The following is a 57671-nucleotide window of genomic DNA, read 5'->3' as shown; positions in this document are numbered from 1 at the left end:
TCACGCCGTCGGGCAGCGGGGCGCGGCGGCGCAGCCCTGGGGTGCCGGGGACGCGGGCCTCGCGCAGGAAGCCCGCGGCGGCCACCAGGCCGGGGAACGCCGAGGCGTGCAGCAGGTGGCCGACCGCGCCCTTGTGGGAGCTCATCGGCAGCGGGGCGGTGGCGCCGAGTTCGTGGGCGAGCGCGGCGACGGCCTCGGCCTCGGCGGCGTCGCCCTGCACGGTGCCGGTGGCGTGGGCGTGGACGTAGTCGACCCGGCCGGTGCCCGCGTCGTCGAGCGCGGCCCGCATGCAGGCGCGGATCGCGTCGGGCGCGGAGGCGACCGCCTGCGAGGTGTCGACCAGGCAGGCCGCGCCGGAGAGCCACGCCTCGGGGCGGTGGCAGCGGGCCCGGGCGGACGCCGCCGTCTCCAGGACGAACGCCCCGCCGCCCTCGCCGACGGTGATGCCGTCGCGTTCGGCGTCGAAAGGCCGTGCGCCGCGCGGGCTGAGCGTCTTGACGACGTCCATGCTGGCGTACTCGTACCGGTTGAGCGCGCTGGCCCCGACGACCAGGGCGGTGCCGCTCAGTCCGGACAGCAGCCAGTCGCGGGCGAAGGAGGCGGCGAAGGCCGCGGAGGCGCAGGCGTGCGACAGGTGGACGACGGTGGTGGCGGCGCGGTCGGCGCCGACGGCGGCGAGCAGTGCCCCGGGGCGCGGGCCCGCGAAGTCGCCGTCGCGTTCGGCGGCGGGGTCGGCGGCGGGGTCGGTGAGCGTCGGCGCCTGCGACACGATCACGAGCAGCGAGCCGACGGGCAGGCGCGGCAGTCCGGCCGCGTCGAGGGCCTGCCGGGCGGCGGTCGTCGCGAGGGTCTCCTTGCGGCGGCCGGGCGGGGCGGCGCAGTCCTCGGCGGCCACCCCGGACACCACCCGGCTGCGGAAGTCGCCGGGCAGGCCGCGCAGTTCGCCGAAGGCCCGGCGGCCGGTCAGCAGGCCGCGCCAGAACGCGTCCGGGGTGGGTCCGAGCGGGCTGACGAGCCCGGTCCCGGCCAGGGCGACGGCGTTCATCGGGCCTCCTCGGGGCGGGTGGCGGCGGGGCGGCGGGCGGGTGTCACGCGGCGGCCGTCGCCGGGGCGGGGGCGGTGGCCAGGGCGCGCAGCCGGACCCGGTCGGGCTTGCCGCTGGCGGTGCGCGGCAGGGTGGCGAGCACCCTGACGGTACGGGGCCTGGCGTGCGGCGGCAGGGTGCGGCGGCACGCCTCGGCGACCCGGGCGGCGACCGCCCGGTGGTCGGGGTCCGCGCTCTCCACGAACGCCCAGACGGTGTCGCCGCGTTCGGTGCGGTCGCCGCCCCGGACGCCGACGACCGCCGCGTCGAGGACCCCGGCGGCGGCCCGTACCGCGTCCTCGACGACCGTGGGGGCGACGGTCTCGCCGTGCACCACGAGCACTTCCTTGATCCGGCCGCGGACGCTGAGCCAGCCGTCGGCGGTGACGTCGCCGGTGTCGCCGGTGCGGAGCAGGCCGTCGGCGGTGAACGCGGTGCGGTCGAGGCCGCCGGTGGCCGGGTCGAGGTAGCCGAGCATCAGGCTCGGGCTCGCGATCAGGATCTCCCGGGCGGCGCCGCCGAGCCGGACCCGGACGCCGTCCAGGAGCCGCCCGACGGTGCCGGGGCGCAGGTCGCCCGGGGCGTTGAGGGCGACGTTCGGGCCCGCCTCGCTGAGGCCGTAACCGTCGTGCAGGGGCGCGCCGGTGACGGCGAGGAAGTCGTCGTACAGGGCGGGGGTCAGCACGTCGCCGCCGCAGCCGCGGATGCGCAGGCCCGCGAGCAGCCGGGCGGCGTCGGGGTCGCGGGCGGCCTCGGCGGCGAGCATCCGGTACATGGTCGGCACCCCGTCGAGCGAGGTGATGCCGTGGCCGGCGATCCGGGCCAGGGTGGTGCGCAGGTGGAAGCCGGACTCCGCGTACAGGTGGGCGCCGGTGGCCCGCCACACCCGCAGCACGCTGTAGCCGTAGGCGTGCCGCAGCGGCAGCGGGAGCAGCAGCCGGTCGGCGTCGGTGACCCGCATCCGGGCGGCGGTGGCCCGTCCCTGGTGGTCGAGCGCGGCGGCGGACACGGCCACCGCCTTGGGGTCGCCGGAGCTGCCGGAGGTCCAGAACACGGCGGCGGCCCGGTCGGGCACGTCGAGCGGCCGGGCGGCGCCGGGGGCGATCACGGGCCGCCCGGAGCCGGTGGCGCGGACGACCGCCGCCGGGGCGATGTGCCGGGCGGGGGCGGCGCCGTCGAGGAGCAGCGGGGCGCCGACGGTCTCGGCGGCGAGCGCGGCGACGACGGCGGTCAGCGGGTGGTCGGCGCCGAGCGAGACGGCCCGGCCGGGGCCCGCCCCGGCGGCTTCGAGCCCGCGCGCGGTGGTCTCGACGAGCCGGGTGAGCAGGCGCGGCGGGACGGCTTCGCCGTCGACGGTGAGGCGGGGGACGGACATGGCGGGCGTGGCGGGCGTGGCGGGCGTGGCGGATGGCCCGGGGTGCCGGGCGCCGGTCATGCGGCGGCGCCCGTGGGCGGGGCCGTCGCGGCCGGGTGCTCGGGGGCCGTCGGGTCCGCGAAGACCCGGCGGACGCCCACCGGGACGTCGGTGTCGTGGACCGGCACCGTGATGACGGTGGTGCGGCCCTCGGCGTGGGCCTTGGCGGCGCCGTCGAGCGCGGCGGCGAGTTCCGCGGCCGTCGTGCACCGCACGGCGTCGCCGCCCAGGGCGCGGACGGCGGCGTCGGTGTGCGAGGGGGCGGCGAAGCGGGTGAGCGCGTCCGGCGCCCCTTCTTCCGCGCGGACGAAGCGGGGCCAGCCGTACCCGCCGTTGTCGAGGACCAGGACGGTGAGGCCGAGGCCCCGTTCGACGGCGGTGGGCAGCGCGGCGAGGCCCATCTCGAAGGCGCCGTCGCCGCAGACGAGGACGGTCCTGCGGGCGGGATCGGCGACGGCCGCGCCGACGGCCGCGGGGAGCCCGAAGCCGACCATGGTCTGTTCGCCGGGCGTGATGACCCGGGCGCCGTCGCCGACGGACACCACCGGGCAGTGGTAGCCCCACATGTCGTGCAGCCCGTTCTCCTGGACCAGGGTGGCGTCCCTGCGCACCGACTCCTGGAGCATCCGCAGCGCGTCGGACACGGTCAGGCCGGGTCCGGCGGCGGGGGTGTGCCGGGCGCGCATCCCGTCGCGCACGGCGGCGACGGCGGCCGTACGGGCGGCCCGGCCGGTGGCCGCCGGGGCCTGGGCGGCCGGTTCGGCGAGGGCGTCGGCGAGCTGGCCCGCGACCACGGCGGCGTCGCCGAGCAGGGCCACCTCGGGCTCCAGGGCGGTGAGGAACACCGCCGGGTCCACGTCGACGTGGACGAGCGTCTTGTCGTCGAGCCCGTCCCAGCCCATCCGGGCGGTCTCCTCCAGGCGGGAGCCGATCGCGAGGACGACGTCGGCGTCGGCGAGCAGCCGGTCCGCCGGGGGCGTGGTGTAGAGGCCCACCAGGCCGCAGGCGAGCGGGTGTTCCTCGTCGATGACGCCCCGCCCGGCGGCGGTGGTGAACACCGGCGCGCCGAGCAGTTCGGCGAGCCGCCGGACGGCGGGCCCGGCGCCCGCGGGCTTGCAGCCGCCGCCCGCGACGACCACCGGGAGCCGCGCGGCGGCCAGCAGTGCGGCGGCCCGGCGGACCTCCTCCGCGTCGGCGGCGAACCGCAGGCGGCGCACCGGCGGGGCGGGGCGGCGCTCGGGCGCCGGGGCGCGCAGCACCTCGTCGGCGATCTCGATCAGGACCACGCCGGGGGCGCCGTTGACGGCGAGGTGGACGGCCCGGCGCAGCGCCCAGGTCAGCTGGCGCGGGTCCTCGACCAGGAACGTCCACTTGGCCAGCGGGGCGGCCATGGCGGCCTGGTCGGTGTGCTGGAAGCCGCCGCGGCCGATGCCGAGGGCGGGCACCCGGGTAGTGACGACGACGACCGGGGCGCCCAGCGAGGACGCTTCGAGCAGGCCGGTGAGCGCGTTGGCGAAGCTCGGGCCGGAGTTGACGGCGAGGACGGCGGGCCGGCCGGTGACGGCGGCGTGGCCGATGGCGGCGCAGGCGCCCGCCCGCTGGTCGCGGACGCCGACGACGGTCAGCCCGGGTACGGCCCCGGCCGCGTCCATCAGGCCGGGCTCGTCGGACGGCAGACCGACGACGAGGTCGCATCCGGCGTCCGCGAGGGTGCCGGCGACGACGTCCCAGGGGTGGGTCTCGGTGGTCGCGCTCACGGCTGCTGCTCCTCGGCGGGTTCGTGCGTACGGGTACGTGTGCGGGTGTGGCGGGTGTAGGCGCGCAGGACGGCGCTGCGGGCTCGGGTGGCCGGGTCGAGGCCGGTGGTGCGGCGGGCGGCGCGGTGCGCCGGGTCCGGCGCGGGCCGCTCGGCGGCGGGTTCGGCGAGTTCGGCGGCGGCGGGGCCGGTGCCCCGGTGGAGGCGGGTGGCGACGGCCCAGAACGCGCCGGTGTCGGCGCGCCGCAGCACCTCGCAGAGGTAGGCGGCCGGGGTCCGGCCGGACTCGACCAGGCCGCGGGCGAAGCGCAGCGCGGTGGTGCCGTCGCCCTCGGGGTCGGCGACCACGTAGCCGGGGCCCTGCCAGCCGGTCAGCGCGGTGAACCCCTGGAGCAGTCCCGAGGGTTCGAGGGCGACGGAGTCCGAGGGGCGAAGGCGTCGGGCGGGGTCGTCGCAGCGGGCGGCGAAGGCGTCGGCGGCATGGACGCAGTAGTCGGTGGCGGCGAGCACCACCGGTGCCGTGCCGGGCCCGTCGGGGCCGTGCAGGGCGCCGAGCGCGGCGGCGACCGCGTCGACCGCCGCCGGGTCGGCGACCAGCCTGCGGGCGCCGGTGACCGGCGCCGGGGGCGGGTCCCCGGCGGACCGCCCGCGGACGACCGGGGGGTCGAGGACGACCGGGCGCGCCGCCACGGGGGCGGCCGAGGCCGCCTGGGCCGTGGGCGGAGCGGCCGGGGGTGTCCTCACGCCCGGGTCCCGCGGCCGGCCTCGGCGGAAAGCAGCAGGGGGCGGCCGGTGGCGGGGCCGCCGCGGCGGACGGCGCCCGCGCGCGGGCCGTAGCCGCCGAACGGCCGGTTGCCGTCCTCGGCGTCGAAGGTGATGCGCTCCTCGCAGACCACGCTGGTCGCGATCCGGGACGCACCGGCGAGCGCCGGTTCGCCGAACACCGACACGTACATGCCGCGGGCGGTCTCCTCGGCGGAGTGCAGCCAGCGGACCAGCTGCCCGGGGTCGTCGTACGCCATGGTGAGGACGACCGGCGAGAAGAACTCCGGCGGGTGGAACGACTCCTGCCAGGGCAGGTGCAGCAGGGTGGGTTCGACGGTGTGCCGGGCGAGGTCGACCCGGCCGCCGCGGACGACAAAGTCGCGGTGCGCGGCGAGGAAGCCCGCCGCCTCCTCGACCGCGTCCGGATAGACCAGCGGCGCGACCCGGGTGGCCGGGTCGCGGCGGTCGCCGACCTCGATGCCCGCGAGCGCGTCGGCGAGCCGCGGCACCAGCGCGGGGGCGAGCGAGCGGTGCACGAAGACGATGTCGGTGCACAGACAGTCCTGGCCCGAGTTGTACAGGCGGGCGTCGAGCACGGTGCGGCAGGCGGCGTCGACGTCGGCCTCGGGGCCGATGACCAGCGGGTTGGGGCCGGAGCCGAAGGTGAGCAGCAGCGCGTCGCCGGGCAGCCGGGCGGCGACTGCCTCGCCGTTGTCGGGCTGGCCGGTGAAGACGACGGCGTCGGAGCGGGCGCAGTCGGCGAGGAACTCGCGCTGCGAGGTGGGGGCCATGACGATGCGTCCGCCGCCCAGGCCGCGCAGGTGCGGGCCGAGGATCTCGTGGACGGCCATGGCGGCGGCGGCGACCCGCGCCGAGGGCCGGATGCGGACCTCGTCGGTGTAGAGCGAGGGGATCACGCCGAACAGCACATAGGAATAGAGCAGGTTGTTCGACGGCAGGAAGGTCGCGAGTCTGCCGAGTCGCCGGGGCGAATTCCGGAGCAGCTCCCAGGGGGCGCCGGAGAGCGCCCGCATCGACCGGAAGACTTCGTCCGTCGCGGCCTGTGCGGTGGCCACCCGGGTAAGTGCGGTGAGCAATTCCGTACGGCTGTGCAGAAGGGCGTCGACCAGTCCGGCGACGGTCGTCTCCACCGCGGGGCGCGGCCCCGGGGGGCGGCCCGCCAGGCCCGTCGGACCGTACGGGGACGTGGTCCCCCGCCGTGCCTCGATGACGCCGCCGTGCATGCCCGTACCCCCTTGCACCTGCCCGTGAGCTTCGGGCTCGGTCAGGTAGCGTCCCGCGCGGCGGTGCTCCGGCGCATCTCGTTCCGTGCTGTCTTCCGCGCGGGTCGAACTCACTCAGCATTCTCGGAGAACGCGCCTGCCGGGACGGCGCGTAGCATCCGGAACCATGCCGGGACTTCCCCCGTCCGGGCATCCGGAATCCAGTCGGCCGAAACGAAAGGAGAATCGCTGTGGATCCTCGTGAATTCCGCATGAGCGCATTCCTTTCCACGGTCGTCCTGGATTCCGGAATTCTGCTTTCGCACGGCCCGCGCCAGCAGCGGCTCGTGCTGGACGCCGCCTGGGAAGGTCCGCTGCGGGCGCTGTCCGCCGGGCCGTTCGACGCGGCCGCGTTCGCCGCCGCCGCGCCGGACGCCGGGGCCGCCCCGGCCGTGCTGCGGGCGCTGCTGGCCCGGCATCTGGTGGTGCCCGACGGCACCGACGAGACGGCCGAGCTGCGCGCCTCGCTGGCCGACCGGCCGGAGAGCTCCGGCCAGGACCCGGCCGACCACGCCGCCGGGTCCTGGCCGGCCACGCACTACGGGCTGCCGCAGCGGCTGACGACGGCCGCCGCGGCCGCCGACGGCACCGGCGAGCCGGTGCGGGTGCTGCTGATCGGCGGCTGTGTCACCCAGTTCACCGAGGAACCGCTGCACGCCCTCGGCCGCGACCTCGGCCTCGACGTGCGCACCACCCACCAGTGGCCGGCCGGTTCGGCCGAGCTGGCCCGTACGGTGGCCCGGGTCCGCCCCGACGTGACCGTCTACCAGCCGGCCGTCCAGCCGTTCCTCACCGCCCTGTTCGACGGCGCCCACCGCACCGACGACGAGGAGCGGGCCCGGACCCTGGCGCTGATGAAGAACGCGCTGACCATCGGCGTACGGGCGCTCGCCGACGCCCTCGACGGCTCGCTGGGGCTGGTCCACAACGTCGGCCCGCCCGCGCTGTCGCCGTTCGGCCGCTTCGACTTCGCCGAGGAGTACGGGCTGCGCCGGGTCGTCGCCGAACTGAACGCGCACATCGACCGGCTGGTGCGGCGCCACCCCCAGCTGATGGTCGTGGACGAGGAGCGGCTGGTCGCCCGGCACGGCGCGGCCGCGCTCCTCGACGACCTGGTCTTCCCGTTCGGGCACCACGGCGGCTCCGTCGACCCGTCCGACGAACGGCCCCACCAGCTCCCGGCGCTCGGCCGCGCGCTGGCCGGCGAGTACCTGGCCTGTCTGCGCGCCCACCGGGGCACCGGCCGGATCAAACTGGTCGTCACCGACCTGGACGGCACCCTGTGGCCGGGCATCGCCGCCGACGACGGCTTCGGCTGGCTCGACGGCGACGCCACCAGCCGGTGGACGCACGTCGGACTGCACCAGGCGCTGTCCGTCCTGAAGAGCCGCGGGGTGCTCCTGGCGACCTGCAGCAAGGGCGACGAGCACGCCACGCTCGGCGTGTGGCAGGGAGCCGGCGGTCCGCTGCTGCGGCCCGACGACTTCGTGCTGCACCGGATCGACTGGCGGGCGAAGTCCGCGAACATCGCCGACCTGTGCGCCCGGCTCGGTTTCGCCCCGGAGCAGGTGCTGTTCCTGGACGACAACCCGGTCGAGCGGGCCGAGGTCGCGGCCGCGCTGCCCGGACTGCGGATCGCCGAAGGACCCGTGCACGGCTTCCGCGAACTGCTGCTCAGCAGCCCCGAGCTGGAATCGGGCCGCCGCACCCGGGAGGCCGGGCGGCGGACCGACACGACCCGGGCGATGCTGCGCCGCGAGGAACTGGGCGCGGGCACGGACCGGGACGCGTTCCTGCGGTCCCTGAACGTCGAGGTCCGGGTGGCCAGGGCCGCCGACGAGGACCTGGACCGGGTGGCCGAACTGTTCAACCGGACCAACCAGTTCACCACCACGGCCTGGCGCACCACCGCGCCGGAGCTGCGCGGGCTGCTCACCGAGCCGGACACCCGGCTGCACGTGGCGCACGTCTCCGACCGGTTCGCCGACTACGGCATGACCGGAGCCTGCCTGGTGCGCGGCGGCGAGGTGACGGCCTTCGCGCTGAGCTGCCGGGTGATCGGGCTGGACGCGGCGCTGCCGTTCCTGGTCGCCGCCCTGCGCGACGGCGCCGACGGCGACCCCGCGCGGCTCACCGGGCTCGGCGGCCGGATCGTGGCCACCGACCGCAACACCCCGGCCCGTGACCTGTTCACGGCCGCCGGGTTCACCCCGGCCGGCGACGGCACCCGGCACACCCTGACGTCCGCCGGTCTGCTCCCCGACCTCGCCGCACTGCCCGCGACCGTCCTGACGGCCGCCGCGGCCGGACCACGGGGGCCGTGATCCGCACCACGCGGCCCGTGATCCGGACCGCGCGGGGCACAAGCGGACAACGAGACACTCATCAGAAGGGGAAGACCGTGCGAGCAGTGGTCACCGGAGGCGCCGGATTCGTCGGATCGCACCTGTGCGAACGGCTCCTGACGCAGGGGCACCGGGTGGTGTGCGTGGACGACCTGTCCACCGGCCGCGCCGAGAACATCGCGCACCTGCTCGACCACCCGCGTTTCTCCTATGTGCACCAGGACGTGACCCAGGGGCTGGAGATATCCGGTCGGGTCGACGCGGTGTACCACCTCGCCTCCCCCGCCTCACCCCGCGACTACCTGCGGCTTCCGGTCGAAACGCTGCTCGTCGGCTCGTACGGCACCCGCAACGCCCTCGAACTCGCCCGCCGCGACCGGGCCGCGTTCCTGCTGACGTCGACCTCCGAGGTGTACGGCGACCCGCAGGTGCACCCGCAGCCCGAGAGCTACTGGGGCCATGTGAACCCGGTGGGCCCGCGCTCCGTTTACGACGAGGCGAAGCGTTTCGGCGAGGCGCTCACCATGGCCTACCGACGCACCTACGGCGTCCGCACCACGATCGTGCGGATCTTCAACACCTACGGTCCGCGGATGCGCGCCGACGACGGGAGGGCGGTGCCCGCCTTCGTCACCCAGGCGCTGGCCGGACTGCCGCTGACCGTCACCGGTGACGGCACCCAGACCCGCTCCCTGTGCTACGTCGACGACCTGGTGGCCGGGCTGACCACGGCCCTGGAGACCGGCGTGCCCGGTCCGGTGAACCTCGGCAATCCCGAGGAGGTGACCGTCCGGGAACTCGCCCTGGCCGTCCGCGAGGTGTGCGGTTCGGCCAGCCCACTGACCTTCCTGCCCCGCCCCGAGGACGACCCGCGGCAGCGTCGTCCCGACATCTCGGCCGCCCGCCGGGAACTCGGCTGGGCCCCGCGGACCCCGCTGACGGAGGGCCTGGCCCGCACCGTCGCCTGGTTCCGCGCCACCGCGCCGCTCCCCGGGGAGGCGCTGCCCACGCTCGTCTGACCCGGCCGCCGCGGGCGCCGCCGACCCGGCGCCCGCCACCGAACGCACTCCGGCCCGACCGCCGGACCCGATCCCCCCAGGAAGGGGGCCCGATCCATGACCCCGAACGGACAGCTCGCCGTGAAGCGGCCGGCCGACGTCCCGCTGGACAGCCTGGTCCGCCTGGTGCGGTCCTACGAGGAGCAGATCACCGGGGTGTCCACCTGCACCCGCGACGACGTGCTCCGCGAGACCGGCCTGCCCGGCTACGAGGAGAACAGCTGGTGCCTGACCGGCCCCGGCGACGAGGTGCTCGCCTGGGCGGCCCTCACCCCGCGCGGCGACACCATCGACGCGTCGCTGACCGCACTGCCCGGCCGGCACGGCGAGAGCGCGGCCCGCACCCTGCTGTGCCTGGTGCTCGACCGCGCCGACGAACTCGCCGCGGAGCGCGGCGCACCGTACCGGCTGAGTGTCGGCCGGGTGCTGCGCGGTGACGTGGCGGTGCCGACGGTGCTGGTGGAGGCCGGATTCGTGCGCGGCGCCAGCTCGGGCCAGTACGACATCGATCTGCGGCAGCCGGTGCTGCCGCCGCTGCTGCCCGACGACGGGACGCTGCGGCAGGCCGGGCCCGACGACATCGAGACCCTGCACGCGCTGCATCTGCGCAGCATGACCAAGGGGCCCAAGACCGTGGACGCCACGGCCTTCGGCACCGCCCTGCGGCGGCTGTGGGCCGACGACGGGGTGACGCTGCTGCTCGAGATCGCGGGCCGGCCTGCCGGTCATGTGCTGGCGCACGCCTCCGACGGGGAGGGCCGCATCCTGTCCGTGGCCGTCGCCCCCGCGTTCCGCGGGCTCGGCATCGGTCTCGCGCTGCTCACCTCCGCGCTCGCCGAACTCGGCGCACGCGGCGCCGAACGCGCCCTGGTCACGCTGGACAGCGGCGATCTCAACGACGACGAGGCGCTGGGCCGGGTGCTCTCGGTGCAGGGCGCCCGCGTCCTGACCCGGTTCCACCGGTCCGACGCCTGACCCCGGCCGACCCCGGCCGAACCGATCCAGAGCCTGAGCCACAACCCGATCCAGACCCGACCGCAGGAGATCCGGCCGGTGGTCATCCCCCCGACGACCACCGACCGGCACACCTCACACCGCACCGAACGGCACTCCCGACCGAGGTCCGTTCCGACGACTGACCCCACGATACCCACCCGCCCCCGACCCGGAAGACGGCCGCCGCCCCTCGGCGCATCTTCGTGAAGTCGCCTCCCCCCGGCGGCCCTTCGGGCGGCGGCGGACCCCCGTCGAGCCACCGATCCGTACCAGAACGGAGCACCCCGACATGACCTCCACCGGCGCATCCAAGCGGCTGCTGATGGTGATGCCCTACAGCCAGTTCGTCCGCAAGGCCGCCGAGGCGGGCTTCGAGGTCTGGGCGATCTGGGACCCCTCGCTGCGTGAGCGGGAGTACCTCGACGAGGTCGCCGAGCACGCCCAGGAACTGCTGCTCACCGACTTCTCCGACGAGGAGGGGCTGCGTACCCTCATCGCCGCGACGGTCCGCGTGCACGGCATCGGCCACGTGCTGCACCTGGGTGCGGAGGAGTCGATGCCGCCGGCCTACGCCGAGGCGGAGGCGCTCGGCGTCTCGCCCAACCCGGCGGCCGCCATCGGCCTGCTCAACGACAAGGCCGCGATGCGCGGACTGCTCGCCGAGCACGGCCTTTCGGCGGTGCGCGCGGTGTCCGTGGCGACCGCCGACGAGGTGCCCGGCGCGGTCGCCGGGCTGCCGCTGCCGGTGGTGGTCAAGCCCGCCCGCGCCTCCGGCAGCCGGGGGGTCGCGCTGATCCGCGACGCCGCCGACCTCGACGAGTGGACCCGGCGGGTCACCGAGGCCGCGCTGCCCGGGCCGTACCTGGTCGAGGAGTACCTCCAGGGCCCCGAGTTCAGTGTGGAGACGCTCTCCGCCGACGGGGTGCACCACGTCATCGGCATCACCGCCAAGCACACCACCGGCGCCCCGTACTTCGTGGAGACCGCGCACGTCCACCCGGCGCCGCTCGGCGACGCCGAGCGCGGCGCGATCCACGCGGTCGTCATCGGCCTGCTCGACCTGGCCGGCTACCGCTTCGGCCCGGCGCACACCGAGATCATCCTCACCGACCGGGGCCCGCGCGTCGTCGAGTCGCAGACCCGGCTGGGCGGCGACCGCATCCCGCTGCTGATCGAGACCGCGTCCGACTACGACATCGAGGCGGCGATCTTCCGGACCCTGGCCGGGGAGCCCGTCGTGCCGCCGCGGCCGAAGCACACCGCGTCCGTCGGCTTCTTCCTGCTGCCCGCGGGCGAACTGCGGTCGGTCTCCGGACTCGACGCGATCCGCGCCCTGCCCTACGTACAGACGCTGCACTTCCCCCACGCCGCCGGGGACGAACTGCCGCCCACCACCAACTCGTTCACGCGCCACGGCTATGTCGTCGTCGACGCCGAGTCGCCCGCCGAGGCCGCCGACCGGATCGCCCGGGTCCGCGAGCTGCTGCGCGCCGACGTCCGCGAGACCGCCCTGGCCGCCCCGAAGGGAACCCACAGATGAGCTCCACCGAGCAGACCTCCCCCGACCAGACCTCCCCCGCGCCCGTCCCCACCGCGCCGACCGGCCGCAAGACGGTGCTCCTGATCGGCGGCGTCGACGCCCATCTGGAGCGTTACGTGGCGCTCGGCGTCACGACCGTGCTGATCCAGCACCCGGACAAGGTCACCGAGTACCAGACCCGCGCCGCCGACGTGCTCCTGGTCGTCGACTACACCGACTGGGACACCGTCCGGCCGTTCGCCGAGGCCGCCCGCGCCGTGTACGGCGTGGACGCCGTGGTGTCGCTGACCGAGCCCGGGGTGAACCCGGCGGGCCGCCTCGGCGACCTGTTCGGGCTGACCGACGGACGCCGCTACGAGGTCAGCCGCCGGATGCGCGACAAGTCGCTGATGCGCCGTCACCTCGCCGAGAGCGGACTGCCGACGCCGCTCGCCGAGCTGGTGACGGGCCGCGAGTCGCTGGACTCGTTCGGCGAGCGGGCGGGCTTCCCGTTCATCCTGAAGCCGGTGTCCACCACCGCGGGCTTCGGGCTGCTGCGCGCCGAGAACCCGGCGGACCTGGACCGGGTGTGGGCGCGGATCCAGGAGATGGACGGCGGCCGCACCGACCGCGGCTCCACCATGTTCACCGTCGACGGCTTCCTGATGGAGTCGTACATCGACGGGCCCGAGTTCAGCGTCGAGGCGCTGAGCTTCGCGGGCCGCCACGTCGTCGTCGCCGTCACCGAGAAGCTGACCAGCGAGCGGCACTTCGCCGAGCTCGGCCACGCGGTGCCCGCGCGCCTCGACACCACCGACCACGCGGCGCTGACCGGCGCGGTCGAGGACTTCCTGACCGCGATGGGCGTCACCGACGGCCCCAGCCACACCGAGATCCGGCTCTCCTCGCGCGGCCCCCTCGTCATCGAGTCGCACAACCGGCTGGGCGGCGACAACATCGTGGAGCTGGTCGAGGCCGCGTACGGCATCGACATGATCGGATACGGCGCGGCCTGGCCGCTCGGCCTGGTCGAGCCGCTCGCCGCCTCCCCCGAGCCGAAGGGCGCCGCCGTGATGCGCGCGGTGCTGCGCGAGCCGGGCACCGTGACGGCCGTCGCGGGCGTCGAGGCGGTCCGGGCCCGGCCCGACGTGCTGGCCGCGCAGGTCAACGTGGCCGCCGGGGACACCGTACGGCCGCTGCGCGACAACTGGGACCGGCTCGGCAGTGTGGTGGTCACGGCCACCGACACCGACAGCGCGGTCGAACTGTGCGAGCGGCTGGTCCGCGAGGACATCCGGATCGACGTCGAGCCGGCCGCCCAGGCGGCCCAGGCCCTGGCCGCCTGAGCGCGGGCCGCGCCGAAAGGAGTCGACCGCATGCCCGAGGAACTGGGACTGCTGCGGACCCTGGCCGAGGACCTCTCCGTCGTCGTCGCCCGGGACCCGTCCCTCACCAGCCGCCGCGAGGCGCTCGGCCACACCGGCCTGTCCGCCGTGTGGGCCCACCGGGTGTCCCACCGGCTCTACCACCGAGGTCTGCGCACCACCGCCCGGACGATCTCCCGGATCTCCCGGCGCCGGACCGGGGTGGAGATCCATCCCGGCACGGTGCTCGGCCGCCGGGTGTTCATCGACCACGGCGCGGCCGTGGTGATCGGTCAGACCGCCGTCGTCGGCGACGACGTGACGATCTACCAGCAGGTGACGCTCGGCGCGGTGGGCTGGTGGGCCGACAACCAGCGCCCGCCGGGCGCCCGCCGCCACCCGGTGATCGGCGACGGCGTGATCCTCGGCGCGAACGCGACCGTGCTCGGTCCCGTGACGATCGGCGACCACGCCCTGATCGGGGCGATGGCCACCGTCACCGAGGACCTGCCGCCGGGCGCCCGGGTGTACGCGGCGCGCTCCGTGGTCCGCCCGGCGCCGGGCCCCCGGGCCGTACCGGACACCCCGCCCGGCCCCGGCGCCCCGCTCGACTCCGACGCGCCGCCCGGCTCCGACGCGCCGCCCGGCGGCGCGCCCCGCACCGCCCCCCGCACCGCCCGCCCGTCGGCCGGTACCGCCACCGACCCCGTACGGGCCCTCGCCTCGGCGGGTTCCTGGTGACCCGTCCCCCCGACCTTCCCCCTCCCCCCTCCCCCACTGGAGCCCTCTGGTGACCACCGACCTCCTCATCGCACCCCCCGGGCGGCGCGTCGCCGCCCGGATCGAAGAACTCATCGGCAACACCCCGCTGGTCCGCCTCGCCGTCCCGGACGCCGCGCCCGGCACCGAGGTGCTCGCCAAGATCGAGTCCGCGAACCCGTTCGCCAGCAGCAAGGACCGGGCCGCGCTCGCCATGCTGCACGGCGCCGAGCAGCGCGGCGATCTCCCGCCCGGCGGCACGGTGATCGAGTCGACCTCCGGCAACACCGGGATCGCGCTCGCCGCCCTGTGCGCCGTGCGCGGCTACCGCTGCCTCGTCGTGCTGCCCGACAGCGCCACCCCGGAGCGGGTCGGACTGCTGGCCGCGCTCGGCGCCGAAGTGGTCCGGACGCCCAGCGCCGACGGATTCCCCGCGGCCATCGCCAAGGCCGAGGAGATCGAGGCCGCCACACCCGGCTCCTGGTACATGCGCCAGCACGAGAACCCCGACAACGTGCGCGCCCACTACGAGTCCACCGGCCCCGAGATCTGGGCGGACACCGGCGGCCGGGTCGACGTCCTGGTCGCCGGGATCGGCACCGGCGGCACCCTGACCGGCGCCGGACGCTTCCTGCGCGAGCGCTCCCCGTCCGTGGAGATCGTCGCGGTGGAGCCGGCGGGCTCGCCGGTGCTCTCCCAGGGGTACGGGGGCAGCCACCGGATCCCCGGTCTGAACGGCGGCTTCGTCTCCCCCGCCACCGACATCGAGCTCATCGACCGGGTGCTGACCTGCTCCGACGACGACGCGCTCGCCACCTCCCGGGCGCTCACCAAGGAACAGGCCGTGTTCGCCGGGGTGTCGGCGGGCGCCGCCGTGCACGGCGCGCTCCGGCTCGCCCGGGACCCCGCCTACGCGGGCCGCACCATCGTCGTGATCCTGCCGGACACCGGCGAACGCTACGTCAGCATCTGGAACGAAGGGACCTCCGCATGACCACGCTCGTCCTGCACCGCGGCTCGCTGCGCGCCAACCCGTACGAGCGGTGGCTCGCCGACCACGGGGAGAAGATCGTCCTGCTGGGCTCGGCCGAACAGCTCGCCCTGTTCGGCGAGGAACTGCCCACCGAGGCCCCCTACCTGCACGCCGAGGTGCTCACCGACTACGACACCGGCGCCCACGTGGAGCGGCGGGCCGCCGAGCTCATCGAGGAGTTCGGCGTCACCGACGTCGTGGCCTGCCAGGAGTTCGACGTGCTGCGCGCGGCGGCGCTGCGCGAGCGTTTCGGACTGCCGGGCCAGCGGCCCGCGTCGGCCCTCGTCTACCGCGACAAGTGGGAGATGAAGAAGCTCGCCACGGCCGCCGGGATCCCGGTCGCCACCCATGTGCTGCTGCGCTCGGCCGCCGAGCTCGACGCCTTCGCCGACACCCACGGCCTGCCGGTCGTGGTCAAGCCCCGCCTGGGGGTGCTGTCCGTCGGCGTGTCCGTGCTGCGCACCCGCGAGGAGCTCGCCGACTGGGCGCGGGACGCGGAGCTGCTGCGCCCCGACGGCGAGCCGGAGTGGCTGGCCGAGACGTTCGTCGAGGGCTCCATGTGCCACATCGACGGCACCGTCCTGGACGGCCGGATCGCGACGATGTGGCCGTCGCAGTACCAGTACGCGCTGGCCGACTTCCGGGACCGCAAGGGGCGGGTCGACATCGCGCTCGACACCGCCGACCCGCTGGCGCGGCGGCTCGTCGCGTTCGGCGAGCGGATCCTGGCGGCGTTCGGCGGCCCGGAGCACTTCGCCTTCCACATCGAGGTGTTCCACACCACCGACGGCGAACTGGTGCTGTGCGAGGCGGCGTCCCGGGCCGGCGGCGCGGGCGTCCGCGACGTCCAGCGGGCGCTGTTCGGCTTCGACCCGATGGAGTACCCGGTCCGCCGCCAGCTCGGCCTGCCCGCCCCGACCGGCGAGCGCGCCGACCCGGAGCGGCTGGCCGGACAGCTGCTCTTCACCAAGCGGCCCGGTGTCCTCGCCTCGCTGCCCGACCCGGCGACGCTGCCGGAGGGCGTCGTGAAGTACACGACGTACGCGGAGGTCGGCGACACCGTCCAGGACGCCGCGCACTCCGGGGACTTCCTGGCCGCGTTCGTCATCACCGGCGCGGACCGGGCCGAGACGGAGGCCCGGATCCGGACGGCGGAGGCGTGGTTCAAGGCGGGGCTGTGGTTCAGGGCGGAGGCGGGGGACGCCTGACGGGGCGGGGGACGCCGGACGGGGCCCGCTCCGCCGTGTTCCGCCGGGGTCCGCCGCCGTGTTCCGCCGGGGTCCGCCGCCGTGTTCCTCCCGCCGCCCGGACGCCCGTCGGTCAGGACGCCCGCTGCCGCGCGACCGCGACCAGGCGGGCCGCCATGAGCACGGCGAGCACCGCGATGCCGACCTCGGCGACCATCGCCGGGGTGTACCGCAGCGGGGACCCGTCGGACGGCGGGTAGAGCACGATCCCGACGACGGCGATGCCGAGCGCCGCGGCCAGCTGCTGGGTCGTGGCGAGGACGCCCGCTCCGGCTCCGGCGTCCCTGGGCGGCACCCGGCTCATCACGGTGCCGGTGAGCAGCGGGACGATCATGCCGTTGCCCAGTCCGTAGACCGCCATCCCCACCAGGACCAGCGCCAGCGAGGCGCCACCGTCCAGTGCGGTGGCGGCCGGTGCCGCGGCGAGGCCGAGTGCGATCAGCGCGGCGGACAGCACCAGCACGCCGTCGCCGAAGCGGGTGCGCAGCCGTACGGCGATCCGCGAGCCGACGGCGATGGCCACGGCCGCGGGGGTGAACGCGAGGCCCGCCCCGGCCGGGCTCAGACCCGCCTCGTCCTGCAGGTAGAGGGCGAGGACGACGGCGAACGGCACGCTGGCCATGTACAGCAGGAAGTTCAGCAGGACGCCGTGGACGAAGACGGGCACGGCGAACAGGTCCACCGGCAGCAGGGCGAGGCGCCCGGCCCGGATCCGGGCCCGCTGGTACCGCACGAACCCGGCCGCCAGCAGACAGCCCACCACGCACACGGCAAGGCCGCCGGGCAGGAAGGACCACTCCCGGACCGCGGCGAGCGGCAGCAGCACGCACGCCACCGAGACCGCGCTGAGCACGGCGCCCGCGACGTCGGCGCCCTGCCCGCCGAGCGCGGGCCGGTCGGCCTCCAGCACCTTGGGCAGCAGCACGTACACCGCGAGGCACAGCGGCACGGCGATGAGGAAGACCGGACGCCAGCCGAGGCCGAACAGGTCCCACGTCGGCAGGGCCCCGCCGAGGATCTGCCCCGCCACCATGCCCAGACTCATCGACACGGCGAACCAGGACAGCGCCTTCTGCTGCTCCGCGGGCGGGAACTGGGCCCGGATCAGGGCCAGGACCTGCGGCTGGAGCACGGCCGCCGCCGCGCCCTGGGCGAGCCGGGCCGCGATCAGTGACTCGGGCGACCAGGCCAGCGCACAGGCCAGCGTCGTCAGCGCGAAGGCGGCGATGCCCGCCCGGTACACCCGCCGCCTGCCGAACAGGTCGCCGAGCCGGCCGCCGGTGATCAGGCCGAGCCCGTAGACGAGTCCGTACCCCCCGACCACCGCCTGGAACTCGAACGGCGTGAGCCGGAACGACTCGTTGATGGACGGGGCCGCGAGATTGACGCAGAACTGGTCGAACAGCGAGAGGAAGGGACCGATCAGCAGGAGCGCGAGCGCCCGGGTGCGCCGCGCGTCGGCTCCGGGCGGGGCGGCTGCCCCGGCCGCACCGGCCGTGTCGGCCGCACCGGACCGCCGGTCCGCGGTCCGCGTGCCCGGCTTCCCGACGACGAGTTCCTCTGCCATGTGTAGCTGTCCCCTCACGCGTGTCCTGCGGCCGTCCGCGGCCATCCCACGAGCGTTCCGGGGTGCGTGACAAGCGGACTTGGCGAAGTCTTCGCGGGCCGGTGCAACCCCTGAACGCTTGTGCAACTCGCCGTGGACGAGCGCGGGCCGCACCGCACATCCTGCCGACGCAACCAGACGCAGAAAGGCTGTGCGATGGAAAGCGTTCGATCGGCGGCACGCCCCTTGTCCGGCGCCGAAGACGGTCCGGACGGGGCCCGTGAACTCGTCCTGCGCTTCCTCGACGGTGCCGCCCGCGCCGACCCCTACCCCTTGTTGCACCGCATCCGGGCGGCCGGGCCGGTGTGGCTGGACGACGCCACCGTCGTCCTCTCCTCGCGCGCGCACTGCGGGGCCGCGCTGCGGGCGGCGGACACCACGGCGGCCGGCGCCGACGGCTGCCCGGCCGCCTCGGTCCGGCTGCGCCGTGGCCTCGACCGGGCGGCCTCGGCGTGGGACGGACCGGCCCTCGCCCCGCTCGTCGGCCGCCTGGTCGACGACCGGCTCGACTCGGTGGCGGCCCGCGGCCGGCTCGACGTGGTCAGCGATCTCGCCCATCCGGTGCCGCTGGCCGTCCTCTCCCACCTGCTGGGCCTCCCGGCCGCGGACGCGCCGTGGCTGCACCGGCGGGCGATGGCGCTCACCCCGGCACCGGACCACCTGGGCGTCGCGGACCGCGGCGGCATGGCGAACCCCGGCGCCGTGGCGGACGCGGCCGAACGGAACCGCCAGGCGGACGCCGAACTCGCCGCGTACTTCGCCGAAGCCGTGCGCGACCGGCGTCGCCACGGCCACGGCGACGACGTGCTGTCGCTGCTGATCCGGCCGGACGAGCACGGCGAGCGCCTCACCGACGCCGAGGCCGCGGCGGTCGGCCAGACCCTGTTCACGTCCGGCTACGAGCCCACCGCCGCCCTGGTCTCGGCCGGCGTGCTCGCCCTGCTGCGGGCCCCGCACGAGACCGACACCCTGCGCCGCGACCCGGGCCACGCCCGGCACCTGGTGGAGGAGACGCTCCGGCTCGACCCGCCGGTCCAGTTCGTCCGGCGCACCGCCGGAGCGGACCTCGACCTGGACGGTACGACGGTGCCGCGCGGCACCGTCATGGTGCTGCTGCTCGCGGCGGCCCACCGTGACCCGGCGAGCTCCGCCAGCCCCGACGTCTTCGCCCCGGACGGGGCCTCGCCGCACCTGGCCTTCGCCGCCGGGGCGCACGCCTGCCCCGGCGCGCCGTGGGCCCGGCTGGTGGCCACGACCGTACTGGTGCGCTTCGCGCAGCGGGTGCGCGCGCCCCGGTTCGCGCTCGGCAGCCCGTCCTACCGTCCGACCGCCGCGCTGCGCGGACTGCGCGCGCTGTGGGTCGACGCCGACGGCTTCGCCGGCCGGGACCTGCCGTGGCAGCCGCCCACCCGGTGACCTTCTTCGACACCGCCCCTGCCGCGTCCGTCGCGGCGGAAAGGACATCGTGACAGTCAGCCATCCCGGCGCGCCGCCCCTGACGGCCGCGCTGGACTGCCTCTTCGTGACACCCGGCGACGACGAGCGGGAACGCGTCGCCGGTCGCCAGGTGCTCGGCCGGGTCACCTACGGGCAGAGCGGCCGGCCGCCGCTGCTGCACCACGGCGCCCCGCTGGTCCGGATCTCCATGGCCGAACCGGCCGCCGAGCGGATCACCGAGGTGTGGACCACCGACCGGCCGGTGCGTTCCGGCCGGGCCGGGGATCTGGTGTACGCGGAGGACGGGGAGCACTTCTTCTGCGCGGTGCGCATCGACGAGCAGGGCGTCTACCGGGACACCGTTCGCGCGGTGTACGAAGCGGCGTTCTCGCTGATGTGGCGGCTCGGCTACACCGAGCTGCTGCGGATGTGGAACCTCGTCGGAGCCATCACCGGCCCCAATGCCGAGGGCATGGAGAACTACCGGGACTTCTGCGTGGGCCGCGCCGAGGTCTTCGAGGCGTGGGCCGACCGGATCCCCGGCATGCCCGCGGCGACCGGTATCGGGGCCCTGCGCCCCGGCATCGACCTGTACTTCCTGGCCTGCCGCACCGGCCGGGCCCGGCACCTGGAGAACCCGCGGCAGACCCCGGCCCACCGGTATCCGACCCAGTACGGCCCGAAGTCGCCGAGCTTCGCCCGGGCCACGTACCTGGAGCCCGGCGCCGGGGCCCGGCCCGTCCTGTACGTGTCCGGCACGGCCAGCATCATCGGTGACGACACCGTCCACCTCGACGACATCGAGCGTCAGTGCGCCACCACGCTCGCGAACATCGAGGCCCTGATCGGGGCCGAGAACCTCGGCGGACACGGCCTGCCGGGCGGATTCCGGCTGACCGACCTCGACTGCGTCAAGGTCTACGTCCGCGACGCGGAGCACCTGCCCGCCGTACGCGCCCGGTGCGCGGAGGCGTTCCGGCCCGGGGCGGACATCGCCTACTTCAACGTCGACGTCTGCCGTCCCGACCTGCTGGTGGAGATCGAAGGAGTCTGCCGATGACCAACTTCGTCGCACGTCTGGCGGACACGGCGCTGTCCCGGGGCTGGCTGGAGCGCCCCGCGTACTACGTGGACGAGAGCGTGTACCGCTTCGAGGACGTGCTCACCGGCGCGGAGCGGGCCGCCGCCGCGTTCGCCACGCAGGGTCTCGGCCGGGGCTCGCGCATCCTCATCGTCCTTCCCGACGGCATCGACTTCGTCCACGCCTTCCTGGGCGCGCTGCGCATCGGCGCCGTGGCCGTCCCGGTCAACTCCATGTTCCATCCGGACGAGATGGGCCGGGCCGCCGCGATCGCCCGGCCCATGGCCGTGGTGTCCGCTCCCGAGTTCGCTGAGCTGTTCGAAGGTCCCGTGCTCACTCCGCACGCGCTGCGCGGCGACGGCCCGGTGCCGCCGTACGCGCGGGTGACGGACGACACGCCCGCCTTCGCCGCGTTCACCTCCGGCACGACCGGCGGCCCGAAGCTCTGCTTCCACACGCACGGCGACCCGGAGATCCTGACCGCGGCGGCGGGTGCGGCGGTCGGCGTCACCGCGGACGACGTCAGCTACTCGGTGCCGCGGATGAACTTCGCGTACGGCCTCGGCAACTCCCTGTTCTTCCCGCTGCTGACCGGTGGCGCCACGGTGCTCACGCCGCGGCGGCTCGCGCCTGGCGACTCGCTGGCCGTGCTGGAGAAGTACGGCGTGACCGTCTTCTACAGCCAGCCCACCTTCTTCGCCCACATGCTCGGTCACCCGGACGCCCGGCGGGTCCTCGCCCGGCTGCGGGTGGCCGTGGTCGCGGGCGAGGTGCTGCCCGAGTCGCTGGAGAACGAGCTGCGCGGTGTGCTCGGCCCTCGGCTCCTGAACGTCTACGGGACGACGGAGATCGGTCATGCCGTCCTGGCCAACGGCCCCGGCGGGATGCGCGAGTTCACCCTCGGCCGGGCGGTCGCGCCCTACCGGCTGCGGGTCGTCGACGACACGGGCGCCCCGGTCCCGCCGGACGTCGAGGGCCGCCTGGAGGTGTCGGGCCCCACCATCGGTCTGGGCGTCCCGAGCGGTGCCGACGCGCCGGTGCGGCTCTCCGCCGACACCTGGTGGACGACCAGCGACGCCGCGACGATGGACGCCGACGGCTTCGTGCGGGTGTACGGGCGGCTCGACGACGTCGAGATCGTGGGCGGGATCAACGTCCACCCGACGGAGATCGAGGACCGTCTGATGGCGCATCCGGCCGTCGAGGAGGCGGCCGTGTGCGCGGTGCGGCGCGACTCCGGCATCTCCGTGCTGCGCGCCTACGCGGTTCTGCGGCATGCTCGGGACGAGACGGCCGCACAGGCGCTGCGTGACGAACTGCTCGACGCCTGCCGCTCGTCGCTGACCTGGTACAAGGTGCCGGAGGACGTCACCTTCGTCGCCCGGCTGCCCCGCAATCCGACGGGCAAGCTGCTGCGCCGCACCATTCGCGCGCTCGCCGCCGAGGACGCCCTGAGCTGACCGGTGACCCCGGCCCTTCCCCGCCCCGCACGTTCCCGCACCTTCCCGCACTTCCCGCACCCATCTACGCCTGGAGTGAAGCGTTGACCACCGTCGAGACCTCCACCGTGCCCGTCTCCTTCGACGGCCAGACCCTCACCATCGACGCGGTCCGGCGCGTCGCCGAGGAAGGGACGCCGGCCGCCGTCGCCCCCGAGTCGGTCGCGAAGACCGAGCGCAGCCGCGCCATGCTGGAGGACCTGGCCGGGCAGAACATCCCCATCTACGGCGTGACCACCGGTTACGGCGAGATGATCTACATGCAGATCGACAAGTCGAAGGAAGTCGAGCTGCAGACCAACCTGGTGCGCAGCCACAGCTCGGGCGTGGGACCGATATTCGCCGAGGACGAGGCGCGGGCGATCGTGGCGGCCCGGCTGAACACGCTCGCCAAGGGACACTCCGCGGTCCGTCCGGAGATCCTGGAGCGTCTCGCCCTCTACCTGAACCGGGGCATCGTCCCCGCCATCCCCGAGATCGGCTCGCTCGGTGCCAGTGGTGACCTGGTGCCGCTCTCGCACATCGCGAGCACGCTGATCGGTGAGGGCTACGTGCTGCGCGACGGGCGCCGGGTGGAGACCGCCGCGGTGCTGCGCGAGGAGGGCATCGAGCCGCTCCAGCTGCGCTTCAAGGAGGGCCTCGCGCTGATCAACGGCACCTCGGCGATGACCGGTCTCGGTTCGCTGGTGGTGGAGCGCGCCTACGCCCAGACCCGCCAGGCGGAACTGGTCTCCGCGCTGATCAACGACGTGCTGCGCGGATCCGCCAGCCCGTTCCTCGCCGAGGGCCACGACGTCGCCCGGCCGCACCGCGGCCAGATCGACTCCGCCGCCAACATGCGGACGCTGCTCGCGGGCAGCAAGCTGATCGCCGACCACGCGGAACTGCGGCGCCAGGTGCAGGACGTGAAGAAGGACGGCGCGCAGGTCCAGCGCACCGACACCTACCTGCAGAAGGCGTACACGCTGCGGGCCGTCCCGCAGATCCTCGGCGCGGTGCGCGACACCCTGTACCACGCGCAGGACAAGCTGGAGATCGAGCTCAACTCGGCGAACGACAACCCGCTGTTCTTCGAGGGGCAGGAGATCTTCCACGGCGCGAACTTCCACGGCCAGCCGATCGCGTTCGCCATGGACTTCGTGACGATCGCCCTGACCCAGCTCGGCGTCCTGGCGGAGCGCCAGCTGAACCGTCTGCTGAACCGTCACCTCAGCTACGGCCTGCCGGAGTTCCTGGTGGCCGCCGATCCGGGCCTGAACTGTGGCTTCGCGGGCGCGCAGTACCCCGCCACCGCCCTCGTCGCCGAGAACCGCACCATCGGCCCCGCGTCCACCCAGTCCGTGCCGTCCAACGGCGACAACCAGGACGTCGTCAGCATGGGTCTGATCGCCGCCCGCAACAGCCGCCGGGTGCTGGGCAACAACAACCGCATCCTCGCGGTGGAGTTCCTCGCCGCCGCCCAGGCCGTGGACGTCTCGCGCCGGTTCGAGGACCTCAGCCCGGCGTCGCAGGCGACGTACGACGCGGTGCGCTCGCTGGTGCCCACGCTCGGCGTGGACCGGTACATGGCCGACGACATCGAGCTGGTCGCGGCCGCGCTGTCGCGGGGCGAGTTCCTCGCCGCGCTCGGCCGGCACACCGGGATCGAGCTGCGCTGACGCAACGCTCCCCGCGTACGACGAGACGCCCCCACCCGGTGCTGCCGGGCGGGGGCGTCGTCGTACGGGCTGCTAGGTGGTGGGGAGGTTCCATCGGGTGCCGTCCGGGAGGTGCCAGACGTACGCGTGTCCGGCTGCCTCGCGGGCGTACCCGAAGCTGTCGTGCGTGGGGCGGGCGGCGTCGTTCCACCAACGCCAGGTGTCCTCGACCGTGGCCCAGAGCTCGGCTTCGCCGCCATAGGTGACCGTTTCGGACCGCTGCCCGGCGAGGGGGGTACGGGCCCACGATCCGTCGGCCGTCTGGATCTGTAGCGACATGGCTCCGGCGTCGTCGACGTGGTAGACGGTTTCCGCCTTCGGCAGACGGAGCGCGAGCAGCAGACGGAAGGCGTAGTTGCCGCGGATGTCGTCGGCGGTGACCGTCGACGGCCGGGTACCCGTTTCGGCGGCGCGCTCGGGGCGCTGCGGCGCGGGGTAGGTCCGTGCCTCGCCGCGCGCGGCCATGAAGCGCCCGGCGTTGGTCGTGAAGCGGCCGAGGGCGCGGCCCCGCGCGTCGACCTCCAGGCGGACGAGTCCGCCCTCGATGCCGAGGGCGACGTCGGCGACCAGGATCGTGCCGGGCCTGCTCTGCTCGATCCAGGCGGCCGGGATGGACGGCACCGAGCACGTGGCGATGATCCGGTCGAAGCGGCCTACCGGGGAAGAGGTCCGGGTTCCGTCGCCGGTCGTGAGCTGAGGCGTGAAGCCGACGGAAGAGAGAGCGCGCTGCGCCTGGTCGACGAGGGCAGGGTCGATGTCGACGGAGTGCACGAGGTGGCCGCCGAGGCGGGCGCTGAGCAACGCGGCGTTGTAGCCGGTGCCGGTGCCGATCTCGAGGACGCGATGTCCGTCCTCGACGCTGAGGTCTTCGAGCATTCCGGCCATGAGGCTGGGCAGGGTGCTGGACGAGGTGGGAATGCCGGTCCACGCGGTGTCGTCGACCTGCTCGGCGGTGTCGGGGTCGAGGGCGGTCACGAGCGTCTGGTCGCGGTAGACGGCGGCGAGGGCGTCGGCGGTGGCCGCGCCGTGATGCTCCCGCCACACGGTGATGCCCTTGTGGTCGGTCTCCGGCGCGAACCAGCGCGGCACGAACAGGTGTCGTGGCACGTGCCCGAACGCCGCGGCCCACGGGCCCGTTCGGATCGCTCCGGCCGCGGCGAGTTCGTCGGCGAGCGCCGTCATGTAGGGGCGCGCCTGGTCGAGGGGCGGGGCGCTCATGCGGGGACTCCGTTCAGTTCGTCGGCGATGGCCTGAGCGATGTCGAGACCGGTGGCGTGCTGGATCCAGTCCCACTGGCCGCAGGGATTCGCCTCCAGGAACGTCCAGGTGCCGTCAGGGCTGACGATGAAGTCCATGGCGGCGAAGCGCAGCTCGATGGCGCGCATGTAGCGTCGCACGCCCTCGGCGATCCCGGCCGGTGTGGTGCAGGGCCGGTAGGTGAGCGATGCGTAGTCGCTGCGCCAGTCCGTGTGGGCGGCCTCGCTGCCCGCGTGGACCTCGGCGGCGAAGAGACGGTCGCCCACAACGGTGAGGCGTACCTCGTGCGCCTTGGGCACCCACGCTTGGAACAGGTGCGCCGTGGTGTCGATGCCGCGCAGGTCGTCGAGGTCGCCCGCGGTGACGCGGCGGGTGTACACGGTCTTGAGCTGGTCGCCCTCGATGACGACGGGGCTGGCGACCGGTTTGCAGATGACGTCGCCGCCGACGTCGCCGCAGAAGGCGAGGACGGTGTCGGGGCTGTTCGTGATGAGCGTGGGCGGGATGGGCAGTCCGGCCTCTCGCGCGGTGGCGAGCTGGAGGGGCTTGTACTCGGCGCGGGACATGGCGGCCGGGTGGTTGACCCATCGGCAGTCGAGCGCGGTGATGATGCCGCCGAGGCCGGCGCGGGCCTGAGCGGCGGCGAACCGGCGCTCGGGCCCGGACATGGCGGTGGGGAAGGTGAAGGGGTTCGGGGCGCGGTAGTAGACGGCGGAGATGTCCGCGAGGCCGACGGTTCGGCGAGGGGTGGTGAGTCCGCCGGTCCACCCTCGCCGGGCGTCGATGCGCCCGGCGAGGGTGAGTTCCTGCGGAAACTCGGCGGTGTCCATGCGGAACACCTCCGCCCCACCGTCCGTGAGGGCCTTGACGACGCGGTCGGTCGGCCAGTCGTCGCGCGCTGCGATCACGAGTACGGCAGGCATGGGCGTCAGTCCTTCGGGCCCTCGTCGAGCGGCGGCGGGTTGGTGATGTTCCCGTCCGGGACGGTGGGCGTGTGGGTCTGCATGGAGGGGAGCGGGCCGTCGTGGAGACCGACGGACATCTGCGATTCGCTGTCGTAGACGGCCGGCGGTCTCACGATGGCCTGCGTGGCATCGGGGGTCCGGGCGAACCGGAGGACCCACGGGCGGGTCGCCGCGTTGCTCGGCGGTTCGCTGCCGGGTAGGACCCGTGATCCCTCGGGCGCGAGCGGGAATGCTTCCCGCGGGTCCGCAGGGTCCGCGATGGCAGTGGTCATCGGTTGTTCCTCCGGTGTCCGGTCGGCCTCGCGCGGTGCGGCCCACTGCTGGCGGTGCCATGAAGTCCGGGTCCGGCTGCGGGCCGTGGGTGCAGGGTCGGCTCCCGAGTGTGCGGGTCGCCATGTGGCCGACGCTAGGAGCCGGTTGGTGAGGCGGGCGATACCGTGTTCTCGAATGTTCTCGGGGTCGGGCGAGATGATCTCGTCTGGTCGCGCAGCGGGGCGGGTACCTCATGGTGCGGCCCACGGGGACTGTCCATGCTGACCAGGACACCGGTCTCGCCAAGGGGAGGAACGACCATGCGTCGCCTGCGCTTCACCGGAACCGACAGCAAGAACGGCGGCTGTCCGGCCCTTCACGAGGACGTCGACAGTGGCGAGGTCATCGTGCAGGGCAGGCCGCTCACGGACCCGAACGACCTCGACCGGCTCCGGCACTTCGGCCCCGACGACGCGGCGGTCGTCGTGCCGCGCGAGCTGCTCGTCAACCACGCCCCGAAGGAGATGGAGCGCGTGCCGAAGCTGATCAGCCCGGCGGAGTTCGGGCAGCTCTTCTTCGACTTCGAGTACTCCGCGTGGCACCTGGAGACCCGGAGCAGGTACGCCTCCGACGAGGAGGACGAGGGGTACGCCACGTTCGTGGAGACCGGTGCGGCGCCCATGGACCTGGACAGCGACTGGTGCCGGAACATCTCCGCGCAGACCGCGACGGGGAAGTACGTCGGGCGCGTCCGGGTGGTCGACTCCCCGCCGAGCGAAGGCCAGCGGTTCCTGCTGTCCTACGCCCGCTGCAACGCGGCCACCGGCGAAGACGTCCGAGCCGTGTGGCGAGCGGAGGCGGACGCCGCGCTGCTGCCCGCCGAGGACTTCTGGGTCTTCGACTCCCGCCTCGTCGCCGTCCTCCGCTTCGACGACCATGACGTCTTCCACGACGTCGAGATCATCACCGAACCCTCGGAAGTGCTCCGCCACGTCCAGATCCGAGACGCCGCCGTGGCCGTGTCCGTGCCGTACGACGCGTTCGCCGCGCAGCTCGGCGCCGAGTAGCACAGGCCGCCGGTGAGCACGGACTTCCAGCGGGCGCGCGAAGCCCTCGGCATCCGCCTGCGGGAACTCCGCCAGACAGCGCCCGGCGGCCGGCTCACGGGCACTCGGCTGGCCGAACAACTCGGCTGGCCGCACTCGAAGGTGTACAAGCTGGAGGGCGGCCGACAGACCGCCACGAGCGAAGACCTCCGCGCGTGGGCAGAAGGCGTCGGGCAGCCGGACACCCTGCCGGAACTCACCACCAGACTCCGCGGATTCGAGTCCCACATCCGTTCCTGGCGGCGCCAGCTCGCCGCCGGGCACCGGCCGGTGCAAGACACGTGGAACGTGGCCGTCGAGCAGGCCCGGGTGATACACGCCTGGGAGGAGGCGGTGATCCCCGGAATGCTCCAGACAGCCGACTACGCGCGGCACATCTTCCTGCGCTACGCCGAGCTCCAGGGCACCGAGCGGGACACGGAGGACGCCGTCCGGGCCCGAATCCGACGACAGGACTGGCTGTACCGGAGCGGACGGCGCTTCCACGCCTTGGTGTGGGAGGCCGCCCTGCACGCGCAGGTGTGTCCTCCGTCCGTACTCGCCGGCCAGCTGGACCGGCTTGCCGCCACCATCGGCATGGACACCGTCGCGCTCGGGGTGATCCCCCTCGCCGCGCCACTGAGGATCCCGGCGGCGAGCGGGTTCTGGGTCCTCGACGAGCGGCTCGTGATCGCTGAGGACTGGCACTCGGAGTCATGGCTGGACGACGCGGACGTGGTGGCCACCTACCTCCGGGTCTGGCGGACTCTGGCGCGCTCGGCGGTGGTGGGCGCTGATGCGCAGGAGCTGATTCACCGGGTCCGCCGGACCGTGCGCGCGTAGGGGCGTCGCCCCGCAGACACGACGACGCCCCCACCCGGTGCTGCCGGGCGGGGGCGTCCTCGTCGTACCGGGAAGGTCAGGCCGCCAGGGCCTGCTCGTCGGAGGCCGTGGCGTCGGCCGGGGCGTCCTCCTGGCCGATCGGCGGGATGTGGCGCATCTTCACCACGAAGAACGCGCCCGCCACCGCGATGAGGATCGCGCTGACCGTCGCGACGGTGTGGATGCCGTCGGTGAAGGCGGTGCGGACCGGCTCCATCAGGGCGTCGGCGAGCTGCTGGGGCAGCCCCTGAGCGGCGGCCGAGGCGCCGGAGACGCTGTCGCGGGCGGCCTCGGCCGCGTCGGCCGGGATGTTCGCCGGGACGGTGGTGTCCACCGAGTTGCGGTAGACGGTGAGACCCAGGGTGCCGAGCGTGGCGACGCCGAGGGCGGCGCCGAACTCGTTGCTGATCTGGGAGAGCGCGCCGGCCGAACCGGCCTTCTCCGGCGGGACGGTGCCGACGACCATGTTGGTGCCGAGCGCGACGACCGGGGCGCCGCAGAAGGAGAAGACGGCGAAGCCGGCGATCAGGGTGGCGGTACCGGTCTCGGCGTCGAGCTGCGAGAAGATCAGCAGCACCGTGACCACACCGACGATCCCGGCGCCGATGACGTACGCGGGGCGGATCTTGCGGGCGATGATCGGGCAGACCATGAAGGCCACGGTCGCGGCGGCCATGCCGGGCAGCAGGCCGAGGCCGGACTCGATCGGGGTCATCCGCTGGGCGGCCTGGAAGTACTGGGTCATCAGGAGCATGACCGTGCCGCCGATGAGGCTGTACGCGAGCAGGCCGAGCAGCGAGGCGCTGAAGCGGCCGTGCTTGAAGAGGCTCACGTCGAGCAGCGGGGACGCGAGGCCCAGCTGACGGCGGACGAAGAGCACACCGAGGACGACACCGACGACGACGGCGGCGGCGGACAGCGGGCTGAAGCCGTTGCGGGCCATGTCCTTGATGCCGTAGATGACCGGCAGGGTGGTGCCCAGGTTGAGGGCGACGCTCGGCAGGTCGATGCGGCCGGCCTCGGCGTTGGCGGACTCGGGCAGCACCTTCGGGCCCGCGATCAGCAGCAGCACCATGACCGGGACGCCGAGGAGGAAGAGCGAGCCCCACCAGAAGTGCTCGAGCATGACGCCGCCGAGCATCGGGCCGATGATGGCGCCGAGGGTGAAGCAGCTGGCCCACATGCCGATGGCGGCGGCCCGCTGCTTGGCGTCCTGGAACATGGTGGAGATCAGCGCGAGCGTCGACGGGCTGATGGCCGCACCGGCGATGCCCAGCAGGACGCGGGCGGCGATGAGCATGCCCGGGCTGGTGGCGAACGCGGCGAGCAGCGAGGCGCCGCCGAAGGCCGCGCCGCCGATGAGCAGCAGCTTGCGGCGGCCGATGCGGTCGCCGAGGGTGCCCATCGGGATCAGGAAACCGGCGACCAGGAAGCCGTAGATGTCCATGATCCACAGCTGCTCGTTGCTGTTGGCGCCGAGGTCCGCACTCAGGTGCGGCAGCGCGAGAAGGAGGACGAAAACGTCAAGGGCCACGAGCAGGGTGGGAAGGGCGAGAATGCCCAGCCCGATCCACTCCTTCCGCCCGGCCTTGGGAGCACCGCCTGCAGTCATGTGCTTGTTCTTCCCATCGTCGTGTGTGGAGGAGGGCTTCCGCGTCTCATGTGCCTCTGGCCCGCGCGCGCCCGCACCGAGGGTCCCCCGGTGGGTGCCGCCGCCGCATCTCGCAGAATGCCGTTCTGGCCCCCCGAACGAGTGAGTTGCGTGAAGCAACCTCGAAGATGCCGACGATGATCAAGCTCTCCTAATGTCTTCCATGTGGACAGGGCGAGGCGGCCCCACAAGCAACACGCCGGCTCACCCGAAGTCCTTTTCCCCTCACATATGACATGGAGTCAGAAGAAATGATCACCAAGAACAAGCTCGGTCTCGCCACCCGCGTCGTCGCCGCCACCGCCGTCGCCGCCGGTCTCGCGCTCACCGTGTCCCCCGCCGCCTCCGCCGCCGCCGCGGCGCCGGTCGTGGCGGTCTCCCCGGCGTCGGGCCTCGCGGACGGCCAGCAGGTCGCCGTGACCGCCTCCGGCCTGACCCCGAACACGGTCTTCCACCTGGGCCAGTGCACCTTCGTGGAGCCGGGCAAGTACGGCTGTGACGCGGCCACCGCCAAGGACGTCGTCTCGGACGCCCAGGGCAAGATCAACACCACGATCGTGGTCCACAGCTCCTTCACCGCCGTCGTCGGCGCCGACCGCACCCCGTGGGGCACGGTCGACGCCAAGGTCACCCAGACCCAGGTCGGCCTGGGCAGCGACGCGGGCGAGGGCGGCGGCCAGATCGTCTCCTTCAAGTAGTCCCGCCCCGCGCGAGCAGTCCCGCCCCGCGCGGAGCATCCTCTCCGGAGCCCCCGGCACGTCGGCCGCCAGCCGATTGCCGGGGGCTCGGCATGTCCCGGTACGGCGGAGCCCCCCAGCAGGCGGCGGACGCGCGAACGGCACGGACCCACCGGGTCCGTGCCGTTCGCCGTGCGCTGTGCCGCTGTCCCTGCCGGCGGCTCAGCCCGCCGCGGTCGTACCCGGCGCGATGTCGCCCGCGAACCGGCCCCGCGGATCGATCCGGGCCCTGACCCGGTCGACCGCCGCCACCTCGGCCGCGGCCAGGTGGCCCTGCGGCCGGTCCGCCCCCTCGACCAGCGAGGGCACGGTGGTCCCGGCGTTCCACGGGTCCAGCGCCGCGCGCACCACCGAGCAGTGGCGCTCCAGGTCCGCCGGGGTGACCGTGCCGAACGGCGGACCCGAACCCATGTACGCGAAGGGCGCGTCCACCTGGTTCAGCACACCGCCGCGCGGATCGGCGTCCGCGAACGCGCCGCCCAGCTGCCGCAGCGTCGCCACCACCAGCGGCGAGCCCGAACCGGGGCCGACCGCGCCGAGGAACGCCTCGATCGTGTCGTCGCCCAGCTCCCGCAGCAGCAGGTGGTCGCCGACGAACGGGACCGGGTCGGCCGGGTCCATGTGGGCGTCCAGCACCCCGGCGGCGTCGGTGACCGCCCAGGTGTCCATCAGCGGCTCGGCCAGCGCGCGCAGCGGCGCCAGGAGTTCCGCCGCCCGCCGCTCCGCCTCCTCGACCTCGTCCGGCGCACCGGCGAGCACCGCGCCGTCGACGCACAGCACCGGTCCGGCCGCGAGGAACGGCGGCACACCGGGCACCGGCGGCAGGTTCATCACGCGCAGCGTGGTCGTCGCCCGGCGGGGCGCGGTCGCCGCCCAGTCCCGCCAGGCGGCGAGCAGCGGGGCGGCGTGTGCCGCGGGCCAGTAGGTGGCCCCGGTGACCACCCGGGCCACCGGGAACAGCGCGATCTCGACGGCGGTGACGACACCGAAGCCGCCGCCCCCGCCGCGCAGCGCCCACAGCAGTTCGGGCTCGTTCGACGCGTCGGCGCGCACCAGGGTGCCGTCGGCGGTGACGAGTTCGACCGCGCGGACGCTGTTGGCGGCGAGGCCGGTGTGCCGGCCGTAGAAGCTGACGCCGCCGCCGAGCAGGTAGCCGACGACGCCGACGTGACCGGCCGAGCCGTGCGGGGCGGTCAGCCCGTACGGCGCGGCCGCGGCGACGACCTCGCCCCAGGTGGTGCCGGCCGGGATCCGGGCGGTCCGGCGCTCCGGGTCGACGACGACCCCGCCGGTCAGCCGGGTGCGGATCAGCAGCCCGCCGTCGACGGCGGGCCGGGAACCGGCGGCGTGCCCGGTGGTGTGGACGCGGACCGGCAGGTCCCCGCCCGCGGCCTCGCGCACGGCGGCGCGGACCTCGTCGACGGTGCGGACGGTGACGGCCGCGGCGGGCCGCGCCGGGGCGGCCAGGTTGAAGACGGCGGTGGCCTCGTCGTACGCCGGGGTGCCGGGCGCGGCGAACGCCGTGGGCAGGACGTCGTGCTGGTTCATGGTCGGCTTTCCTCGTCCCCTGGTCAGTGCTCGCGGACGGCCGTCAGGAACACGAACGTCCCCGGGCCGCTCTCCGCACGGATCGTCAGACCGGCGTCGGCCAGCCAGCCCTTGAGGTCGTCGAGGTCGAAGAGCTGCAGGCCGCCCTGGTGCTGGGGGAAGCGGTGGGCGGTCTGGAAGTAGCGGTAGACCGGGTCGTCGGAGCGCCGGAAGGTCATCAGGGTGAAGCTGCCGCCGGGCCGCAGCACCCGGCTGACCTCGGCGATCGCGGAACCGGCGTCGGCGTAGAACGCCTGGAGCGCGTTCCAGCAGACGACCGCGCCCAGCGAGGCGTCCTCGAAGGGGAGTTCGGCGGCGGAGGCGAGCACCGAGGGCACCTCGGGCAGCCGGCCGCGCAGCACGTTGAGCATCGGCAGGGCCGCGTCGAGGGCGATCAGCCGCTCGGCGCCGACGGTGTCGGCGATGACGGCGGTCCACCGGCCGGCCCCGGCGCCCAGGTCGAGGACCGGGCCCTCGACGGGGCGGACGTGCTCGGCGATGTAGCGGTCCTCGTCGGCCGGGGAGACGGCGCCGCCCCAGTCCGAGCCGGAGACCCGCAGGAACGCCGGGCGGGCCACCGCCTCGTAGAACAGGCCCATGCTGGGCACCCGGGACAGCTTCTCCAGGAAGTCGGCGGCGGCGTCGCCGTCGCCCGCGGTGTCGGCGGCGGTCGCCGTCAGGTCGAGGATGCCGCCCGCGACCGGGTAGCGCGCCTGGCAGTCGGCGCAGCGGGCGACGCCGTCGTGCGCGGCGAGCGAGCCCTGGCAGGCGGGGCAGCGCAGCGCGCCGAGGTGCGGGGCGAACAGGGTGGCGTCGGCGACCGGGGCGGTCACCTCGCGGCGCTCGGGGACCGGCGCGGCCGGCAGGTTGCGCGGGTCGCCGTTGCAGACCGCCCAGTAGGCGCGGGCGCCGGTGCAGCCGAAGACGGTCCGGCTGTCGTTCTCCCAGTTGGCCACGAGCTGTTCGGGGGCGAGGTCCTTGATCCAGCTCTGGTCGAAGGCGCGCTCGTCCTCGTTGAGCGTCCACGCCGACGGCGAGGGCCAGACCCGGCCGAGGTCGGGGGCGTCGAGGTCGAGGGTGCTCAGCGAGCGGTCGAGCCGGGACAGGTCCTCCGCCTCGACGTCGAGGCCGGAGACCGCCGCGAGGATCCGGTCGCGGTCGCCGGGGAAGTGCCCGAGCAGGTAGAGCAGGGCGAGGGTGAGCGGGGTGCCGACGCCGGGTCCGGTGAGCAGCTCCAGGTAGGTGTCGAGGTGCGCGCGTACGGCGGTGGTGAGCGGACCGTCCAGGTCCGGGTACTCCGTCTCGGCCAGCAGGCCGAGCAGGACGGCCAGGTGTCCCTTGCGGTCGGCACCGGCCTCGGCGAGGGCGGCGACGAGGGAGGGCACGGCGGCCAGGGCCCCGGCGTCGGCCGTGCCGTCGTCCCACAGGGCGTCCACCAGAGTGCGGAACTCGTCGGCCACGCCGTCCGGCGCGACCCGGACGAAGGAGTCGGCGATGCCGAGGGCCGCGGGGGCGGTGGAAACGTTCATTTCTCCGTGTCCTTCCTGGATCCGTGCGCCAGGCGCCGGCGCCACGGCGAGCTCACGCTGTCAGCGGGCGGCGGACCGCCGCATCTTCCTGACTGCCTTCCTGGGCCCGCCGGGCGGACCGGGGGCAGGTGGAGCAATCCTCAAGATGCGGGCGGATTCCGGGCCGTCGGACGATACGGCGGGGCGCTCCAGGTGACCGGAAACCGGTCACGCCGTCGGCGAGCCCGCCCTCGTTGCCCTCGTCCGATGACCCGCCACGGCGGTCAGCCTCACCCGGAGCGCTCATGCATCCCTTCCGCATCGACATCCCGCAGGCCCAGCTCGACGACCTCAACCGCCGCCTCGACGCGACGCGCTGGCCGGAGGAGCTGCCCGAGGTGGGCTGGGACCGCGGTGTGCCGCTCGGCTACCTCAAGGAGCTCGCGGACTACTGGCGCACCGAGTTCGACTGGCGCGCGGTGGAGGCGGAGCTCAACGCCCACCCGCAGTTCGTCACCGAGATCGACGGCGACCGGGTGCACTACCTGCACATCACCTCGCCCGAGCCGGACGCCACCCCGCTGCTGCTCACCCACGGCTGGCCGGGCTCGGTCGCCGAGTTCCTCGACATCATCGGCCCGCTGACCGACCCCCGCGCGCACGGCGGCGACCCGGCGGACGCCTTCCACCTGGTGATCCCGTCGATCCCGGGCTACGGCTTCTCGACGCTGAGCCAGACCGGCTGGGACACCCCGCGCATCGCCCGTGCCTGGGCCGAGCTGATGGCGCGCCTGGGCTACGACGCGTACGTGGCGCAGGGCGGCGACGCCGGCGCGGTGATCTCCCTGGAGCTCGGCCGGATCGACCCCGAGCACGTCATCGGCGTGCACGTGAACATGCTGATGACGTTCCCGTCCGGCGACCCGGCGGAGCTCGCCGCGCTCGACGAGCGCGACCAGGGCCGACTGGCCAAGCTGGGCCGCTTCGACGCCGAGCTGTCCGGCTACATGAAGCTCCAGCAGACTCGCCCGCAGACCCTCGCGTACGGGCTCACCGACTCCCCGGTCGGCCAGCTCGCCTGGATCGTCGAGAAGTTCCTCGACTGGACCGGCGCGACGACCCTGCCCGAGCAGGCCGTGGACCGTGACCGGCTGCTCGCCAACGTGACCATCTACTGGCTGACCGCCACCGGCGGTTCGTCCGCGCAGTTCTACTACGAGGGCGCGGCCGGTGTGCGCGCCGCCGCCGCGGGCGCCGTGCCGCCGCCGCTGACCGTGCCGGTCGGCGTGGCCGTCTTCCCCGACGACATCTTCGTGCCGATCCGCAGCCTGGCCGACCGGGACATCCCGACGCTCACGCACTGGACGGAGTTCGAGCAGGGCGGGCACTTCGCCGCGCTGGAGCAGCCGGCCGCGCTGACCGGCGACATCCGCGCCTTCGCGCGCACGCTGCGACCCGCGACCGTCGCGGCCTGACGACCCGGCCGCGCCGCACCCCCGACTGTCCGACGAGAGAGATGAGGCCCCGCATGACCGCCAAGACCGTGATCGACGTCTGGGTGGCCGACCTGACGTTCCCCGGCTACATGGACCGGCTCCACGCGCTGGGGGCGGAGTTCGAGAAGGCGCACCCCGAGTACGAGATCAACATCGAGGGGCGCGACTTCCGGCTGCTGTCCCAGCAGATCGCCGAGGCCGCCGAGCAGGGTCGTCCGCCGGCCGTCGCGGAGTACTACTTCGCGGTCACGCAGGCCGCCCGTGACTCCCGCCGTACGGACGGGAAGCCGCTGTTCACCTCGGTGCAGCGGGCGATCGCGGGCCGCACCGAGATCCTCGGTGAGCCGGTCGTCCTCGACGACATCGTCCCGGCGGTGCGCGAGTACTACTCGGTGGACGGCGACCTCACGTCGATGCCCGCGGTGGTCACCGCGATGCTGATCTACGGCAACAAGACGATCCTGGACAAGGCCGGGGTCGCCGCGCTGCCCACCACCTGGGCCGAGATCGAGGCGGCCTGCGAGGCCGTCGCGGCGCTCCAGGACGGTCCTTCGCACGGTGTCACCTGGGCCAACCACGGGCTGTTCTTCCAGCAGGCGCTGGCGGTGCAGGGCGGCGAGCTGGCGGACAACGCCAACGGCCGCGCGGGCCGGGCGACCCGGCTCGACCTGTCGTCGCCGGAGATGCTCCGCTGGGCCGAGTGGTGGCGTGCGCTGCACACCAAGGGCCACTACCTCTACACCGGGAAGATCCCGGACTGGGAGGGCAACATCAAGGCGTTCGCCGATCAGGACGTGGCGATCCGGGTGACCTCCTCCAACGACCTCAACTACATGGAGATGGCGGCGGAGCACGCCGGCTTCGAGATGAGCGTCGACCGCTTCCCGGGCCGGGAGGGCGAGCCGTACGGCGGCAACATCATCGCCGGTACGTCGCTGTGGCTGGCCGAGGGCCTCGACGAGGTCACCCAGGACGGCGCGCTGGCGTTCATGCAGTTCCTCAACAACCCGCGCAACGCGGCCGACCGGCACATCGCCAGCAGCTTCGTCCCGGTCACCCGCTCCTCGTACCGGCTCCTGGAGGACGAGGGCTGGTTCGAGGCGCACCCGTACCACCGGCTGGCGAGCCAGCAGCTCGGCTCGTACACCGAGGGCCAGGGCGAGGGCGTGCCGCCGTGCCGGGGCGCGCTGTTCGGCGACTTCGCGGGCGTCCAGGACGTGATGACCCGGGCCATGGACGATGTGCTGGGGCGGGGCGCGGGGGTGACCGAGCGGTTCGCCGAGGCGACCGTCGAGGCCCAGGCGCTGCTCGACGCGTACGAGCTGGACCGGGTGGAGAACGGGGTGCGCCGCCCGGAGAGCCTGCGGGTGGAGTACTTCCGTGACGCGGAGGCGTACACCGGCGCGCAGCTGGAGAACGCGGTGAAGGGCTCGTCGAAGGAGTAGCCGACGGCGGGCGTGCGAAGGGGGGCGGACCGGTCGGTCCGCCCCCCTTCGGCCGTACGGGCCGGGTCGCGCCGCGTGGTGCGCCGCACGGTGCGGCGCAGCGTGCTCAGGCCGCGCGCGCCAGCCTGAGGGCGGTCCGCGGCCGGTAGTAGTCCTCCAGCTCCACGCCCTGCCCGTCGAGGGCGACGCGGAGTTCGGCGAGGGCGCCGCGCAGCGCGGCGGACACGGCGGGCACCCGGCAGGTCTCCGCCAGGTCCAGCAGGTCGTGGTAGGTCTCCAGGAGACCGTCCCGCTGCTCAGGCGTGAGCGAGCTGTCGTTCGTCATGAAGTCGTGCCGCCTTCCATTTGGTTCGGGGCAGGCTGCCGGGTTCGGCGAGCTCCACCTGGGGACGGATGCCGATCTCGCGCTTGAACTCCTCGGCGATGCGCGCGCACAGTTCCTCGGCGGCCGGGCCGGTGAGTCCGGCGGCCTCGGCCTGGACGTGGATGGTGTCGAGGCCGCGCACCGTGCGGATCGACGAGCGGAACTCGCTGACCTCGGCGAAGCCGCGCAGCACGTCCTCGATCATCACGGGGGTGACGGAGACGCCGCGGATCTTGCGCATGTCGTCGTACCGGCGCAGGATGCCGCCGTCGAGGAAGTCCCAGGTGCGGCCGCAGCCGCAGTCGGTGTGCGGGCGCTTGACGACGATGTCCTCGGTCCAGTGCCGGAACAGCTGCATGCCCTCGCGGTACAGGCCGGTGGTGACCCGGACGCCCTCCTCGCCGTAGCCGACCGGCTCGCGGGTCTCGGGGTGCAGCACCTCTTCGATGACGGTCGGCTCGTTGATGTGGCAGGCGCCCCGGCGCGAGGGGCACTCGAACATGAAGACGGCGCCGAACTCGGTGGTGCCCGCCGCGTTGAAGACGCGGGCGCCGAACGCCTCCTCGATGGTGCGGGTCGTGAAGTCGGAGCGCGGCTCGGCCCCGGCCAGCATCACCTTGACGTTGGCGTCGCGGGCCAGGTCGACGCCCATCTCGGTGGCGGTCTCGATGAGCCGCATCGCATAGCTCGGGGTGAGGCCGAGGACCTCGATCCGGTAGTCGACGAGCAGCCGGATCACGGTCTTCGAGTCGAGGCCGCCGGCCGGGACGACGGTGCAGCCCATCCGCTCCAGGGCGTAGTGCATGCCCCAGAACCCGGCGAACAGGCCGTAGCCGAAGGACACCAGGGCCTTGTGGTGCGAGCGCACGCCGTTGGCGTACAGGGCGGTGCAGAAGGTGTCGGTGATCCACTTCCAGTCGCGTTCGGTGTCGAACGTGCGCACCGGCGGGTTGCCGCTGGTGCCGCTGGTCTGGTGGTGGCGGACGCCGAGCTCCGGGTCGAGCGAGGGCCAGTCGCCGTACGGCGGGGCCGCCTGCTGCGAGGCGAGCAGGTCCGCCTTGTGGAGCAGCGGCATCCGCTCGGTGTAGTCGGCCATCGACGTGATGCCGTCGGGGATCCGCGCGGCCCAGAACGGGGAGTTCTGCCGGGCGTGGTCGAGCGCGCGCCGCAACCGGCGCCACTGCCACCGCTCCAGCTCCTCCCGGGGCATCGTCTCCGCGCTGCCGTTCCAGTAGTCCACTACGCCTCCGTACGTGTGCGCCGCCGTCGCGGACGAGCCCATCACGCGCGGCGGCGGTCACGCATCTCGGCGTGTGCGGTCTTCCCCGGGGCGCCGGTCAGGCGGCCCTGACGTAGGCCGACGCGGCGGAGAACTCCCGTACGCCGTCCAGGAATCGGGAGACGATCCGCATGCCGTGGTCGGTGCGGAAGCTCTCCGGGTGGAACTGCACGGACTCGATCGGCAGGGTGCGGTGCCGCAGCCCCATCACATAGCCGTCCCCGGCGGACCTGGCGGTGATCTCCAGGCAGTCCGGGACGGTGTCCTCGGGCACGATCAGCGAGTGGTAGCGGGTCGCCGAGAAGCCGGCGGGCAGTCCGGTGAACAGGCCGCGGCCGTCGTGCTCGATGGCGCTGGACTTGCCGTGCATCAGCCGCCGGGCCGGGACGACGCTCGCCCCGTACGCGCGGCCGATGGCCTGGTGGCCGAGGCAGACGCCGAACAGCGGCAGCCGTCCGGCGAACGCCCGGACGATCTCGACGTGTCCCGACTCGTCCGGGTGGCCCGGGCCGGGGCCGAGCAGGATCCCTTCGGGGGCGATCGTCCCGACGTCGTCGAGGCGCAGCGCGTTGGAGCGCACCATGACGGGTTCGGCTCCGGCGGACATCAGGTACTGGCGGAGGATGTCGACGAAGCTGTCGAAGGCGTCGACCACCAGGACGCGCGGCCGTGCGGCGGGACCGCCGGCGGACAGGGGGTTCACAGCAGCTCCTTTCCGGTGACCGCCCAGTGGGCGGCGCTCATCTTGGCGAGCGTCTCGCGCCACTCGCTCGCCGGGTCGGAGTCGGCGACGATCCCGGCCGAGGCGCGGGTGCGGTAGACGCCGTCCTGGTGGAACAGGGTGCGGATGCACAGCGCGAGGTTGGTGTAGCCGCCGACGTCGATCAGGCCGAGCGCACCGGCGTACAGGCCGCGGCGGCTGCGTTCCAGGGACTCGATGATCTCCATGGCGCGGATCTTGGGAGTGCCGGTCATGGTGCCCGCCGGGAACAGCGCGGCGACCGCGTCGAAGACGTCCGTGTCCGGCGCGGCGCGGCCGACGACGGTCGACACCAGGTGCAGGACGTGGGAGTACTTCTCGACGACGAACTCGTCGGGGACGGCGAGGGAGTCGGCCTCGGCGATCCGGCCGATGTCGTTGCGGCACAGGTCGACGAGCATGGTGTGCTCGGCGATCTCCTTGGGGTCGGAGCCGAGCCGCCGGGCCGCCGCCTCGTCGTCGCCGTCGCGCGGCAGGGTCCCCGCGATGGGCCGCATGGTGACGTCGCCGTCCTCGACCCGGACGAACAGCTCGGGGCTGGCGCCGATGACGCACTGGCCGCCGATGCCCGCGAGGTACATGTACGGGGAGGCGTTGCGGCGGCGCAGCCGCTGGTAGACGTCCACGGGGTCGGCCGTGGAACGCATGGTCAGCTCGTGGCCGATCTGCACCTGGTAGATGTCGCCGACGGCGATGTGCTCCAGACAGCGTTCGACGTCGCGGCGGTACGCCTCGGGGTCGGTGTCGTCGGTGACGGTCGACTCGGGGAAGGTGTCGGCGGCCGGTTCGGGGTGGGTGGTGCCGGACTCCTCCAGGAGGGTGGCGACCTCGTCGGCGTCCAGGTCGGGCCAGGCGTCGGAGGAGTGCAGCAGCAGCTCGGTCTCGCCGGACGCGAGGTCGCGGACCACGCAGCCCTGGTGCAGGACGAGTTGCACGTCGGGCAGGTCGGACCGTTCCTCGATGAGGTACGGCAGCTCCTCCACGTACCGCACGGTGTCGTAGCCGAAGTAGCCGAGGAAACCGAACCGGAACCGGGTCGCCGAACCCTCGGCGTCGAACAGCGCGCCGAGGGCGCGCAGCAGCGGCCACAGGTCGGCGAAGCCGCGCAGCCGGGCGGTGCCGTCGGCGTCCTCGGTGAGCAGCGGGCGGATCCGGTCGAGCAGCGGGCCGCGCAGTTCGGGCACGCCCTCGACGCGGACGGCGCCGTCGGTGACGGCGACGGACAGCAGGGCGCCGAAGCCGACGACCTGGTAGCGCCGGTCGCGCAGCGGTCCTCCGGCGGATTCGAGCAGATAGGCCTGGTCGGGGCCGAAGCGGCCGGCCAGGGCGCGGTAGGCGGGCAGCATCGGCACCGGGGGCAGCGGGCGCGTCCGGGTGGTCACACGGACCGCGGCCGGCGCCGGGCGCGGGTCGGTCATCGCGGGTTCCTTCGGGTCAGGTGGTGATCGCGTAGCGGTGCGCGACCTGCCGGGCGGCCTCGACCGCGCTGTCGGGTGCGGTCCGCCGGTCGAGCACCCGGGCCGCCTTCCAGCTCACGAAGGAGCCGGTGTGGGTGACGGGGTCGAGCTCGTTCTCGACGACGACCCGGACGGTGGCGCCGGTACGGGCGCGCAGCGCCGTGCCGACGGCGTCGGCGGTGGCGGCCGGGTCGGCGGTGCCGGGCAGCAGGTCCATCCGGACGGTGATCTCGTCGCCGCCGTCGGCGGCCCGGTCGACGACCACCTGGTAGCCCAGGCAGCCGTGGACGCCGTCGAGGATGGCGGCCTCCAGCTCGCCGGGGTGCAGCAGCGCCCGGCCGAGCCGGATGCGGTCGGCGGCCCGGCCGACGACCTCGACGACCGGGCCGGGCAGCGGTGCGCCGGGCGCGGCGGGGGTCAGCCGGACGACGTCGCCGGTGCGGTAGCGGATCAGCGGCTTGATGCCGTCGACGAGCATGGTGAGGGCGAGTTCGCCCTCGCCGGTGTCGCCGAGCGCGGCCCCGGTGTCCGGGTCGATCACCTCGGCCAGGTAGTTGGGCACCGACAGGTGGAGGGTGCCGTCGTCGGCGCCGGTGGCGATGCACAGCGCCTCCTGGGAGCCGTACAGCGCGGGGCGGACGACGGCGTCCGGCCACACGGTGGCGACGTTGGCGGCGAACTGCGGGGTGCAGATCTCGCCGAGCACCAGGAACAGCTTCACCGGCAGCCGGGCGAGGTCGTAGCCGTAGTGCAGGGCGGCCTTGGCCAGGCTCAGGCAGAGCGCGGGCGCGCAGACGACGACCTCGACGCCGAGTTCCTCGATGAGGCGCAGCGCCTTGCGGAAGCCGACCCGGGGGGACTCGGGCCAGATCTTGACGTGGCAGGCGCCGAGTTCGCCGGCGACGGCGGTGAACACGTCGCCGAAGGCGTACAGCTCGGAGGGGCCCATGAGGCCGACGACCGGCATCCGCTCGCCGAAGTGGGCGCGGAACAGCCGCCGCCAGGACTCGGTGACGGCCGCGTTGGAAGCGACGATGTCCTTGGCGCCGCGCGGGCAGGGGGTGGCCGTTCCGGTGGTGCCGTTGGTCTCGTAGTAGATGCTCGCCTCGGAGACCGGCCCGGACAGCACGTCGTACATCTCGCGGCGCAGGTCGTCCTTGGTGGTGAAGGGCAGCGCCGACAGGTTGGCGGGGGTGACCGCCGCGAGGTCCGTCCCGGCCAGGTGGCGCCGGTAGAACGGGGAGCGTGCGGTGACGTGGCGCAGCACGCCGGTCAGCCGCTCCTGGCGCCAGGCGGCCAGCTCGGCCTCGGTCAGGGTGCCGTCGTAGAAGGCGCCGCTGACCCGCGCGTACGCGTCGAGGAAGTCGTCCCGGCCGGCGCCGGGGTCGGCGGCGCCGGGAACGGGGGCGGGGGTGGTGGCGACGGCGGGCGGGGCGTCGGCCACGGCGGTGGGGGTCACACCGACACCTGGATCTCGTTGAGGGCCAGGCCGACCCGCTCGTTGACGTCGCCGGAGGCCAGCAGGTCGTCGCGGCCGGTGAGGCGGCGGTGCTCGGCGAGCAGCTCGATCATGTCGACCATGCGGTCGACCATGCGCGAGACGTTCTTCAGGCCCTCGTCGTCCTTGAGCGCGTCGCCCCGGTGCAGCGCGTGCACCGTGGCGGGGAACCCGCTGCCGACCAGGATCATGCGGTTGAGCAGCGCGTTGACGGTGAGCTGGGCCCACACCTCGCCGGCGCTGTAGCGGCGGGCGACGGAGACGATGCCCGCGACCTTGTTGCTCAGCGGCCGGTCGAAGCGCAGATAGCCGACGCCCGCGCGCTCGATGAACGTCTGCATGAGGCTGGCGGTGCCGAACCCGTGCACCGGGGCGGCGAACACGATGCCGTCGGCCTCGATCATCTTGCGGACGACGCCGGGCACCCCGTCGGTCACCTCGCAGGCGATCGTCCGGTCGTTGCAGTCGCCGCACGGCCCGCAGCGGTCCATCCGGATGCTGCGCAGGTCCACGGCCTCGAAGTCGACACCGCGCGCCTCGGCGACCGCGGCGGCGTACCGGAGGACGTCGGCGGTGTTGCCGTCGCGCTCCGATCCGTTGATGGCGAGGATCTTCAGTCGTGCTGTCACGAGGTGTCTCCTTCGAAGGATCCCCGGCATGCGCCGGGCGGTGCCCGACGCGGCACATTCCCTGCCGCTCTCGGCCCGTTGACTCCCCTAAATCGTCATGTCTCCGCGCTCGTCGAAGCATCTTCGTAAATGCTTGATGGACCGTCGGCCGGGAATCTGCTACGGCGTCACCTCCCCCGGCCCGCCGTGACCAGGCCCGCCGTCCCCCGTCATGCCGCGACCGCGACGGGGAAGGTGTCCAGGCCGCGCACGACCCACCGGTCGCGGTACACGGGCGGCTCGGTCGCCGCCAGGCCGGGGAAGCGGGCGAACAGCCGGGGCAGCGCGATCGCGGCCTCCAGCCGGGCCAGCGGGGCGCCCAGGCAGAAGTGGCCCCCGGCGCCGAAGCTCAGCGGCCGGTTGCCGGTGCGGTCCGGGTCGAAGCGGGCCGGGTCGGCGAAGCGCCGCGCGTCCCGGTTGGCCGCCGCCATGATCAGGGTCAGCCGGGTGCCCGCCGGGACCGGGGTGCCGAGCAGTTCGGTGTCGGCGGCGGCCCAGCGGCTCGTGACGTGCACGGGCGGCTCGAAGCGGAGGATCTCCTCCACGTAGCGCGGCGCGAAGTCCGGTTCCGTACGCAGCCGTTCGGCGAATCCCGGCTGCTCCATGGCCAGCATCGCGCCGTGGCCGATGAGGAAGCTGGTCGTCTCGAAACCGGCGGTGAGCAGCACCATCAGGGTGCCCATGAGCTCGTCGTGGCCGAGCCGCCGCGGGTCGCCGTCGTGGGTCTCGGTGAGCAGCGTGACCAGGTCGTCGCGGGGGTCGCGGCGCCGCCGGGCGACGAGTTCGGTGAAGTACCCGGTCATCTCGTCCATGGCCCGGTCGGCCCGCTCCAGGGCGGCCGGGTCGCCGAAGCCGTCCGTGGAGACCGCGACCGTCGACGCCATGTCGCGGAACCACACCTGGTCCTCCTCGGGGAACCCGAGCATGGCGCTGATGACGGCGACGGGCAGCCGGGACGCGAACTCGGCGATGACGTCGACGGGCGAACCGTCGGCGCCGAGCTCGGCCATCCGTTCCAGCAGCCGGTCGGTCATGTCCTCGACGACCGAGCGCAGCTCCCGGATCCGCGGCGGCGTGAAGGCGAAACCGGCCACCGCCCGCAGCCGGGTGTGGTCGGGCGGATTGCTGTACAGCATGGAGCTGGTGAAGGCGCGCAGCGAGGAGTGCTCCCGCCAGCCCGGCACGGACGCGTCGTAGCCCGCCGCGTCCTGCACGTGCAGCCGGCCGTCGCGCAGCGCCCGGTCGCACTCGTCGTAGCCGACCACGACGAGCCTGCCGGGCTTGAGCCAGGCCAGCTCGCCGTGGGCCCGGATCGCCTCGTAGAAGGGGTACGGGTCCTGGCGGCCCGCGGCCGTCGCGAGGCCGTCCCAGGCGTCCTTCAGGGACGGGCCGCCGGGGTGCGGGCCGCCCGGGGTGGGGTGCGGGCTCATCGGGCCGCGGTCAGCTCGATGATCGCCGAGGGTCCGGCGGGGTGCACCGCCACCAGGTCGAGGCCCGCGGCCGCGGCCAGCGCGGAGAACTCCGCCACGCCCCGCTCCTTGGCGCCATAGACACAGAGCATGCGCAGGTCCATCCCGGTGCGCGGGGCCTCCCCGGACGCGCCGATCGTCTCGATCACGAAGACGGAGCCGGTGTCGCCCGCCGCCTCGCCGCAGCGCCGCAGGATGGCGGTGGCGTCCGCGTCGTCCCAGTCGTGCAGGATCAGCGAGAGCACGTACCCGCCCGCGCCCGCGGGCAGTTCGTCGAAGAAGCTGCCGGTGACGGCGTCGGCGCGGTCGCCGAGGCCGGTCGCGGCGAAGCGCTCCTTCGCCGACCGGGCGGCCGCGTCGAGGTCGACGACCGTGCCGCGCAGCGCCGGGTTCGCGGTCAGCAGCTCGGCGAGCAGCGAACCGTCGCCGCCGCCGACGTCGACGACATGGCCGAGCCGGGCCCAGTCGAAGCCGCCGACGACCCCGGGGGCGCGGACGGCCACATCGGTGCCGAGCAGCTGGTTGAAGGAGGCCACCCGGTCGGGGTCGGCCGTCAGGTCCTGCCAGTACTCGCGCCCGTAGCGCACCGGGAAGGCGGCCTCGCCGGTGCGGACGCTGTGCAGCAGCTCGACGAAGGACAGTTCGCCGCGGCCGGCGCCCTCGGTGTCGAACCAGGCGCGGACGCCCGCCGGGTGGTCCTCGCGCAGCGGCTCGCCGAGCGCCGTCAGGCCGTACCGGCCGTCCTCGTCGGCCTCCAGCACACCGCGCACCGCGAGGTAGCGCAGCAGCCGGTCGAGCGCGCCGGGGTGCGCGCCGACGGTCTCGGCCAGCTCGGCGGCGGTGCGGCGGCCCGCGGCGATGTGGTCGGCGATGCGCAGCGTCGCCGCCACCCGGATCGCCATCGGTGTGCCCAGGCTCGCCATGGACCACAGCTTGGCGGCGGAGCCGTCCTCGTCACCCAACATTGGTGTGTCCTCCCTCGTCAGCGGGCTCTGCTGGGCCCGTGTCCTTCATCGTCGCTCACCTGCGCGGACGGCCCATCTCCCTTATTGCGCTGCTGACTTGGTGCCGTACGCACGGCGCCGCCGTCGTCCCCGGGGGCCGGGGACGACGGCGGCGGTGCTGCGGCGGGGCCGTCAGACGTTCTCGAGCTCACGCTCCCGAGGGGCCTGCGGCGCCTGCGCGTCGGGGGCCTCGGCGGCGGACCTGGCCAGGGCGCCGGGCGCCCAGAAGCGCGGGCCGAGGTCGAGCGCGAGCGCCGGGACCAGGACCGTGCGGACCAGGAAGGTGTCGATCAGGACGCCGATGCAGACGACGAAGCCCATCTGGGCCATGGCCACCAGCGGCAGTCCGGCGAACACCGCGAAGGTCGCGGCGAGCACCAGACCGGCGGAGGTGATGACGCCGCCGGTGCTGCTCAGACCGATCAGCACGCCCTTGGCGTGGCCGTGCAGGGCGGCTTCCTCCTTCACCCGGTGCATGAGGAAGATGTTGTAGTCGATGCCGAGCGCGACCAGGAAGACGAAGCCGAGCAGCGGGATCGACCAGTCGACGCCGGGGTAGTCCATGAGGTTCTCGAAGATGAGGTTCGAGGCGCCGAGCGCGGCGAAGTACGACACGACGACCGTCGCCAGCAGGACGAGCGGCGCGACCAGCGAGCGCAGCAGCCAGATCAGGACGAGCAGGACGACGAGCAGCACCAGCGGCACCACGACCTTGAGGTCGCGCGCCGAGGCGTTCTCCTTGTCCAGGGCCTGGGCGGCCGTGCCGCCGACGAGCGCGTCGGTCTTCGCCCGCAGCGCCTCGACGGTGTCCTTGGCGGCGTCGCTGTCGGGGGTCCCGGTCAGGACGACGGCGAGCCGGGTGAGGGAACCGTCCGGCGTGCGCCCGGCGTTGTCGACCTTGACGACGCCCTTCGTCTCCTTCGCGACCCGGGTGGCCTCGGCGGCGTCGGCCGTCTTCACGATGACCGTCGCCGGGTCGGCGGCGCCCGCCGGGAAGTGCTCCGCGAGCTTCTGCTGGGCGGTGACCGACTCGGGCTTGGTCTGGAACCAGTCGGTCTGGCTCAGGCCCATGTCGAGGCCGAGCGAGGACAGCGCGAGGGCGCCGGTGACCAGCAGGGACGCGATCCACGCGCGCCGCGGCCGGGCGGCGACGGACTTGCCGACGCGCTCCCAGAGCGGCTGGGAGGTGCGGGGCGCGGCGCCGTGGCGCGGCACCAGCGGCCAGAAGACCCAGCGGCCCGCGATCACCAGCAGCGCGGGCAGGATGGTGATCATGGCGAGGAAACCGGCGACGACGCCGATGACGCCGACCAGGCCCATGGAACGGGAGGAGTTGAGGTCGGCGAAGCCGAGGCAGGCCAGGCCGACCGCGACGGTGCCCGCGGAGGCGAGGATGGCGGAGCCGGAGCGGCGCAGGGCCGCCTTCATGGCCTCGTGCCGGTCCTCGTGGCGGTGCAGTTCCTCGCGGTAACGGGCGATGAGCAGCAGCGCGTAGTCCGTGCCGACGCCGAAGACGAGCACCATCAGGACGCCGGAGCTCTGCGGGTCGACCGGCAGGCCGCCGTACTTCGCGGCCAGGTAGGTGCCGGCCTGGGTGAGGACGGAGGCGAAGCCGACGGCGAGCGTCGGGAACAGCCACAGGACCGGGCTGCGGTAGGTGAGCAGCAGCAGCACGATGACGATGAGGCCGGTGGCCATCATCAGGGTGCCGTCGAGGCTGCCGAAGACGGTGAAGGCGTCGGCGATCGAGCCCGCCGGGCCGCCGACCTCGGTGTCGAGCCCCGGCGGCGCGTGGGCGTCCGCGATGCCGCGCAGCTCCTCGATGGCGTCGGCGACGTCGGCCTGCTCCTCGCCGAGCAGCGGCACGACCACCATCAGGGCCCGCTGGTCGTCCGAGGCGATGGCGGGCGACACCTGCTCGCCCTTGGCGACGATCTTCGCGAACGCGGTGCGGTCGGCCTCGACCTTGGCGCGCGCCTCCGCGCCGAGGGCGCCCTCGGCGCTGTAGACGACGACGGCCGGCATCAGCTCGTCGGTGCGGAACTTCTCCAGTTCCGTGTTGACGCGGGCCGATTCGGCGCCGCGCGGGAGGAACGCGTTGGCGCTGGTGTCCTGGACCTCGCCGAGCTTCCCGGCGAGGGCGCCGAGCGCCATCACCGCGACGAGCCAGATCACGAGGACGAGCCATTTTCCGCGACGTCCGCCGGGCACGGCGGCGCCTCGCTCGAGCCACGCTCGCATGGGGTTCTCCTTCGGGGGGACGTTCCGCAGCCCCGCGCGGACCGGCCGCGCGGCGGGGGACGTTTCATCGTGGCGGGCGTTCAACCACGGGCGCATCTTCGGGATTGCGGGGTTCCGCGCACGCGTCGGCGCCCGTGGAGCGAAGGCTCCACGGGCGCCGGCGGCATGACTCAGTTGGTGAAGAAGTTCTTCAGCTCGGGCGCGAGGACGGCCGGGTCGACGGCGATCCCCTGGCCCACCAGGGCGTGCCGGGTGGCGGACGGCAGCGCCGCCTCGGTGGCGTGCGCCGACGCCTGCAGCCACGCGTCCGCGTCGCCGCCGTGCACCACGTGCACCGGGATGCCGACGGAGCCGAGCTCCTCGGCGGGCAGCGCGAACTCCTGGCCCAGGATGTTCACGTCGTACGGGAGGGTGTGCGCCAGGGCCTCCAGGCCCGCCCAGAACGGGGCGAACTTCATGCCGGCGACGGCCTCGGCGGGCGCGCCCATGCCCTCGACCATGAAGAACTCGACGGCCTCGCCGCGCTTGCCCTCGGCGGCGAGCCCGGCGAGGGTGCCGGCGAAGTCGGCCGGCGGACGCGGGCCGTTGCCGTCGACGACGTACGGCGGGTCGTAGAGGGCGATCTGCGTGATGGGCAGACCGGCGGCGGCGGCCTTCAGCGCGAGGGCGCCACCGGCCGACATGCCGAACACCTTGGCCGAGCCGCCGACCTCGGTGATGAGGGCCGCGAGGTCCTCGATCTCCCGCTCCACCGCGTACTCGGCGGCGTCGCCGCTGTCGCCGCGGCCACGGCGGTCGTAGTTGAGGACACTGAAGTGGGGGGCCAGTTCCGCGGCGAGCTGCGTCATGACCGGGTGCGCGCGCTCGCTGAAGGAACCGCCGACGAGGATGAGCGGCTCGCCCTCACCGGAACGGTCGTAGGCGATCGTGGTGCCGTCGGCGGACTGCACAGTGTTCATTGTTCTCCTGAGATCCAGGGCGGGGGGATGCCGTGTCGGTGTGACCCGTCCAGCCTGGGACGCGGAGGGGGCCCGCGCATCTCCGTAGTTGCTCCGTCCCGGAAGAGCACGACGGAAGAGCCCGGCGGCCGTTCGGCCGCCGGGCTCTCGTCACGGGACGAAGGTGCGGGTCAGCGCGGTCCCGCCACCGTGTACGCGTCCTGCGACGGGGCGGCGGCCGGGTCGGCCGCGCGCTCCTTGCGGGCGGCCCACTTGGACACCGCGTTCACGATCGGACGCTCCACCAGGTAGTGGCTGGCGCTCGCCGCGAGGATGCTGCCGATGAGCACCGCCGACATCAGCTCCGGGAAGCCGATGGTGCCGCGGAGCTGGTTCATCAGGGCCGGCTCGGTGCCGAAGACGCTGCCGGTCTCGAACCAGAAGTACATGATCGCGAAGTGCCACAGGTAGATGCCGTACGAGATGCGGCCGAGGTAGCGCGACACCGGGTTGGCCACGATCGCGTCGACCACCCGCGACCTGGAGCCGGGGATCGAGAGCGGCATCACGGTCAGGTACGAGAAGGCGAGGAGCAGGAAGTACTGGGTCAGGGCCAGGCCCACGCCCTCGTAGTCGCCGTATCCCGGGCGGCCGAACGGCTGGGAGCAGTTGAAGGCGTAGATGGCCAGGGCGCCGACCCAGAACAGCAGCGGGTGGTTGCCCGCGATCCGGTAGAGGGCGGGCTTGCGGTCCGGCGCGATCTCCGCGAGGACGTGCAGGACGGCCATCGCCATGCCGAGCGCGAAGGCGCCGCCGACGGCCAGCGGCCACCAGTATTCCTGCGGGTAGATGCCCATCTCGGGGCGGTGGATGTAGTACGTCCACACCGCGGAGCCCACGGTGATCAGGACCAGCGGGATCATCATCCGGCGCGCCTTGCTCACCGGGTCGCTCGTCCCCTTGGCCAGCCAGTGCATCAGCGCGGCGAGCAGTGGCAGGGCGAGGTAGTACTGCATCTCGGCCGGTACGGTCCAGGCCGGGTCCATGCCCGCGATCCAGGTGTAGTCGTACACCTGGAGCATCAGGATCGGCCGCAGCACGTACCAGGGTCCGTCGATCGCCTCGAAGTTGAGCAGGAAGACGCACACCAGCGCGAGCAGCACGTACGCGGGCCAGAGCCGGGCGAGCCGCTTGGCGAGGAAGGGGCCGATCTGCGGGCGCTTGCTGCCGGTCAGCGTCCAGCGCGCGAACGGCTTGTAGAGCAGCATGCCGGACAGTACGAAGAAGGGCCCCAGGGCCAGCGGCCGGAGGCCGGCCAGCAGGGTGGCGAGTGCCTCGTTGCCCGGGGGCATGACGTAGGCGCCCATCACTCCGGCGGCGAAGGACGTGTGGACGCCCGCCACTCCGAGGGCGCACAGCGCGCGGACACCGTCGAGTCCCCCGACGCGCTTGGTCTGGTGGGCCGGTGCCCCGGCCCGATTGGCATTCACTACGGAGTGCTCCTCTTCCTCTCGGTGGCGAGTTCAGGATGGGCATGGCCGGATTGGCGCGCCATCTTCTGCCGTGCGGTGTTCCGGGGCGCGCCCGGCCGACGCTCCCGGGCCGGTCGGAGGGCCTGACCCGGCGGCCGGGCGGGGCGGCGGGGACCACGGCAATCCAGGAGATGCAGCGCCCGATCCGGCTGTGTGAGCGTTCCGGCAGACCTGCCAGACCGCTTCGTGCGGGCTGCGACCGGCGGGGACGAGCGGATTGGACAACACATGGTCTCCACCTCCCTTCACGAACGCTTCGCCGACACCGCGCGCCGCACCCCGGACGCCGTGGCGCTGGTGTCCGGCGACGTCACCGTGACCTTCCGGCAGCTCGACGAGCGGGCCGACCGGCTGGCGCACCGGCTGCTGCGGGCGGGCGTGTCGCCGGAGGACCCGGTCGCCGTGCTCATGGAGCGCTCCCCCGACGTGGTGGTCGCGATCCTGGCCACGCTCAAGGCGGGCGGCTGCTACCTGCCGCTGCACAGCGCCTATCCGCTGGAGCGGATGCAGCAGATCATGGACGCGGCGGGCTCCCCGGTGCTGCTCACCGACACCCCGTCGTACGGCCGCGGCCTGCCCGTCACCTCCCAGGTGCTCTTCCCTGCGACCGACCGGCCCACCGCCGTGTCGCCCGCCGCCCCGGCCGTGGCCACCTCCCCCGACGCGCTGGCCTACGTCATCCACACCTCGGGTTCGACCGGCGAGCCGAAGGGCGTCGCCGTCACCCACCGCGGGGTGCTCGGCCTGGTCGACGACTCGCTGTGGGACGGCGACGCGCACCGCCGGGTGCTCGCCCTCGCCCCGTACGCCTTCGGTGTCTCCACCTACGAGCTGTGGGTGCCGCTGCTGCGCGGCGGCACGATCGTGCTTCCGCCGCCCGGCGACCTCGACGTGCGCGCCGTACGCGGCCTCATCACCGAGCACGACGTCACCGCGCTGCACGTGACCGCCGGTCTGTTCCGGCTCTTCGCCGAGGAGGCCCCGGACAGCTTCGCCACCGTGCGCGAGGTGCTCACCGGCGGCGACGTGATCTCCCCGACGGCCGTGCGGCGCGTCCTGGACGCCTGCCCCGGGCTCGTCGTACGGGCGATGTACGGCGCCACCGAGATGTCCTCGTTCGCCGCCTGCGCCACCCTCACCGCGCCCTTCGAGCCGACCGCGACGATCCCGGTCGGCCGCCCGCTGGACACCGTCGACGCCCGGCTGCTCGACGCGGCCCTGCGGCCGGTGGCCGACGGCGAGGTCGGCGAACTGTGCGTCGCGGGCGAACGCCTCGGCCGCGGGTACTACCGCCGCCCCGATCTGACCGCCGAGCGTTTCGTCCAGGACCCCGACGGCGCGCCCGGCGCGCTGCTCTACCGCACCGGTGACCTGATGCGGCGCACCGCCGACGGCCTGCTGGAGTTCGCCGGCCGGGTCGGCGACCAGGTCAAGATCCGCGGCTACCGGGTGGAGCCCGCCGAGGTGGAGCACGTGCTCGCCCGGCAGCCCGGCGTCGCCCACGCCGCCGTCGTCGCCCAGGAGGTGGCGGGCGACGAGAAGCGCCTGGTCGCCTATGTGGTGCCCAAGGCGCCGGGCGCCGACGAGACCGCGCTGCGCGCCGCGGCCGCCGCCGTGCTGCCCGAGTACATGGTGCCCGCCGTGTTCGTGGAGCTCGCCGCGCTGCCGCTGACGCCCAACGGCAAGCTGGACCGTGCCGCGCTGCCCGAGCCGGTGTCCGCCGTGCCGGACCCGGCGGCCGCCGCCCCGGCCCGCAGCGCCCGCCAGGACACCCTGTGCACGCTGTTCTCCCGGGTCCTCGGCATCCCCGGCGTCGGCGTCGACGACAGCTTCTTCGTGCTCGGCGGACAGTCGCTCCAGGCCATGCGGCTCACCGCGCGCATCGAGGCCGAGCTCGGCTTCGACGTGTCGGTCGGCGACGTCCTCAACCACCCGACGGTCGCCGAACTCGACCTGCGCCTCCAGGAGCTCGCCGAGACGGCCGAGCCGGTGGGGGCCGCCCGATGAGCACCGGCCACGACACCCCGGAGCGCCGCTTCCTCGTCCTCGTCGACTCGTTCGGAAGGCACGCGATGTGGCCCGCCGCCCTGGACACCCCGGTCGGCTGGCCGGTCGCGCACGGCCCCGCGCTCCGCGCGGACTGCCTGGACTTCATCCGCCGCGCCCCGAACCCCGGCCGCCCCGTCGGCCTGGCCGCCGCCGCCTGAACCTCCCGGCCGCGCCCACCGGCGCGCCACCACGACCCGAAAGGACCCGTCACTGTGAGCATCACCGCCGCGCCGCCGGAGGCGACCGGAACCGCCCCCCGCATCCCGCTGTCGTACAACCAGGAGTTCCTCCGCGCGTTCGACAAGGGCGAGACGGACGGCGCGTTCGGCCACCGGCACACCCTGGTGTGCGGCTGGCGGGTCACCGGCGAGATCGACCTCGGCGCCCTCCAGGCCGCCCTGGACGACGTCGTGGTCCGCCACGAGGTGCTGCGCACCGCGGTGCTGAGCGACGAGACGGGCGGCCACCAGGACGTCCGGCCGCCCGCGCCGGTCGCCCTGGAGGTCAGCGAGCTGGGCGCCGACGGTGCCGGGACCCGTGCGGAGCGGGCCGAGGAGTTCCTCAACGAGCTGGACGCCCGCCCGTTCAACGTGCGCGAACTGCCGCACCTGCGCGCCGCCCTCGGCCGCTTCGACGCGACCGACGCCGTCCTGGTGCTCGCCACCCACCACACGTCCACCGACGCCTGGTCGCTCCAGGTGATCATGCGCGACCTCGCCGACGCCTACGCGGCCCGGGTCGAGGGCCGCCCGGCCGACGCCGCCGAGGCCGTGCAGTACCAGGAGTTCGCCCGCTGGCAGCAGGACACCGCGGGCAGCGGCCGGGTGGACACCGCCCGCGGCTACTGGTCCGAGCGGCTCGCCGGGGCGCAGATCACCGGCATCACCTCCGACCGCCCGCGCGACGAGAACCTGGCGAGCGCCTACGGCGTGCACCGGTTCGTGTTCGACGCCGAACTGTCCTCGGCCGTCCTGGAGTTCGCCAAGGCCACCCGGTCCACGCCGTTCATGGTGATGGCCGCCGCCTACAGCGTGCTGCTGCGCGAGCGCACCGGCACCACCGACGTCGTCTTCCCGACCTTCTCCTCCGGCCGCTACGACGAGCGGTTCATGGACGCGGTCGGCCCGTTCTTCAACTTCGTGCCGATCCGGATCGACACCACCGGCTGCGCCACCCTGGCCGACGTCCTGGAGCGGGCGCGGGCCGCCTGCGTCGGCGCGTACCAGCACGAGATCCCGTTCGCCCGGATCGCCGAGGACAACCCGGCGCTGCTCGCCCCGTTCGCCGACGGGTTCCTCGCCGTCGTCGCCTTCGAGGTGCTGCAGACCGCGTTCCCGATGGAGGGCAGCCAGGTCGGCGGCGTCGAGTTCGCCGAGATCCGCGAGCGCCACCGCTCGCAGCAGGTCAGCTCGGCCATCCCGGACGGCGGACTGTGGGCGATGGACGTGCTGCCGGGCGGCGAGCTCGCGGGCAGCCTGAAGTTCGACCACCACCGCTTCGACGAGGCCACCGCCGTCGAGCTGGTCGCGCGCTTCCGCGAGCTGCTGCGCACGCTCGCCGACGCCCCCGCCACCCCGCTGGCCTGACCGGCCTCCCGTAGAGCCTTCCGACGCGACGCAAGAGGACCGATCGACGATGACGACCCTGGCACCCGCCGCCCCCGTGGCGCCCCCGGAGCCCGACCTGACCGCCGACGAGATCATCGCCAGGGCCGAGGCCCTGGCGGCGACCCTGGTGGACCGGCAGGCCGAGACCGAGCGGCGCGGCTTCTACGCCGAGGACACCCACGAGGCGTTCGCCCGCGCCGGTTTCTACCGGATCCTCGTGCCGCGCCGGTACGGCGGCTACGAGTTCGGCCCCGAGACCTTCATGAAGGTCTCGATGGCGCTGGCCCGCGGCTGTCCCTCGACCGGCTGGATGTACCTCTTCGGCGCGGCCCACGCGCTGGTGGTGGGCACCCTGTTCGACGAGGAGACGCAGGCCGAGCTGTTCGCGGGCGGTGACTTCATCTGCCCGGCGACGGTCGCCCCGGCCGGTGTGGCGCAGCCCGACGGCGAGGGCGGCTGGATCGTCGACGGCACCTGGAACTACTGCTCCGGCGCCCCGTACGCGACCCACTTCATCGGGCACACCCTGGTCTTCCCGAACGAGGGCGAGCCGCCGGTGCCGATGCTGTTCATCGCGCCGCGCGAGCGGTTCGAGCGGCTCGACGACTGGGGCGCCCAGCTCGGTCTCAAGGGCAGCGGTTCGCACAGCATCCGGATCGAGAACGGCCGGATCCCGGCCCGCCACACCCTCGGCGGGCACCTCAGCCAGCTGGCGATCACCGAGGCCACGCCGGGCCGGAACCTGCACGGCCCCGAGTACGGCGGCGGCCCGCTCAGCTTCATGCTGCTCGAACTCGGTGTGCTCGCGGTCGGCATGGCCAAGGGCGCGCTCGACGCGTACGAGCAGCTGATGCGGGCCCGTACGACGACGTTCTTCCCGATCGTCCCGCGCACCGAGGACCCCGACTACCAGTTCCGCTACGGCGAGGCCACCGGCATGATCGCCGCGGCCGAGGCGGCGGTGCTGCACGCCACCCAGCAGTGGCAGGAGCTGTGCCTGGAGGAGCCGGCCGCCTTCACCCGGGAGGCGGAGCTGCGGCTCGCCACCATCAGCCGGGAGGCCGTGCGGCTCGCCTGGCGGGCCGTCGAGGGCCAGCTGTTCCCGACCGCGGGCTCCAGCTCGGTGCGCGCCGGTGAGCGCGTGGAGCGGGTCTGGCGCGACATGTCCACCCTGCACAGCCACGCCGGCAACGGCGTCTTCCTCTCCTCGCTCGCCAACCGCGAGCTGGCCCAGGCGCACTTCGGCACCGCCGGGCAGTGAGCCCGGCCGTACCGGCCGACCGGCCGTCGCCCGCGCCGCCGCCCCGGCGGCCGGGCACCCACCAGACCTCACCGCACACAGATCGGGATGGACCCATGGAACAAGGCTGCCCCTTCGCCCTCGACACCACCGGCCGTGACATCCACGGCGAGGCATCGGCGCTGCGCGCCATGGGCACGACCCAGGTGCGGCTGCCCGGCGGGGTGCTCGCCTGGTCGCTGAACGGCCACGACGTGATCAAGAAGGTGCTCGCCGACCCGCGGGTCACCAAGAGCGCCCGCAACCACTGGCCCGCGTTCGTCAACGGCGAGGTGCCGCCGGACTGGGAGCTGATCAGCTGGGTCGCGATGGACAACATGGTGACGGCGTACGGCAAGAACCACGTGCGGCTGCGCAAGCTGGTCGGCAAGGCGTTCACGCCGCGCCGCGCCGAGGCGTTCCGGCCGCGGGTGGAGGAGCTGACCGACCAGCTGCTCGACGCTCTGGAGCAGGCCGAGCCGGGCGAGACGGTCGACCTGCGCGAGCGGTTCGCCTACCCGCTGCCGGCCCGGCTGGTGGCCGACCTGATCGGCATGGAGGAGGAGGCCCGCGCCAAGACCGCGAAGGTCATCGACGCGATGGTGGACACCACCATCACGCCGCAGCAGGCGCAGGCCGTGCTCGCCGGGTGGCGCGGCGCGATGGACGACCTGATCGCGGAGAAGCGCCGCGAGCCGGGCGAGGACATCACCAGCGACCTGGTGGCCGCCCGGGACGAGGACGGCTCCAAGCTGTCCGAGGACGAGCTCACCGACACGATCTTCGCGATCCTCGGCGCCGGCTCGGAGACCACGATCAACTTCTTCGACAACGCCATCACCGCGCTGCTCAGCGACCGTTCCCAGCTGGAGCTTGTCCGGTCCGGCCGCGCCACCTGGGACGACGTGATCGACGAGACGCTGCGCGTGGAGTCGCCGCTGGCGCACCTGCCGCTGCGGTACGCGGCGGAGGACATCGAGCTCGACGGGGTGACCATCCCGAAGGGCGACCCGATCCTCGTCAACTACGCGGGCGTGGGCCGCGACCCGGAGCTGCACGCGGACGCCCCGGAGACCTTCGACCTGGCCCGTGCCGACAAGACCCACCTGTCGTTCGGCTTCGGCCCGCACTACTGCCTGGGCGTGGGCATCGCCCGGCTGGTGGCGACCACCGGTCTGGCCCGGCTCTTCGAGCGCTTCCCGGACCTGGAGCTGGCCGTCGAGAAGGACGAGCTGCAGCCGCTGCCGACCTTCATCATGAACGGCCACCGCAGCCTGCCGGTCCGGCTGAACGCGCGCGTCCCGGCGGGTGCGGGCGCCCGCTGACCTGCCGTACGGCCGCGAGGGGCCGCCGGGACACCCGTCCTGGGCGGCCCTTCGCCGCGTACGGCAGTCGGTCATCGACCGCGCAGCGCCCTCCCACGCCCGGCCGGCCTCCACAGCGCGTACACGGTACGCACGGAGCTCGGCGACGCCCTCGCTCGCCCGCTCGGCCCAGGCACGCCGCTCGGATCCGGGCCGACGTCCGTCGACGTAGTCGAAGACGAGGACGACCCACCCCTCTTCGTCGAACTCGCCGAGCAGCTGAGGCCCGAGCCCCTTGGACAGGCATCGGTTGACGGCCGCCTCGGCGCGGTACATCGAGGCGAGCGGGTCGTCGGCGGGGATCGCCTTGAGGAACACTGCGCCGCCGATGGCCGGAAGCATCCGGACCCGTACTCCCGGAGGAAGCTGCCCGTGACGGGCTCGGTCGGGGCGATGGGTTGGAACCGGTCGGCGATGCGGTGGCGCAGCGGGACCGGGATGTCGTCCCAGGTTCGGATGGTCAGATCGGTCTCCAGGTGATGGTCCCTCCACCCTGTACGGGCGACGTCGAGTCGATCGCTCGGGCCCGCTCCCACACGTGCTTGGCATGGACGTTCTTGGTGTACGGGCGGAGCGCGGCCATCATGGCGCGGTACCGATCGTCGCAGCGCCCAGACTGCACCCGCGGGTAGTCGTCGAGCATCCGGTTCCAGTCCACGCATGCTTCGTCCAGGCGACCGATCTCCAGTTTCCGTTCCGCGAGCAGTCCGAGGTGACGGACGCGCCCGCGCTGGTAGATCGAGTGCCGGAGCCGATCGGAGTCCTCCAAGGCGTCGACGGCCGCCGCTTTGTCGCCAAGCTCATAGCGGACCTGTGCGACGTGGTAGGCGAGCGACGACGGGTCGTACGAGCCGAACGCCTTCGCCTTCGCCTTCGACTCCGCCTTGTCCATTGCGGTCTCTGCCTCGTGCATCTTCACCAGGGCGGTGGACCGGTCCCCGGCCTGGGCGGCGGCGTGGGCCTGCTGCCCGGCGAGGAAAGCGAGCATCCTCGGGCCGGCCTGAGGGGAGGCAGCGGAGGCGGAGTCCGCCAGTCGCAGGGACAGGCGACTGTGCCCGAGGTCAACGGCCTGGACGCTCATCCCGCGCAGGGTGGTGCAGTACGTGAGGTGGTCGCTCGCGGCGCCGGCGAGCTTGAGGGCCTGGGTGTAGTACCGCTGGGCCAAGCCGTCCAGACGCTCGTCCATGGCCATGTACCCGGTCAGGTACAGGTGGTCGGCGGCGGCGGACAGCATGGCCCGCTTCACGTCCTCGGGAGCGTCGGCTTTCAAGTGCGGCACGATCGTGTTGACCAGGAAGGCGGCGGCCAGGGGGCGGGCGGTCCGGCCTCCGAACTGGTCGTCTATCTCACTGAT

At 73.9% G+C, this 57671-nt stretch carries 46 protein-coding genes (2 of these 46 running past the window's edge); 22 read left to right on the top strand and 24 right to left on the bottom strand.

Annotation, left to right across the window (positions count from 1 at the left end):
* The 5 genes in view from ACIPXM_RS31960 to ACIPXM_RS31940 are tightly spaced (at most 56 nt apart) and all read right to left on the bottom strand, a layout consistent with a single transcriptional unit that may run on beyond the window.
* Positions 1–1045, bottom strand: the 5' portion of a protein-coding gene (locus ACIPXM_RS31960; protein WP_401662752.1) for a beta-ketoacyl synthase N-terminal-like domain-containing protein. It extends 110 nt beyond the left edge of the window; 1045 of the gene's 1155 nt are visible here — the first part of the coding sequence; the start codon lies at positions 1043–1045; its stop codon lies beyond the left edge, outside the window.
* Between the two features lie 43 nt (positions 1046–1088).
* Positions 1089–2459 (bottom strand): class I adenylate-forming enzyme family protein, encoded by a 1371-nt coding sequence (locus ACIPXM_RS31955; RefSeq protein ID WP_401662750.1) that lies wholly within the window; start codon positions 2457–2459, stop codon positions 1089–1091.
* Between the two features lie 56 nt (positions 2460–2515).
* Positions 2516–4255: a thiamine pyrophosphate-binding protein gene (locus ACIPXM_RS31950; protein WP_401662748.1), complete on the bottom strand. Its 1740-nt coding sequence runs from the start codon at positions 4253–4255 to the stop codon at positions 2516–2518.
* Positions 4252–4998: a hypothetical protein gene (locus ACIPXM_RS31945; RefSeq protein WP_401662746.1), complete on the bottom strand. Its 747-nt coding sequence runs from the start codon at positions 4996–4998 to the stop codon at positions 4252–4254. The genes ACIPXM_RS31950 and ACIPXM_RS31945 overlap by 4 nt, the downstream gene beginning before the upstream one ends.
* The gene (locus tag ACIPXM_RS31940) at positions 4995–6263 is read right to left on the bottom strand and encodes an aldehyde dehydrogenase family protein (RefSeq protein WP_401662744.1); all 1269 of its coding nucleotides are present in this window, start codon (positions 6261–6263) and stop codon (positions 4995–4997) included. Before ACIPXM_RS31940 ends, ACIPXM_RS31945 begins: the two co-directional genes overlap by 4 nt.
* 251 nt (positions 6264–6514) lie before the next feature.
* Between ACIPXM_RS31940 and ACIPXM_RS31935 the strand changes: the two genes are divergently transcribed.
* From ACIPXM_RS31935 to ACIPXM_RS31900, 8 genes are all read left to right on the top strand, one after another.
* On the top strand, positions 6515–8626 hold the full coding sequence (locus tag ACIPXM_RS31935; protein WP_401662742.1) for an HAD-IIIC family phosphatase: 2112 nt from the start codon (positions 6515–6517) through the stop codon (positions 8624–8626).
* A gap of 77 nt (positions 8627–8703) precedes the next feature.
* Positions 8704–9666 (top strand): UDP-glucuronic acid decarboxylase family protein, encoded by a 963-nt coding sequence (locus ACIPXM_RS31930; protein WP_401662740.1) that lies wholly within the window; start codon positions 8704–8706, stop codon positions 9664–9666.
* A 96-nt stretch (positions 9667–9762) separates the two neighbouring features.
* A complete protein-coding gene (locus ACIPXM_RS31925) occupies positions 9763–10680 on the top strand; it encodes a GNAT family N-acetyltransferase (protein ID WP_401662738.1) in 918 nt (305 codons plus the stop codon).
* A 310-nt stretch (positions 10681–10990) separates the two neighbouring features.
* Entirely contained in the window at positions 10991–12241 is a 1251-nt protein-coding gene (locus ACIPXM_RS31920) for an ATP-grasp domain-containing protein (RefSeq protein WP_401662736.1), read from the top strand.
* Positions 12238–13566 (top strand): ATP-grasp domain-containing protein, encoded by a 1329-nt coding sequence (locus ACIPXM_RS31915; protein WP_401662734.1) that lies wholly within the window; start codon positions 12238–12240, stop codon positions 13564–13566. The genes ACIPXM_RS31920 and ACIPXM_RS31915 overlap by 4 nt, the downstream gene beginning before the upstream one ends.
* Positions 13567–13596: 30 nt before the next feature.
* Positions 13597–14325: a serine O-acetyltransferase EpsC gene (gene epsC, locus ACIPXM_RS31910; RefSeq protein WP_401662732.1), complete on the top strand. Its 729-nt coding sequence runs from the start codon at positions 13597–13599 to the stop codon at positions 14323–14325.
* A gap of 49 nt (positions 14326–14374) precedes the next feature.
* Entirely contained in the window at positions 14375–15337 is a 963-nt protein-coding gene (locus tag ACIPXM_RS31905) for a PLP-dependent cysteine synthase family protein (protein ID WP_401662730.1), read from the top strand.
* Positions 15334–16584, top strand: a complete 1251-nt coding sequence (locus ACIPXM_RS31900; protein WP_401662728.1) for a NikS protein — start codon at positions 15334–15336, stop codon at positions 16582–16584. Before ACIPXM_RS31905 ends, ACIPXM_RS31900 begins: the two co-directional genes overlap by 4 nt.
* 112 nt (positions 16585–16696) lie before the next feature.
* Here the strand turns inward: ACIPXM_RS31900 and ACIPXM_RS31895 are convergent, their stop codons facing one another.
* Complete coding sequence (locus ACIPXM_RS31895; protein WP_401662726.1) at positions 16697–18190, bottom strand: MFS transporter; 1494 nt, start codon at positions 18188–18190, stop codon at positions 16697–16699.
* Between the two features lie 225 nt (positions 18191–18415).
* Between ACIPXM_RS31895 and ACIPXM_RS31890 the strand changes: the two genes are divergently transcribed.
* From ACIPXM_RS31890 to cmdF, 4 genes are all read left to right on the top strand, one after another.
* Positions 18416–19645: a cytochrome P450 gene (locus ACIPXM_RS31890; RefSeq protein ID WP_401662724.1), complete on the top strand. Its 1230-nt coding sequence runs from the start codon at positions 18416–18418 to the stop codon at positions 19643–19645.
* A gap of 49 nt (positions 19646–19694) precedes the next feature.
* Entirely contained in the window at positions 19695–20726 is a 1032-nt protein-coding gene (locus ACIPXM_RS31885) for an FkbO/Hyg5 family chorismatase (RefSeq protein ID WP_401662722.1), read from the top strand.
* Positions 20723–22207 carry a class I adenylate-forming enzyme family protein gene (locus ACIPXM_RS31880; RefSeq protein WP_401662720.1) on the top strand — a complete coding sequence of 495 codons (1485 nt, stop codon included), beginning with the start codon at positions 20723–20725 and terminating at the stop codon, positions 22205–22207. The genes ACIPXM_RS31885 and ACIPXM_RS31880 overlap by 4 nt, the downstream gene beginning before the upstream one ends.
* Positions 22208–22290: 83 nt before the next feature.
* Positions 22291–23904, top strand: coding sequence for a tyrosine 2,3-aminomutase (gene cmdF / locus ACIPXM_RS31875; protein ID WP_401662718.1), 1614 nt, complete (start codon positions 22291–22293; stop codon positions 23902–23904).
* Positions 23905–23976: 72 nt separating this feature from the next.
* Here the strand turns inward: cmdF and ACIPXM_RS31870 are convergent, their stop codons facing one another.
* The 3 genes from ACIPXM_RS31870 to tgmA are packed head-to-tail and all read right to left on the bottom strand — an operon-like array spanning position 23977 to position 26437.
* Positions 23977–25161: a methyltransferase domain-containing protein gene (locus ACIPXM_RS31870; protein ID WP_401662716.1), complete on the bottom strand. Its 1185-nt coding sequence runs from the start codon at positions 25159–25161 to the stop codon at positions 23977–23979.
* Positions 25158–26123 carry an ATP-grasp ribosomal peptide maturase gene (gene tgmB / locus ACIPXM_RS31865; protein ID WP_401662714.1) on the bottom strand — a complete coding sequence of 322 codons (966 nt, stop codon included), beginning with the start codon at positions 26121–26123 and terminating at the stop codon, positions 25158–25160. The genes ACIPXM_RS31870 and tgmB overlap by 4 nt, the downstream gene beginning before the upstream one ends.
* 5 nt (positions 26124–26128) lie before the next feature.
* The gene (gene tgmA, locus ACIPXM_RS31860) at positions 26129–26437 is read right to left on the bottom strand and encodes a putative ATP-grasp-modified RiPP (protein WP_401662712.1); all 309 of its coding nucleotides are present in this window, start codon (positions 26435–26437) and stop codon (positions 26129–26131) included.
* A gap of 300 nt (positions 26438–26737) precedes the next feature.
* Between tgmA and ACIPXM_RS31855 the strand changes: the two genes are divergently transcribed.
* Together ACIPXM_RS31855 and ACIPXM_RS31850 are read left to right on the top strand one after the other, a co-directional pair.
* Entirely contained in the window at positions 26738–27484 is a 747-nt protein-coding gene (locus ACIPXM_RS31855; RefSeq protein WP_401662710.1) for a DUF6879 family protein, read from the top strand.
* Between the two features lie 12 nt (positions 27485–27496).
* Positions 27497–28345, top strand: coding sequence for a helix-turn-helix domain-containing protein (locus ACIPXM_RS31850; protein ID WP_401662708.1), 849 nt, complete (start codon positions 27497–27499; stop codon positions 28343–28345).
* A 76-nt stretch (positions 28346–28421) separates the two neighbouring features.
* Here ACIPXM_RS31850 and ACIPXM_RS31845 read toward each other — a convergent pair whose 3' ends face one another.
* Positions 28422–29996: an MFS transporter gene (locus ACIPXM_RS31845; protein ID WP_401662706.1), complete on the bottom strand. Its 1575-nt coding sequence runs from the start codon at positions 29994–29996 to the stop codon at positions 28422–28424.
* A gap of 290 nt (positions 29997–30286) precedes the next feature.
* Here ACIPXM_RS31845 and ACIPXM_RS31840 point away from each other — a divergent pair, with 290 nt between their 5' ends.
* A complete protein-coding gene (locus ACIPXM_RS31840; protein ID WP_401662704.1) occupies positions 30287–30733 on the top strand; it encodes an enediyne antibiotic chromoprotein in 447 nt (148 codons plus the stop codon).
* A 201-nt stretch (positions 30734–30934) separates the two neighbouring features.
* Here ACIPXM_RS31840 and ACIPXM_RS31835 read toward each other — a convergent pair whose 3' ends face one another.
* Complete coding sequence (locus ACIPXM_RS31835; RefSeq protein ID WP_401662702.1) at positions 30935–32320, bottom strand: FAD-dependent oxidoreductase; 1386 nt, start codon at positions 32318–32320, stop codon at positions 30935–30937.
* A 23-nt stretch (positions 32321–32343) separates the two neighbouring features.
* Complete coding sequence (locus ACIPXM_RS31830) at positions 32344–33888, bottom strand: methyltransferase domain-containing protein (RefSeq protein ID WP_401662700.1); 1545 nt, start codon at positions 33886–33888, stop codon at positions 32344–32346.
* Positions 33889–34172: 284 nt separating this feature from the next.
* Here ACIPXM_RS31830 and ACIPXM_RS31825 point away from each other — a divergent pair, with 284 nt between their 5' ends.
* Entirely contained in the window at positions 34173–35342 is a 1170-nt protein-coding gene (locus ACIPXM_RS31825) for an epoxide hydrolase family protein (RefSeq protein WP_401662698.1), read from the top strand.
* Between the two features lie 53 nt (positions 35343–35395).
* Positions 35396–36808, top strand: coding sequence for an extracellular solute-binding protein (locus tag ACIPXM_RS31820; protein WP_401662696.1), 1413 nt, complete (start codon positions 35396–35398; stop codon positions 36806–36808).
* Positions 36809–36914: 106 nt separating this feature from the next.
* Here ACIPXM_RS31820 and ACIPXM_RS31815 read toward each other — a convergent pair whose 3' ends face one another.
* The 11 genes from ACIPXM_RS31815 to ACIPXM_RS31765 form a co-directional block, all read right to left on the bottom strand.
* Positions 36915–37133, bottom strand: coding sequence for a DUF6052 family protein (locus ACIPXM_RS31815; protein WP_401662694.1), 219 nt, complete (start codon positions 37131–37133; stop codon positions 36915–36917).
* Positions 37105–38412, bottom strand: coding sequence for a phenylacetate--CoA ligase family protein (locus ACIPXM_RS31810; RefSeq protein ID WP_401662692.1), 1308 nt, complete (start codon positions 38410–38412; stop codon positions 37105–37107). The genes ACIPXM_RS31815 and ACIPXM_RS31810 overlap by 29 nt, the downstream gene beginning before the upstream one ends.
* Before the next feature lie 97 nt (positions 38413–38509).
* On the bottom strand, positions 38510–39154 hold the full coding sequence (locus tag ACIPXM_RS31805; protein ID WP_401662689.1) for an anthranilate synthase component II: 645 nt from the start codon (positions 39152–39154) through the stop codon (positions 38510–38512).
* Positions 39151–40629: an anthranilate synthase component I family protein gene (locus ACIPXM_RS31800; RefSeq protein WP_401662687.1), complete on the bottom strand. Its 1479-nt coding sequence runs from the start codon at positions 40627–40629 to the stop codon at positions 39151–39153. The genes ACIPXM_RS31805 and ACIPXM_RS31800 overlap by 4 nt, the downstream gene beginning before the upstream one ends.
* 16 nt (positions 40630–40645) lie before the next feature.
* On the bottom strand, positions 40646–42127 hold the full coding sequence (locus tag ACIPXM_RS31795; protein WP_401662685.1) for a phenylacetate--CoA ligase family protein: 1482 nt from the start codon (positions 42125–42127) through the stop codon (positions 40646–40648).
* On the bottom strand, positions 42124–42795 hold the full coding sequence (locus tag ACIPXM_RS31790) for a flavodoxin family protein (RefSeq protein ID WP_401662683.1): 672 nt from the start codon (positions 42793–42795) through the stop codon (positions 42124–42126). Before ACIPXM_RS31790 ends, ACIPXM_RS31795 begins: the two co-directional genes overlap by 4 nt.
* 209 nt (positions 42796–43004) lie before the next feature.
* A complete protein-coding gene (locus ACIPXM_RS31785; protein ID WP_401662681.1) occupies positions 43005–44264 on the bottom strand; it encodes a cytochrome P450 in 1260 nt (419 codons plus the stop codon).
* Positions 44261–45265 carry a methyltransferase gene (locus ACIPXM_RS31780; protein WP_401662844.1) on the bottom strand — a complete coding sequence of 335 codons (1005 nt, stop codon included), beginning with the start codon at positions 45263–45265 and terminating at the stop codon, positions 44261–44263. The genes ACIPXM_RS31785 and ACIPXM_RS31780 overlap by 4 nt, the downstream gene beginning before the upstream one ends.
* Positions 45266–45439: 174 nt before the next feature.
* Positions 45440–47548 (bottom strand): MMPL family transporter, encoded by a 2109-nt coding sequence (locus ACIPXM_RS31775; RefSeq protein WP_401662679.1) that lies wholly within the window; start codon positions 47546–47548, stop codon positions 45440–45442.
* Positions 47549–47718: 170 nt separating this feature from the next.
* Complete coding sequence (locus ACIPXM_RS31770) at positions 47719–48507, bottom strand: alpha/beta fold hydrolase (protein WP_401662677.1); 789 nt, start codon at positions 48505–48507, stop codon at positions 47719–47721.
* Positions 48508–48677: 170 nt separating this feature from the next.
* A complete protein-coding gene (locus ACIPXM_RS31765; RefSeq protein ID WP_401662675.1) occupies positions 48678–49976 on the bottom strand; it encodes an acyltransferase family protein in 1299 nt (432 codons plus the stop codon).
* A gap of 270 nt (positions 49977–50246) precedes the next feature.
* Between ACIPXM_RS31765 and ACIPXM_RS31760 the strand changes: the two genes are divergently transcribed.
* The 5 genes from ACIPXM_RS31760 (at position 50247) to ACIPXM_RS31740 (ending at position 56278) form a co-directional block, all read left to right on the top strand.
* The gene (locus ACIPXM_RS31760; protein WP_401662673.1) at positions 50247–52025 is read left to right on the top strand and encodes a non-ribosomal peptide synthetase; all 1779 of its coding nucleotides are present in this window, start codon (positions 50247–50249) and stop codon (positions 52023–52025) included.
* Positions 52022–52225, top strand: a complete 204-nt coding sequence (locus ACIPXM_RS31755) for an MbtH family NRPS accessory protein (protein ID WP_401662671.1) — start codon at positions 52022–52024, stop codon at positions 52223–52225. The genes ACIPXM_RS31760 and ACIPXM_RS31755 overlap by 4 nt, the downstream gene beginning before the upstream one ends.
* A gap of 54 nt (positions 52226–52279) precedes the next feature.
* On the top strand, positions 52280–53653 hold the full coding sequence (locus ACIPXM_RS31750) for a condensation domain-containing protein (RefSeq protein ID WP_401662669.1): 1374 nt from the start codon (positions 52280–52282) through the stop codon (positions 53651–53653).
* Between the two features lie 49 nt (positions 53654–53702).
* Positions 53703–54935, top strand: coding sequence for an acyl-CoA dehydrogenase family protein (locus tag ACIPXM_RS31745; protein WP_401662667.1), 1233 nt, complete (start codon positions 53703–53705; stop codon positions 54933–54935).
* A gap of 95 nt (positions 54936–55030) precedes the next feature.
* Positions 55031–56278 carry a cytochrome P450 gene (locus tag ACIPXM_RS31740; RefSeq protein ID WP_401662665.1) on the top strand — a complete coding sequence of 416 codons (1248 nt, stop codon included), beginning with the start codon at positions 55031–55033 and terminating at the stop codon, positions 56276–56278.
* Positions 56279–56777: 499 nt separating this feature from the next.
* On the opposite strand, the gene ACIPXM_RS31735 is transcribed toward ACIPXM_RS31740, so the two are convergent.
* Positions 56778–57671: the 3' portion of a tetratricopeptide repeat protein gene (locus tag ACIPXM_RS31735; RefSeq protein WP_401662663.1), read on the bottom strand. 492 nt of this gene lie beyond the right edge of the window; only the last 894 of its 1386 coding nucleotides appear in the window; the start codon falls outside the window, past its right edge; its stop codon occupies positions 56778–56780.

Source organism: Streptomyces sp. NPDC090025 (assembly GCF_044748125.1).
In the GTDB taxonomy this organism is placed as follows: Bacteria; Actinomycetota; Actinomycetes; order Streptomycetales; family Streptomycetaceae; genus Streptomyces.
Note: the sequence above shows the minus strand (reverse complement) of the source record. Positions and strands in the feature narration are given on the sequence as shown.

What these genes read in the sequence shown, in the direction of transcription:
- tgmB (WP_401662714.1), bottom strand. Translation starts at nt 26,123, where the DNA reads ATGCCTGCCGTACTCGTGATCGCAGCGCGCGACGACTGGCCGACCGAC.
- ACIPXM_RS31840 (WP_401662704.1), top strand. Translation starts at nt 30,287, where the DNA reads ATGATCACCAAGAACAAGCTCGGTCTCGCCACCCGCGTCGTCGCCGCC.
- tgmA (WP_401662712.1), bottom strand. Translation starts at nt 26,437, where the DNA reads ATGACCACTGCCATCGCGGACCCTGCGGACCCGCGGGAAGCATTCCCG.
- epsC (WP_401662732.1), top strand. Translation starts at nt 13,597, where the DNA reads ATGCCCGAGGAACTGGGACTGCTGCGGACCCTGGCCGAGGACCTCTCC.
- ACIPXM_RS31855 (WP_401662710.1), top strand. Translation starts at nt 26,738, where the DNA reads ATGCGTCGCCTGCGCTTCACCGGAACCGACAGCAAGAACGGCGGCTGT.
- ACIPXM_RS31925 (WP_401662738.1), top strand. Translation starts at nt 9,763, where the DNA reads ATGACCCCGAACGGACAGCTCGCCGTGAAGCGGCCGGCCGACGTCCCG.
- ACIPXM_RS31935 (WP_401662742.1), top strand. Translation starts at nt 6,515, where the DNA reads ATGAGCGCATTCCTTTCCACGGTCGTCCTGGATTCCGGAATTCTGCTT.
- ACIPXM_RS31830 (WP_401662700.1), bottom strand. Translation starts at nt 33,888, where the DNA reads ATGAACGTTTCCACCGCCCCCGCGGCCCTCGGCATCGCCGACTCCTTC.
- ACIPXM_RS31880 (WP_401662720.1), top strand. Translation starts at nt 20,723, where the DNA reads ATGACCAACTTCGTCGCACGTCTGGCGGACACGGCGCTGTCCCGGGGC.
- ACIPXM_RS31835 (WP_401662702.1), bottom strand. Translation starts at nt 32,320, where the DNA reads ATGAACCAGCACGACGTCCTGCCCACGGCGTTCGCCGCGCCCGGCACC.
- ACIPXM_RS31760 (WP_401662673.1), top strand. Translation starts at nt 50,247, where the DNA reads ATGGTCTCCACCTCCCTTCACGAACGCTTCGCCGACACCGCGCGCCGC.
- ACIPXM_RS31740 (WP_401662665.1), top strand. Translation starts at nt 55,031, where the DNA reads ATGGAACAAGGCTGCCCCTTCGCCCTCGACACCACCGGCCGTGACATC.
- ACIPXM_RS31845 (WP_401662706.1), bottom strand. Translation starts at nt 29,996, where the DNA reads ATGACTGCAGGCGGTGCTCCCAAGGCCGGGCGGAAGGAGTGGATCGGG.
- ACIPXM_RS31955 (WP_401662750.1), bottom strand. Translation starts at nt 2,459, where the DNA reads ATGTCCGTCCCCCGCCTCACCGTCGACGGCGAAGCCGTCCCGCCGCGC.
- ACIPXM_RS31825 (WP_401662698.1), top strand. Translation starts at nt 34,173, where the DNA reads ATGCATCCCTTCCGCATCGACATCCCGCAGGCCCAGCTCGACGACCTC.
- ACIPXM_RS31800 (WP_401662687.1), bottom strand. Translation starts at nt 40,629, where the DNA reads ATGACCGACCCGCGCCCGGCGCCGGCCGCGGTCCGTGTGACCACCCGG.
- ACIPXM_RS31920 (WP_401662736.1), top strand. Translation starts at nt 10,991, where the DNA reads ATGACCTCCACCGGCGCATCCAAGCGGCTGCTGATGGTGATGCCCTAC.
- ACIPXM_RS31815 (WP_401662694.1), bottom strand. Translation starts at nt 37,133, where the DNA reads ATGACGAACGACAGCTCGCTCACGCCTGAGCAGCGGGACGGTCTCCTG.
- ACIPXM_RS31870 (WP_401662716.1), bottom strand. Translation starts at nt 25,161, where the DNA reads ATGAGCGCCCCGCCCCTCGACCAGGCGCGCCCCTACATGACGGCGCTC.
- ACIPXM_RS31770 (WP_401662677.1), bottom strand. Translation starts at nt 48,507, where the DNA reads ATGAACACTGTGCAGTCCGCCGACGGCACCACGATCGCCTACGACCGT.
- ACIPXM_RS31915 (WP_401662734.1), top strand. Translation starts at nt 12,238, where the DNA reads ATGAGCTCCACCGAGCAGACCTCCCCCGACCAGACCTCCCCCGCGCCC.
- ACIPXM_RS31755 (WP_401662671.1), top strand. Translation starts at nt 52,022, where the DNA reads ATGAGCACCGGCCACGACACCCCGGAGCGCCGCTTCCTCGTCCTCGTC.
- ACIPXM_RS31900 (WP_401662728.1), top strand. Translation starts at nt 15,334, where the DNA reads ATGACCACGCTCGTCCTGCACCGCGGCTCGCTGCGCGCCAACCCGTAC.
- ACIPXM_RS31940 (WP_401662744.1), bottom strand. Translation starts at nt 6,263, where the DNA reads ATGCACGGCGGCGTCATCGAGGCACGGCGGGGGACCACGTCCCCGTAC.
- ACIPXM_RS31820 (WP_401662696.1), top strand. Translation starts at nt 35,396, where the DNA reads ATGACCGCCAAGACCGTGATCGACGTCTGGGTGGCCGACCTGACGTTC.
- ACIPXM_RS31775 (WP_401662679.1), bottom strand. Translation starts at nt 47,548, where the DNA reads ATGCGAGCGTGGCTCGAGCGAGGCGCCGCCGTGCCCGGCGGACGTCGC.
- ACIPXM_RS31895 (WP_401662726.1), bottom strand. Translation starts at nt 18,190, where the DNA reads ATGGCAGAGGAACTCGTCGTCGGGAAGCCGGGCACGCGGACCGCGGAC.
- ACIPXM_RS31785 (WP_401662681.1), bottom strand. Translation starts at nt 44,264, where the DNA reads ATGAGCCCGCACCCCACCCCGGGCGGCCCGCACCCCGGCGGCCCGTCC.
- ACIPXM_RS31745 (WP_401662667.1), top strand. Translation starts at nt 53,703, where the DNA reads ATGACGACCCTGGCACCCGCCGCCCCCGTGGCGCCCCCGGAGCCCGAC.